We start from the raw sequence: 57,481 nt of genomic DNA on the forward strand, positions 1-57,481 counted from the left end.
CTGGACCAAGCCAGACCAGAACTTCATCGGGCGCAACTTGCAGACTATCGGCGGCAGCCTCCAGCACGCCGGCTGCCAATCCGCGCCACCCGGCATGAGCCGCGGCCACGCGAGTACCGGCCCGATCACAGAAAAGAGCAGGCAGGCAATCGGCGGTCATGATGGTGCAGGCAATGCCCGGCTTGTCGGTCCAACTGGCATCAGCCTCGACCACTTGGCTAGGGTCAGCCTCAGCCACCACCACACCATGCACTTGCTTGAGCCAGGCAGCCTGAATCTTCAGCTCCGAGGTCAGACGCAGGCGATTGGCAGCGATAGCCTGCGGATCGTCACCCACATGGTCACCCAGATTGAAACTGTCGAACGGCGCCAGACTGACGCCGCCGCTACGGGTTGTGACGCAGGACTTGATTCCCGCAGGCGCGGGCCAGTCAGGAATCAGCCAGTCACTCACCCGATGAACGCCTCGCGATCCTGCTTGAGCAGCGACAGCAACCAGACAAAATCGTCAGGCAGCGGCGATTCCCAGCTCATGCGCTTACCGGTGGTCGGATGATCCAGCTCCAGGAAACGCGCATGCAACGCCTGACGCGGGAAGGTTTTCAACGAATCAACCATGGTCGCACTGGCAGCAGGCGGAATACGGAAACGACCACCGTAAGCCTGATCACCCACCAACGGATAGTTGATGTGCGCCATATGCACACGAATCTGGTGGGTACGGCCGGTTTCCAGCTTGACCCGCACATGGGTGTGGGAACGGAAACGCTCAAGCACACGGTAGTGACTCACCGCCTGCTTGCCGCCTTCCATCACCGCCATGCGCTGGCGTTGCTGACCATGACGGCCAATCGGCGCGTCGATCTTGCCACCGGCAGTAACGACACCGATCACGATGCATTCATAAATGCGGCTCACGGTACGGCTTTGCAGTTGGGTAACGAGCTGGGTCTGCGCCTGAATCGTCTTGGCGACCACCATCAGACCGGTGGTGTCCTTGTCGAGACGGTGCACGATACCGGCGCGCGGCACATTGATAATGTCCGGCACATGGTGCAGCAGGGCATTGAGCAGCGTGCCATCGGCGTGACCGGCAGCGGGGTGCACCACCAGACCGGCAGGCTTGTTAATGACCAGGATCTGATCGTCTTCATAGACGATATCGAGTTCGATGTCCTGAGCGAGCCATTCTCCCTGGGCCTCCTGCTCTGCAATCAATTGCAGGACAGCACCACCGTGTACGATGTCACGGGGGCGCAAAACGCCTCCGTCAACCGTCAGACGGCCGTCCTTGATCCAGGCAGAAAGGCGCGAGCGAGAGTGCTCAGCGAATAATTGTGCGGCGACTTGATCGAGGCGTTGACCGCCCAAATCGGACGGCACCTCTGCGCGAAGTTCTATATTTTCGGACATGGCCAGACTAGGTGGCGGCTAGCCTTTGGTTTCGGCAGCGCGCTTGTGGTTAAATACGGCGTCTTTTGCCCCGGGGGTTCCGCGGGGTGCTCATCATAACAGGACGGTCACGCCCAAGACAGCGACCGTTATAGGGACGCAAGCCGCCATGCAAGTGAAACACCTGCTGCTGATAGCCATCCTCGCACTCACCGCTGCCTGCTCGTCGAAGGAAGTGATTGACGAAAACCTGAGCGAAGTCGAGCTGTACCAGCAGGCGCAGGCCGACCTGGGTAACAACAGCTATTCGACAGCTACTGAAAAGCTCAAGGCGCTGGAGTCGCGTTATCCATTCGGTCGCTATGCTGATCAGGCACAGCTCGAACTGATTTATGCGAACTACAAGAACGGTGAGCCGGAAGCTGCGAAGTCTGCTGCCGAACGCTTTATCCGTCTGCACCCGCAGCACCCGAACGTTGACTACGCCTACTACATGAAGGGCCTGACCTCGTTCGACCAGGACGTTGGCCTGCTGGCGCGCTTCCTGCCGCTGGACCAGACCAAACGTGACCCGGGTGCCGCTCGTGACTCGTTCAACGAGTTCGCGCAACTGACCAGCCGCTACCCGAACAGCCGCTATTCGCCGGATGCCAAGCAGCGCATGATTTATCTGCGCAACCTGCTGGCTTCTTACGAAATTCACGTTGCCGACTACTACCTGACTCGTCAGGCCTATGTCGCTGCCGCCAACCGCGGGCGTTACGTGATCGAAAACTTCCAGGAAACCCCATCCGTGGGTGACGGCCTGGCCGTGATGGTCGAGTCCTATCAGCGTCTGCATCTGGACGATCTGGCGGCGACCAGCCTGGAAGTGCTCAAGGCCAACTACCCGAACCATCCACAACTGGTTGACGGTCAGTTCGTACCGCGCGAAGCCGAAGCGGACAACCGCTCATGGCTGTCCAAGGCAACCTTGGGCCTGATCGAAAGCAATCCGCCGCTGCCGCCGGGTGAAACCCGCGCCAACCAGGACGTGATCAAGCAGTACGAAGACGCCAAGCAAGCCATCCCGCGTGAGCTGCTTCCGGAAAATCAGGAAGAGCTCGACGAGCAGGAACGCGAAGCGAAAGGCGAAAAAGACCGCTCGTGGTTCAGCTACATGACGTTTGGTGTGTTCGACTGATACCAGCGTGTACAAAAAAGAGGCCTGCGGGCCTCTTTTTTTGTGCCTCGGATTACCCCGCTTCTGCAGGCGGTAAAACATACCTGCAGAAGCGCGAGAGCACCGCGAGGCCGCGATAGCGTACTGCCTGACTCACCAATACCGCGCAACAACCACAGTTCAGGACGTGGGACCGGCTTTAGCCGGGAAGGCGGTCTTTCTGACGGTCAGTTTTTCTTGGCTCTACCGACCTCTTCCCGGCTAAAGCCGGTCCCACGTCGAAGGGAGAGCACCGTTACATCCGCTTCATCCCCTGCGCCAGGAACATAGCCATCCCGTCTAAAGCCCGTCCTACAGGCTGAACCTATTCCAATAGCCTCTGCTTCGCTACACTGCGAAATCTCCAATCACTAAGCTGGAAATCATGATTCGCTTAATTATGTGGGTCGCGCTGATCGCGGCGGTTGTGTGGTTCGTCAAGCGTCTGCTCAACCCGCCGACCCCACGTCGCAAAGCTCCGCCTCCCGAAGGCGTGGCAGCACCCATGGTCCGCTGCGCTCAATGCGGTGTGCATTTGCCTCAGGACCGTGCCCTCAATCAGGGGCAGCAATGGTATTGCAGCGAGGCACATCGTCTGGAAGGCCCGGCGACTCGTGATCGCTGAGTTGCGCCCTCTGATGCAGGAGTGAGCGTCTTAGCGAGGCGTTGTGCCTGACACGCCGCCTCGCGACCAAGCTCACTCCTACAGCAGCCCCGCAACCCTACCGCTCGGCGCATAGGGTGCCGGATCAACCACCGGCTCGCGCCCAATCAGCAGGTCTGCCAGCAACTGGCAAGACGCGGGCGCCAAAACCAGGCCGTTACGGTAATGGCCACAGTTGAGCCATAGGCCTTCAAAGCCCTGCACTGGACCAATATAGGGAATGCCTTCAGGCGAGCCCGGACGCAGGCCAGCCCAGTGCCCCACCACTTGAGCATCAGCCAACGCGGGAAGCAGCTCCACCGCAGAAGCCTTGAGGCTTTCCAGCGCCACATCGGTTGGGGTCTTGTCGAAGCCCTCGTGCTCCAGGGTACTGCCCACCAGGATATGCCCGTCACGCCTAGGGATCGCATATCGCCCCTTGGCCAGCACCATACTCGGTAGAAAATCCGCAGCGCACTTGTACAGAATCATCTGGCCTTTGACCGGCTCAACCGGCAGTTCAAGGCCAAGAGTCTTGAGCAACTCTCCGCTCCAGGCACCTGCAGTGAGAACCACCTGATCGCCCAAAACATCTCCGGACGACGTGCTCACGCCCACCACCCGCTCACCGTTACGGACAAATCCCGTCACGGCACAGTGCTCGTGAAGGGTGACGTTGGGTAACGCCAATAGCGCCGCTTTCAGGGATTTGACCAGCCTGGGATTGCGCACGTTGGCGACGTTGGCCATGTAGATGGCACGCTCATAACCCTCGCCCAACACGGGCACAGCGTCGTGAACCGCCGAGATATCCACAGCCCTGAGCGGTCGCACCTCTCGGGCAGCCCATTCCAGCGCCTGTTGCTCGTCATCCAGATCCAGCCAATACAAACCGGTGGTGTGCACTTCGGGATCGATCCCGGTCTGTGCAAACAGGCACTCGGCCAGCTGCGGATAGAAATCCTGCGACCAGTGCGCCAGCGCCGTCACTGCGGTGCTGTAGCGCCAGGGATAGAGCGGGGAAACAATGCCGCCGCCCGCCCATGACGCTTCTTGCCCTACTCCGGCACGGTCCAGAAGGATGACCTGATCAACTTCGGATGCGAGGTTGAACGCGGTCAACAAACCGATCACACCACCGCCAACAATCACAACCTGCTTGGACATCTTTTACTCGTTAGAAGATTAGGGGTCAGCGGCCCCAGCAGTCTTTGCGAGTGACACCGCTGGCGGCGCCTTCGTTATCGAATTTACCGGTATTGGTAATGGTAAACACACCACACTTATCATTAGCCATCATATCTTTGCCTGTAGCTGACAGCTTGAAATCGCTCACATTCAGCGTTTTATCGATGTTGTAGTAACTGTTGCCCGCGGAGACGGTAGCTCCAACATAAGTGGCTGATGGGGTGGCTCGTGAGTAATACCGCTCCAGCGCCTGGACCTGCTCAGTCAACAGGCTGGCAATTTCCGACCTGTGAGTTCGCTTCACATATTCCGTATAACTGGGATAAGCGATGGCCGCCAGAATACCCACAATTGCCACGACAATCATGAGTTCGATCAAGGTAAAGCCTGTTGATCTGCTTCGCATACACCGTATTCCTTACTGTATTTGCCGCCACATGATGCGTTGGTTCACAGAGCCGCCTTTCTCTTGCAAATTGATACCTTGGTTACTACTCGAGTCAACCAGATACTTGGTGTCATCTTTGCCAGTAGGACTCGACACAACTGCCACCAGATTCGGGATGCCCGTACCGTTACGGATACCGCTAACACGAATATCATTCGCATCAATATTTCCATCACCATTAGTATCAAGAACCTGATAATTGAGCATGCCGCCCTTGGCAGCATCCAGCTCAAACAAACGCCCAGTGCCGGTACTTTCACACGGGTCACTGGAGTTCACCGCTGCCGTAGTGAAGATGATCCGCCCACGGCTGGTTTGTGCGGAGTAAATGATCCGCTCCCCGATGTAAGGCTCCGTTGTGGACAAGGTCATGTACCAGCCTTTTTTGAGTGTCCAGTCCACATCGTTGTTGGACGTGGTGTAGTAGGTCGCACCATTTCCTGTGATGGTGCCAGTAATCGTTTGCGGCTGCAGATTACCCTGCACGTATCCACCGGTAGCGCCATCGGCGTCCCAGACAGCGTAAAAAGCTTGCTGGCTATTAGTCGTTTTGTCAGAGGTTTCACTGAACTTGCCAGTACCGAAATAAACCATTTTGCCGTTGGTAGGATGATCCAACAGCAGTGGCTGCACGATGATGGGTTGCGGCGTGCTGTCAGGTGCGATGGCAGTGAACAGTGGCTTATTATTGAACGCCACGCCCCAACCGTTAGCAGATGTGCTGCTCATGTCGAATTTCCACAGGCGTCCTTTTAAATCCCCGGCGTAAGCCGCCTGTACAACATTTTGCGCATTGACGCGAAGCTTGACCGAGGACAGACCGTTATCTGCCAATTTGGCCGACGCTGGTATAGGGATTTCTCTGATCAGGGCTCCGGTATTGGCGTTGAGGACGAACAACGAAGCGTCCCCGGTAAAGCTGCCATATCCATTGCCTAACACCACAATGCTTGTGCCATCGGCCATACGCGCTACGTCAGGCTTGGAATAGGCATAGCCGAGATTGTTGAAAGGGTTCGCTGGTGAGGATGTGTCGGGTGCCCTCACCTCCCAGAGTGCCTGGATTGAGTTATCACTGCCTTCAAACAGTTTGATCGCGAAAAACGCCTTGCCGCCCGCGCCAGTTCCACCAAACGCTACGGTACGCCACGAGGTTCCTGCCTGCGTGTCAAAGACTGAAATCTGACCGTCTACAGTGAACTTGTGGGAGCCAGAGCCGTACGTTGCAGAGGCGATTGTCGCTAGCGAAGCCAATGAGGTAGAAGGCATATACGCATAACGACGCACGCCGGTGTCAGGGTTGATGACGTTGAAGAACCCGTCGTTTGCATTGACCAGCAGATTGTAATTCATATTTGACGCTTTGGTTGTCAGGTACGCCGAGTAGCTCGTATTACCCGCCAAATCTGCTGATGTTTTGTCGGTCGGCAATGCGGTGGTCAAAGGCGAATTAATGACGTCGCCGAGTAAAATCGTCCGGGCCCTTAATCTTGCATTGGCGGTACCTTTGCTCCAGTTCACCAGTTGCGCGCCAGTGACCCCGGTAGGCAAGGTGGTGTCGAATGCCGTTTTTTGCGCACCGGTCAGATTGTTGTAGTCGAGGGCAATTCTGCTTCCTGACACCGTGTTCCAGGATTCAAAAAACGGGCCGGGAGATGAGCTGGTAATGAGGCTATCCGTGCTCCACACCGTAGTGCTCAAGGCACCCGTTGTCGCGTTAAGGTTGAACGCTTTAATCGTGCCGTGCCAATCTTTGGGGTCGTACAGCGTCTGATAAAAGCGCGTACCGTTGCTCAGCGTAGACGAGTTGGTCGCACCGCCGCCGCCTGATCCAGCCTTGGCATAGATGTCGCTCAAAGCCAGATTCAATGCAGCAGTCAAACCCGCACTGTCACCCGTCTGGAAATACTTGCCGCGACCATGACTGTCATCGGCGGCATCAATCAGCATCTGATCCGATGACGTTGTAAAGCCGATGGTGTAGGTACTCAAGTTCTGTTTGTTAAAGCCAGTGTTGTCCCAACTTTTCCCTGCCAAATCGGACCCATCTGCTGCTTTACGCATATCAATGTCGTAAGCAAACCTCGCGAGATCGTCGAGATATAACGTATCCCCTTCCGCATCCCCCCCAGTACCAGGACTGGTTACTGGTCTCAGGCCGTCGTTGGCGACCAAATCCCAATTGGGCAAAGATCGGGAGCTATCGGCAACGTCATCCGGATCATTCGCAGGAAATGTACGGTCATACGTGGGCAAACCATCGGTAATAACCACTCCGTAATTCTTCTGGCACCGGTACTGAACAGGGCTGGTGTAGGTCGTCTGTGCGCTGGGGTAATACGAAGTCATCCCGCGAAAATAGCGGGTTATCTCATAGTAGGTTTCAGCCAGTGGCGTATTGGCGGTCGGCGTCAGCGCTGCAATAGCATTCTTCAGATTAGTGATATTGGTATTGGCTTGCGCCTGACTAACACCATTCGGCTGATAAACTGTTGCTGTTACCGGTGAGAGGTCAGTGATCACCCTGGAAATGCGACCTCCAGGGCCGAGGTCGCCGCCCGTGATGGGCTCATTGAACTGCGCCAGTCCGATCCGCAACGATGTGTTATTGGTCACCAGATTGGTTGCGACGGTTTTGGCCACATTCATCCGGTAGTCGTTGGGGATGCTGCCGTTGGTGTAATCCTTGTAATACACAGTCACCAGACCAATAATGCCGAGGACCGATACCCTGGTAGGCTGCACGGAATCTATCAACCAGGACAAATAGTTGGCTGTGTAACGAGTGCGCCCGTTACCTGCTGGATCCGGCAAATCCAGACAATAGGTAGTGCCACTGCGGCGAATTGGCACTCCTCCTAGTATGCAATTCAGCGAAATCCCGAGGATGACGCCGCGACTGTTGATATCTCCCAGAGTTAACGTCTCATCTCCGGAAATGGTGGTCTCGAAGGGACATATAACGATAACCCCAAGGGCATCCACGCACTGAGTTGAAAAATAACTGACGTCCGTACGATTCACCCGGGGATCAAAGGCCGACGACCAGATAATGTTGTACATACTTCCTGAGTTATCAACCAACAGCATCACGTTCGGCGCCACTGCGGAAGAACTCAGCAGTGGAACCTGCGCGGGAGTGAACGCATAAGCGGGGGCGGTCAGATACAACGCTAGTAATGCACCGTAAACAGACTTCAGCAGACGGCTCGGCAACTTAGCAAATAGCATAAATGCTCTCCAATACCGTTCTAGATACGCCTTGAAGAACGCTCGCCGTCACGCGATAAAGTGTAACTGAGCGCCCAACTACACAATTTTGTGGCTGATTCATTGGCGAAAACGTGGTGCCAATGTTCTGGATAACATAGAAGCCACCCGCTTCCGCGACCCAAGGGACCCCAGCAGAGCTATTGCCCACTTGTGTGACAGTGGTTGAATCAGTTGGAGGTGCGCAAGTCGTGTCACTCGTGCAAGCCACCAAGCTAAACGTCGGGGTCAAAATGGCAGATTCGCCGACTCGAAGTATTGCTTCTGCGGTCTGAAAGGACTTATTACGCACCGAAACGCTGCCCGCCATTTTTTCCTGCAGGGTAGCGTTCTGCATCGACGATACGCCGATTAAAGTCAACAACAGCAAAAAGACCAGGCTGACAAGCAGCACCATACCTTTCTGCTGAGTGGGAAATCCTGCTGAGACAACCCGCGATTTTTTCTTCATGGCAACTCTCATCAGAACCGGTTACGCAAAGCGGCAACGACGTTGTAGGTTTGGTTGCGAACTTTGCCTGTAGGATCAGATAACGTCAGCGTCAAGCGCACGCTGCGAATATTGGATGCCAAGGCGGGTGTATTGATAACCCCGGTGTAGGACATCGGCGCTCCGGCTATACCAAAGTCGACGGTGAATCTACTTACATTGCTTAGCAGCGGTTGCGCTGAATCGCCACCATTGCCGACCTTCACTTTCAGGTCGCTTCCACTCAGGATGTAAGTGATTTTACGAATAGGGAATCTGATTTCTCCAACCCCAGCTGCCCGTTGGCCGCTATAGAGCCGGGCGAATGTTCTGCAATTCGAAATAATAGTCCAGGTCGGCGCGCCGCCCGATACGCCCACGTCCGCAGTGATCAGAGTTAACGTGTTGGTGGCGTTATCCCAAATAATTGGATTATCAAGGTCGGTCGGTTTTGCAATTGCTGGGGCGACGGCAGGCGTATCAAAACCCAGACAGCCATACATTCCGGTCATGCGGATTTCCTGCACTAACTTGCTGAGAGCAAAACGCGCATCTTCCTGCATGCGTGCCGCAGCGTCCTGTGACTGATACGTGCCCTTGGAGGCAATGAATATCTGAACGATCCCCATGCTCACGATCAGGCCCAAGACCATTGCAACCATGATCTCAATCAGACCAAAGCCTCGGACGCCCGTGTTCATGGCGCCACCGTATTGTTGAGACCAATTTGCGAACTCAACTCAAATTGTTGCGGATTGGTCGCACTTGGCGTTTTGCCCAGCGAGTTGTCACTTGCTGCTGCAGCACGGGTGTCATCCCATGTGATAGTGATCTTTACTAAGGGCTTGTTAATCTCAATCTTGCTATTAGCGCCTGCTGTTCCCGCGAAGTTAGTGATATTGGTACTAAAGTCGGCCAGATCCTGGGAGACCGCATTATTCATATTGCCCGCAGGTGCCGCTGCCAGTGAGGCCAAGGCATAGCTGGCCAGAACGTTAGAACCATTATTCACCGCATTACCGTCAACATTAGCCCGAATACGATCCATCATGTCGTAGGCAATGAAGCTGGCCTGGCTGGTCATCGCCGAGCTGTCGGTGTACCTCAGGGCGTTCAACTGAATGGCCGCCGCGCCCAAGAGACCGATGCCCAATATCAATACAGACACCAAGACCTCGATCAGCGTCATGCCGATCTGGCTGCCCTTTCTTCCCTTACCCATTACAATTTCCACTCGAAACAATTCGACCGTTCAAGCATACATACACAGTCTTGGTGATGGTCGTGCCTAGTGTGTAAGTCATTGCAACCGCCGTGGCCGGGGCCGAAAGGCCGCCGAGGTTATTGAACTCGATCAGGTTGACATTGGGGACCGCGAGCGCAGCGCCGCTGCTCATCGGCGCGGTGACCCGCAAAGCAGCGGCACTCGTTACATTGGATGACGGCACCACCTTGAGCGCGGTATTCCACCCAGCGCCGTCGACATCGGGTCGCACCTGAATGCTTACACCACGGTTTATCGCCTCAAGCCGGGCAAAGTTGAGCGCTCGCTGCAAATCACTGACTTCGGTATCAGCCTTTGAACTCTGTATCGAGCTATTGAAACTGGGAATGGCGATAACCGCGAGTATCCCGACCAACGACACAGTGATTAACAATTCGACGAGGGTGAACCCCTTGGATCGCTGGGTCATTGAGTGTCTCCTAGACGTTACGACTATAGGACAGCATCCCCGGCTGAAACTGTAAACAAGGATGTACGGTAGTTTGACAGGGACGAATGCCCGCATGGCATTCAAATGAGAATTTCCATGGAGGGAAACGTATGAAACAGGCAGGCTTCACGATCATTGAGCTGGCAGTGACGATGCTGGTCATCGGAATAGTTATCACCCTCACCGCTCCGGCTTTCAGTGAATTCCTGATGAGCCAGCGCCGCATTGATGCCGCGCAACAACTGGCCAGCGGGATACGCACAGCACGTACGGAAGCGATTTTACGAAGTCAGCTGGTGGTGATTCGAGCGATTGATGAGGATTGGAGCAAGGGTTGGCAGATCGTTGTGGACCCGAAAGGCAGTGAAGATGATCTGGTGCTGACGGAGCGCGCTCGAAGCGGGAAAGTGCCGATTTTTGGAAATATTCATTTCGTCAGGCAAATTCGATTTAACGCGCTGGGTGTTCCAGCAGGCAATGGCTTTGTTGCAGGAAGATTGTTCATCTGCGATGCGAAAGAAGCCGTAAGCCACCACGCGGTGGTGATGGCCAGAACCGGCAGGGTACAAATTGAGAGCGAAACGAAGCCAGAAGAGCTTTGTGGTTAAGTCATCTGAATCGGGAGGTTGCCGCTTCACGCTGGCCTTGCAGCCCCCTGCCCGCAACGCATTTTCTGTAGGAGCTCACGAGCACCGCGAGGCAGCGATGGCGGTCTGTCTGATACACCGCTATCGCGGCCTCGCGGTGCTCGTGCGCTCCTACAGGTCCGTCATTCGCCGCGTTACAACAACGACTTGACCCGCAACTCCTTGGGCATCGAGAAGGTCACGTTCTCTTCGCGGCCAGCCAGCTCGTCAGCGCCGGTCGCGCCCCAGGCGTGCAGTTGCTGGATCACGCCACGCACCAGCACTTCCGGCGCCGAGGCTCCTGCGGTAATGCCGATCCGCTGAACGCCATCGAACCAGCCGCGCTGCATGTCTTCGGCTCCGTCGATCAGGTAAGCCGGGGTTGCCATGCGCTCCGCCAGCTCGCGCAGACGATTGGAGTTGGAACTGTTCGGACTGCCGACCACCAGGACAACGTCACACTCATCAGCCAGTTGCTTGACCGCATCCTGACGGTTTTGCGTGGCGTAGCAGATGTCGTCTTTGCGCGGCCCACCAATCGCCGGGAAACGTGTGCGCAAGGCATCGATAACGCGGCTGGTATCGTCCATGGACAAGGTCGTCTGAGTTACGAACGCCAGGGATTCCGGATTGCGCACCTGCAATTTGGCGACGTCATTCTCATCCTCGACCAAGTAGATCGCGCCGCCATTACTGGCGTCGTACTGGCCCATGGTGCCTTCAACTTCAGGGTGACCATGATGGCCGATCAGGATGCATTCGCGGCCGTCACGGCTGTAACGCGCCACTTCGATGTGAACCTTGGTCACCAGAGGACAGGTCGCATCGAACACTTTCAGACCACGACCCGACGCTTCAGTACGCACGGCTTGTGAAACGCCATGGGCGCTGAAGATCACGATCACGTCGTCAGGGACTTGATCCAGCTCTTCGACGAAGATCGCGCCACGAGCGCGCAGGTCTTCGACAACGAATTTGTTATGAACTACTTCATGGCGCACATAGATCGGCGGGCCAAACACTTCCAGAGCGCGATTGACGATTTCGATCGCACGATCCACTCCAGCGCAGAAGCCGCGGGGGTTGGCGAGTTTGATTTGCATGGGGTGCCTCGTGTCTACGTGCGAAACAGCCCGGCCAAAGCCGGGCTCAGGTTCAAGCTTGATTAAAGCGCTTTGACCTCGAAGATTTCCACTTCGAAACTCAGAGTCTTGCCCGCCAGCGGGTGGTTGAAGTCGATGGTCACTTGCGCGTCATCGAATGCCTTAACCACGCCCGGCAGCTCAGTATTGGCCGCATCATTGAAGATCACCAGCAAACCTTCCGACAGCTCCATATCCTGGAACTGCGAACGCGGGATGATCTGGACGTTTTGCGGGTTCGGCTGACCAAAGGCATTTTCCGGCAGAACCTGCACGGTGCGCTTGTCTCCAGCCTTGAAGCCGAACAGCGCCGCTTCAAAACCAGGCAGCAGGTTGCCATCACCCACCTTGAACGTGGCCGGGGCCTTGTCAAAGGTGCTGTCGACTGTCTCGCCGTTCTCCAGGCGCAAAGCAAAATGCAGAGTGACTTCCGTGTTCTGACCGATGCGTTGCTCGGTCAATAACTGTTCAGTCATTAACGGTTTCTCCGGTTTTTTTGCTCTTGAACATGTCCAGCGCCAGCATGATCGCACCAACAGTGATTGCGCTGTCAGCGATATTGAATGCCGGGAAGCCGTGCTCTTTCCAATGAACAAAAATGAAATCGATGACGTGACCGATAGCGACACGATCGTACAAGTTGCCGAGCGCGCCGCCCAGTATCAATGCCAGGGCAATGGCCAGCCAGGTGTCATCCCGTCCCAGACGTTTGAGCCAGACCACCAGCACCACGCTGACCACGATAGCGATCAGCGCGAACAGCCAGCGCTGCCAGCCTGAGCTGTCGGCCAGAAAGCTGAAGGCCGCGCCGGTGTTGTAAGCAAGCATCCAGCTGAAGTAATCCGGGATGATCACGATTTGCTCGTACAGCTCCAGGCGATGCTCGAAGTAATACTTGGTGGCCTGATCCAGGACCAGAACCAACAGGCTCAACCAGAGCCAGGCCAAACGTCCATAACCTGTATTAGGCATAGTGACGAACCTCGCCTGCACCGCTGATATTGTCTACGCAACGGCCGCAGATTTCAGGATGCTCAGGGTTCACACCCACGTCAGCGCGGTGATGCCAGCAACGGGCGCACTTCGCATGACCGGACTTGACCACCTTGAGCTTCAGACCCGCCACTTCGGTCACAACTGCATCGGCTGGAGCATCGAGCAACGGCGCGACGCTGGCCGTGGAGGTGATCAGTACAAAGCGCAGCTCGTTGCTGAGTTTCGACAGGTCGGCGACCAGTGCGTCCTCAGCATACAGAGTGACTTCGGCCTGCAGGTTGCCGCCAATCGCCTTGGCCGCACGCAGGTTTTCCATCTCTTTGTTGACCGCGACCTTCACCGCCATGATCCGCTCCCAATAGGCGCGGTCCAGTTCGAAGTCAGCCGGCATTTCGCTCAGCCCCTGGTACCAGGTGTTAAGCATGACCGATTCGTTACGCTCGCCCGGCAGGAACTGCCACAGCTCGTCGGCCGTGAATGCCAGGATCGGCGCGATCCAGCGCACCAGCGCTTCGGAGATATGGAACAGCGCGGTCTGGCAGGACCGACGTGCAGTGCTGTCCGCGGCCGTGGTGTATTGACGGTCCTTGATGATGTCCAGATAGAACCCACCCAACTCCTGCACGCAGAAGTTGTGGATCTTGGAGTACACGTTCCAGAAACGGTATTCGCCGTAATGCTCTTCCAGCTCGCGCTGCAACAGCAAGGCACGGTCTACCGCCCAGCGATCCAGCGCCAGCATTTCTTCCGGCGGCAGGATATCGGTAGCCGGATTGAAACCGCTCAGGTTAGAGAGCAGGAAGCGGGCAGTGTTGCGGATACGACGGTAGGCATCAGCGCTGCGTTGCAGGATCTGATCGGAAACAGCCATTTCGCCAGAGTAGTCGGTCGCCGACACCCACAGACGCATGATGTCTGCGCCCAGCGAATCGTTGACCTTCTGCGGCGCCACGACGTTGTTCAGCGACTTTGACATCTTGCGACCGTTTTCGTCGACGACAAAACCATGGGTCAGCAATTCGCGGTACGGCGCGTGGTCGTCCAGCATGCAGCCGGTCAGCAACGACGAATGGAACCAGCCGCGGTGTTGATCCGAGCCTTCCAGATACAGGTCGGCACGCGGGCCAGTTTCATGCCCCATCGGGTGTGAACCGCGCAGTACGTGCCAATGCGTCGTCCCGGAGTCGAACCAGACGTCCAGCGTGTCGGAAATCTTGTCGTACTTCGACGCTTCGTCACCCAGCAGCTCGGCGGCGTCCAGTTTGAACCAGGCTTCAATGCCTTCTTTCTCGACGCGTTGGGCGACTTCTTCCATCAGCTCAACTGTGCGCGGGTGCAGATCACCGCTCTCCTTGTGCAGGAAGAACGGGATCGGCACACCCCAGTTACGCTGACGCGAGATGCACCAGTCAGGACGGTTGGCGATCATCGAGTGCAGGCGTGCCTGACCCCATGCCGGAACGAACTGAGTGTCTTCGATAGCCTTGACTGCGCGCTCACGCAGGGTGTCGCCGGATTCAGGCTGTTTGTCCATGCCCACGAACCACTGCGCAGTCGCGCGATAGATCAGCGGCGACTTGTGACGCCAGCAGTGCATGTAGCTGTGGGTGATGGTTTCGGTATCCATCAGGCTGCCGACTTCGGCCAGCTTGTCGATGATCGCCTGGTTCGCCTTGAAGATGAACTGGCCACCGAAGAACTCCAGCGAATCCACATAAACACCGTTGCTTTGCACGGGGCTGATGATGTCATCGTTGGTCAGGCCATAACTTTTGCTGATCACGAAGTCGTCGACGCCATAAGCAGGCGAGCAGTGAACGACGCCCGTGCCAGCGCCCAGCTCGACGTAGTCAGCCAGATAGACTGGCGACAGGCGGTCGTAGAACGGGTGGCGGAAATTGATCAGTTCCAGCGCAGCACCGGTCGCAGTGGCGATAACCGAGCCTTCCAGCTTGTAACGGGTGAGGCAGCTTTCAACCAGCTCAGCGGCCAGCACCAGCAGCCTGTCGCCAACATCAACCAGCGCGTATTCGAACTCGGGATGAACGTTCAGCGCCTGGTTGGCCGGGATGGTCCACGGGGTGGTGGTCCAGATCACGATGGCGGCAGGTTTGCTCAATGCATCCAGGCCGAACGCCTGAGCCAGCTTCGCGTCATCCGCGATCGGGAAAGCCACGTCGATGGTCGAGGACTTTTTGTCCTGATATTCGACTTCTGCTTCAGCCAGAGCCGAGCCACAGTCGAAACACCAGTTCACGGGCTTGAGGCCCTTGAACACGAAGCCACCTTTGACCATTTCCGCCAGCGCCCGGATTTCCCCGGCTTCGTTGGTGAAGTTCATGGTCAGGTAAGGATTGCTCCAGTCGCCCAGAACACCCAGGCGAATGAACTCGGATTTCTGCCCTTCAATCTGCTCGGAAGCGTAAGCGCGGCAAAGCTCGCGAGTCTTGTCCGCAGACAGGTTCTTGCCGTGGGTCACTTCAACCTTGTGCTCGATCGGCAGACCGTGGCAGTCCCAACCCGGAACATAAGGCGCGTCGAAACCCGAAAGCGTTTTCGAGCGCAGGATCATGTCCTTGAGAATCTTGTTAACGGCATGACCGATGTGAATATTGCCGTTGGCGTAAGGAGGACCGTCGTGCAGAACGAACTTCGGACGATCCTTGCCAATTTCGCGCAGCTTCTGGTACAGGCCAATGCTGTCCCAGCGCTGCAGAGTTTGCGGCTCGCGCTGGGGCAGGCCGGCCTTCATTGGGAAGGCGGTGTCCGGAAGGTTTAGCGTGGCTTTGTAGTCGGTCATTTCAGGCTCTTGATTAGCGGTTAGCCATGCCAATGGGCACGGGCGGCGGCGACGTCCGCATTGATTGCCGTCTTGAGCGCCTCCAGGGAGGCGAAACGCTGCTCATCACGCAGCTTATGGTGGAAAGCCACCGTCAAACGCCGGTCGTAAAGGTCACCGGCAAAATCCAGAAGATGTACTTCAAGGTGGGCACTGCCATCACCTGCCACGGTCGGACGCACGCCAATATTGGCGACGCCCGGCCAGGTCTTGCCATCAATGCTTGCACTGACCAGATAAACCCCGGTCAGCGGCACACGACGCCGTTTGAGCTGCACGTTGGCGGTGGGAGTGCCCAACTGCCGAGCCAGCTTCTGGCCGTGCAGGATACGTCCGGTAATCCGGAACGGTCGCCCGAGCATGCGCTCGGCCAGAGCGAAATCCGCCACGGCCAGGGCATTACGCACCTTGGTACTGCTGACGCGAACGCCATCGATTTCGACGGTCTGCGCCGCCTCAACCGTAAAACCACGGGCATCGCCCGCTTGTTGCAGGAAGTCGAAGTCGCCCATTCGGTCGCAACCGAAACGGAAATCATCGCCGACCTCAAGATGTTGTATGCCGAGCCCGTCGATCAATATCGTATCGACAAATTCTGCCGCGCTGAGCTTACTAAAGCGCTGATTGAACGCCAGACACAACACCCGATCAACGCCCTCGGCCTCCAGCAGCTCCAGCTTGTCACGCAAACGTGCGAGACGGGCCGGAGCGGTGGCCGGAGCAAAGAACTCACGCGGCTGCGGCTCGAAAATCACCACACAGCTGGGCACGCCCAACTCGACCGCACGTTCACGCAAGCGAGCCAGGATAGCCTGGTGGCCCCGGTGAACACCGTCAAAGTTGCCAATGGTGGCGACGCAGCCCCGATGCTGGGGGCGCAGATTATGGAGGCCTCGAACCAGCTGCATAACGCACTTCTTGCTCATAAAGTGGCCGATTATAACCACACACAGCCCCGGACGACAGGAACACGCCAAGGCAAAACAATAGTCATCGCTCCACGACGGGAAAAACCGACGACTACCCGTTACAACTATTGCTTAAAGCACTGCGCTACGGGCGAAATCCTTGAGGCGAAAACCCAACAGCAACAGGGTCGCGAAATAAGCCACAACCCCAGCCGCCACCAGCCCGCCAAGACGAATGAAGCGCTCAAGCATTTGCCCGTCGCTCCAGGCCGGCATCACATGCATCAGACCGAGCAGCACGCCAGCCATCACCCCAACCGCCAGACACAGCTTGAAGAGAAACTTTGTCCACCCCGGCTGCGGCTGAAACAGATCCTGCTTGCGCAACTGCCAGAACAACAGCAGCGCGTTGATGCAAGCGCCAACACTGATCGCCAGGGCCAGCCCGGCATGCTGCAGCGGTACGATAAAAACCAGGTTAAGCAGTTGGGTCACAATAAGGGTGAAAATCGCGATTTTCACCGGGGTGCGAATATTTTGTTGAGCGTAAAAGCCCGGCGCGAGCACTTTAATCACGATGATGCCCAGTAAACCCACCGAGTAAGCGATCAGCGCTCGCTGGGTCATGGCGGCATCAACAGCGTCGAATTTACCGTATTGAAACAGGGAAACGGTTAACGGTTCAGCCAGAATCCCCAGTGCAAGCGTGCATGGCAGCACCAGCACAAAACACAGACGCAGGCCCCAGTCGAGAATCCGCGAATATTCCTGACGGTCCTTGCTGGCATAGGTTTTCGACAGGATCGGCAGCAGAATCGTGCCCAGCGCCACACCCAGCACACCGGACGGTAACTCCATCAAACGGTCGGCGTAGTACATCCAGGACACTGAACCAGCCACAAGGAACGAGGCAAATATCGTATTGATAATCAGAGAAATCTGACTGACCGAGACGCCAAGGATGGCAGGCAGCATCTGCTTCATTACCCGCCACACGCCCGTGTCATGCAGATTCAGACGCGGCAGTACCAGCATGCCAATCTTTTTCAGATGCGGCAGTTGATAAAGCAACTGCAACAGGCCGCCGACCAGAACCGCCCAACCCAGCGCCATTACAGGCGGGTCAAAATAAGGCGTGAGGAACAGAGCGAAGAAAATCATGCTGACGTTCAGTAGCGTTGGCACAAACGCCGGGACCGAAAAGCGGTTCCAGGTATTGAGAATCGCACCTGCCAGCGACGACAGGGAAATCAGCAATATATAAGGAAAGGTCACGCGCAGCAGATCAGACGTCAGCGCGAATTTTTCCGGAGTATCGACAAAGCCCGGCGCAGTGGCCCAGATCACCCAAGGCGCAGCGATTACCCCGAGCAGAGTGACCAGCGCCAGAACCAGTGTCAGGAGCCCTGTGACGTAAGCAACAAAGGTGCGTGTCGCCTCCTCGCCTTGTTGGCTTTTATATTCTGCCAGGATAGGCACAAAGGCCTGAGAGAATGCGCCTTCAGCGAAAATCCGACGCAGAAGATTGGGCAATTTAAAGGCAATAAAGAACGCATCCGTCGCCATTCCCGCGCCAAATGTGCGCGCAATAATAGTGTCTCGAACAAAGCCCAACACCCGGGAAAGCATGGTGATAGAGCTGACGGCAGCCAACGATTTGAGTAGGTTCATTGAAGAATTTAGCGCCTTGGCTAAAGGACCAGGCGATAAACCTGTCCATTTATGCGATACTCCGCGCCGCAAAAGCACAGAGGCAAAGCCGGCGAGTTTACAGGTCGTGCACCGGAAATAAATATCCCGGTTGAACATCGCGACCACTCGGCGGAACCGATCACCACCCCTTGACAATCAATCCAGTCATCGGCATGATTCGCGGCCTATTTTGTAAGCTATTCCCTAAAAAGTCTTTCGAGGAGCTCGACGGTGGCCAACACACCTTCCGCCAAAAAACGTGCAAAACAGGCTGAGAAGCGTCGCAGCCACAACGCCAGCCTGCGTTCCATGGTTCGTACCTACATCAAGAATGTAGTTAAAGCCATCGACGCAAAAGACGCTGAAAAAGCACAAGCTGCTTATGTTCTGGCCGTGCCAGTTATCGACCGTATGGCCGATAAAGGCATCATCCACAAGAACAAAGCTGCTCGTCATAAAAGCCGCCTGAACGGTCACATCAAAGACCTGAGCGTTGCTGCTGCAGCCTAAGCGATAAGCTTAAGCCGTAAAAAAACCGACCCAAGGGTCGGTTTTTTGTTGCCTGCAATTTGATGAATTACAGTAACCCGGTAGGAGCGAACTTGTTCGCGAGGGCGGCGCATCAGGTATGACGCCTCGCGAACAAGTTCGCTCCTACCGGGAAATCTTACGGCGCGGGAGCAGGCGACCACGGCAGAATCGGAATCGCTGTCACCGCATTCTGCGGACTTCCTTCGATAATCCGGTCGCTATACACCAGGTAAACCAGCGCATTACGCTTTTTATCGAAGAAGCGCACAACCTGCATGGTTTTGAACACCAGCGAAGTACGCTCTTTGAACACTTCATCCCCATCCTTCAATTCACCTTTGAAATGAATGGGACCGACCTGACGGCAGGCGATGGACGCTTCGGCACGATCTTCAGCCAGACCAAGACCACCCTTCACACCCCCGGTCTTGGCGCGCGACAGATAGCAGGTCACGCCATCGACCTTGGGATCATCAAAAGCCTCAACCACAATGCGATCATTCGGGCCGACAAGCTTGAACACCGTCGACACCTGACCAATCTCTTCTGCAGAAGCCAGCATCGGCAGCACCAGCAAAGCCCCGAGCAATCCCTTCATTACGCGCATTACGTGCTCCTTATCTTGTAGATATCAGTCCAGCGCTACCCACCGTTGACATGCGATACCCGGTAGGAGCGAACTTGTTCGCGAGACGGCTTTCGCCACAACGCATACAACTGCTCGCGAACAAGTTCGCTCCTACCGGGATCCCGCTTCGCCAGAGCAACGATGGGATTCAAACCAGAATCAGATTATCCCGATGAACCAGCTCAGGCTCAGCCATGTAGCCAAGCACACGCACGATCGCATCCGAAGACCGACCAATAATTTTCTGCGCCTCAAGCGCACTGTAGTTACTCAGGCCACGAGCCACTTCCCGACCATCAGGCGCGACACACACCACCATCTCGCCTCGACGGAAGCTGCCCTGGACCAGTTTGACCCCAACAGGCAGCAGGCTTTTGTGATCCTTGCTCAGCGCAGCCACAGCGCCCTCATCCAGAACCAGCGTGCCGCGAGTCTGCAAGTGCCCAGCCAGCCACTGCTTGCGAGCCGCGAGCATTTCACGCTCGGGAGACAACAGCGTACCCAGACGCTCGCCCGCTTTAAGACGCGCCAGTACGCGCTCGATGCGCCCACCGACAATCACCGTGTGAGCCCCCGAACGGGCTGCCAGCCGCGCAGCACGCAACTTGGTCTGCATACCGCCACGACCCAGCGCACCACCCGTGCCGCCCGCAACAGCATCCAGCGCAGGATCGTCAGCACGCGCTTCGTAGATCAATTGAGCTTCAGGATTGTTGCGCGGATCGGCATCGAACATACCGTCGCGATCCGTAAGGATCACCAGCAAGTCAGCCTCGACCAGATTGGCCACCAACGCCGCCAGGGTATCGTTATCACCAAAACGGATCTCGTCGGTCACAACGGTGTCGTTTTCATTGATAACCGGCACAACACCCAGATCAACCAGGGTACGCAGCGTACTGCGAGCATTCAGGTAGCGCTTGCGATCGGACAGGTCGTCATGGGTGAGCAGAATCTGCGCCGTGTGGCGGCCATGCTCGGCAAAGCTGGATTCCCACGCCTGAACCAGGCCCATCTGACCAATTGCAGCGGCAGCTTGCAGCTCATGCATGGCACTGGGTCGCGAAGTCCAGCCCAGACGGCTCATACCAGCAGCCACAGCCCCGGAGGAAACCAGAACCAATTCAACGCCCGCCTCATGCAGCGCCACCATCTGCTCGACCCAAACACCCATCGCCGCACGATCCAGCCCCTTGCCATCCGCAGTCAGCAAGGCACTGCCAATCTTTACGACCCAGCGTTGGGCACCTGTCACTTTGCTGCGCATCATCTTCCAACCTTAGCCAGAGAATTTTGGTAGATACAAATTCAAGATATCAGATACAAAAACGCCGCTTATCTCTAAGCGGCGTCTAGTTTACTGCAGAGGATCAGTCACGGACGTAAATGATTTCCGGACCGTCTTCATCATCCTCATCTTCTTCGTCCCAATCATCTTCACCGATGTCATGCACGCTCTTAACGCCGCTACGACGCAGTGCACGCTTGTCATCCAGCGCCTGCAACTGGGCACGCGCCTCATCTTCGATACGCTGATCCAGCTCAGCCAGCTCTTCAGCATAGCCAGGCTCTTCAGCAATGCGCTGAGCGCGCTCTTCGAGATAACGCATGATGTCGCGACTAAGCTGCTCGGTACCTTCTTTGGCAATGGCCGAGATCACATAGACAGGACCCGTCCACTCCAGACGATCAACGATCTCCTTGACGCGAGCCTCATGCTCCTCCTCAAGAATCTGGTCGCACTTGTTCAGCACCAACCAACGATCACGCTCAGCCAGGGACGGACTGAATTTGACCAGCTCGTTAACGATAACTTCCGCGGCATCCGGAGCGCTGCTCTCGTCCAGCGGAGCCATATCAACGAGGTGCAACAACAAGCGAGTACGCGCCAGGTGCTTGAGGAAGCGAATCCCGAGGCCAGCACCACCGGAAGCACCCTCGATCAGACCTGGAATATCCGCAACCACGAAGCTCTTCCAGCGGTCGACACTGACCACACCTAGGTTTGGCACCAGAGTAGTGAACGGATAGTCAGCCACTTTCGGCTTGGCCGCAGAAACAGAGCGAATGAAGGTACTTTTACCAGCGTTTGGCAACCCCAACAGGCCAACGTCAGCCAGCACTTTCAACTCGAGCTTGAGGTCACGCTGGTCGCCTGGCTTGCCCGGCGTAGTCTGACGTGGCGCACGATTGGTACTGGACTTGAACCGGGTATTACCCAGACCGTGCCAACCACCCATTGCCACCAACAAGCGCTGGCCAGCCTTGGTCAGGTCGCCGATGACTTCCTGGGTACTGGCGTCGATGACCGTGGTGCCCACCGGTACACGCAACACCAACTCCTCACCTTTCTTGCCGGTGCAGTCAGCGCTGCCGCCGTTGGAACCGCGCTCAGCATCAAAGTGACGGGTGTAACGGTAGTCAACCAGGGTGTTCAGGTTTTCGTCGGCGACCATGAAGATCGAGCCGCCATCGCCACCATCACCACCGTTAGGACCACCGTTTTCGATGAATTTCTCGCGACGGAAGCTCATGCAACCGTTACCACCGTCACCGGCTTTTACTCGAATCGATACTTCATCTACAAATTTCATAACGCACGCCTCCCGCCACAGGGACGAGCAGAACAACATAAATACATAAGACTCTTGCAAAAATGAGCGTTGCGATACCGATCAAAAACCAGTGACCTCACAGGTCAACATCACAACAGCCCGCACAAACAGTTTTGCAAGAGACTCACCAAAGCCTTTTAAAGCCTACAGCCAACAACCTTCAAAAACGAAAAAGCCCCGTCGCGAGACAGGGCTTTTCCAGCTGCTGCATGATTACGCTGCGGAGACTTCAGTCTTCGGAACGATGCTCACGTAGCGACGACCGAAGGCGCCTTTAACCTGGAACTTGATCACGCCTTCCACTTTCGCGAACAGGGTGTGATCTTTACCCATGCCAACGCCGTAACCAGCGTGGAATTGGGTGCCGCGCTGACGCACGATGATGTTGCCCGGGATGATCGCCTGGCCGCCATACATCTTCACGCCAAGGCGTTTGGCTTCTGAGTCGCGACCGTTACGGGTACTACCACCAGCTTTTTTGTGTGCCATGAGTCAATTCTCCAAATGAGGGATTAGGCTGAAATTAAGCCTGAATACCGGTGATTTTGATCTCGGTGTACCACTGGCGGTGGCCCATACGCTTCATGTGGTGCTTACGACGACGGAACTTGATGATACGGATCTTGTCGTGACGACCTTGCGAGATCACTTCAGCTACAACGGTAGCGCCGGCAACAACAGGTGCACCGATGTTAACGTCGTCGCCGTTGGCAACCAACAGAACGCGATCGAAAGTAACGGATTCGCCAGTAGCGATTTCCAGCTTTTCGATCTTCAGGTATTCACCTGGGGCAACTTTGTACTGCTTGCCACCGGTAACGATTACTGCATAAGACATGGTATTTCTCCGAAAATCCTGCTCACCCAGCTCTTTATAAGTAGAGTATCGGCTGGCATGGCTGCCTGGGGCTGGAAAGGCCCGTCGGCAATTGCGTAAGGCAGGTGCTGCCCAGGAAAGTTAGGGTGCGCGATTGTACGCAAGGCATCAAACGGTTGCAAGGGGCGGGATGTCATACCTTGACACGCTCTGACCCGCAACCTAGCATGCGGCGCAACCCTTCTGGAGCACCCCTCGCTGATGCAACCTCAAGCCTTCTACCGCGCTGTGGCGGACGATTTTAGTGCCGTCGACGTCATTATCAAGAAGCAGCTGACGTCGCGGGTACCGTTGGTCTCGAAAATCGGCGACTACATCACCTCGGCCGGGGGCAAACGCCTGCGTCCGCTGCTGGTTCTTCTGTGTGGCAAAGCACTTGGCCGCGAGGGCGATGACGTCCGTCTGCTGGCTGCCACCATCGAATTCCTGCACACCGCGACATTGCTCCACGACGACGTGGTCGATATGTCAGGCATGCGCCGCGGCCGCTCTACTGCCAACGCGCTGTGGGGAAATGCGCCAAGCGTGCTGGTCGGTGACTTCCTTTATTCGCGCTCTTTCGAAATGATGGTTGAGCTGGGCTCGATGCCTGTCATGAAGATCCTTTCGAAAGCGACCCGGGTCATTGCCGAAGGCGAAGTACTGCAGCTGTCCAAAGTGCGCGACGCGAGCACCACCGAAGAAATCTACATGGAAGTGATTCGCGGCAAGACAGCCATGCTGTTCGAGGCCTCGACTCATAGCGCCGCAGCCCTGTGCAACGCCACAGAAGAGCAGAGCGAAGCACTGCGCACCTTCGGCGACCACCTGGGCGTGGCTTTCCAGTTGGTAGACGACCTGCTCGACTACCGCGGCGACGCTGAGACCCTGGGCAAGAACGTCGGTGACGATCTGGCCGAAGGCAAGCCGACCCTGCCGTTGATCTACACCATGCGTGAAGGCACGGCCGAACAGGCTGCCCTGGTGCGTCAGGCGATTCAGAAAGGTGGCCTGGAAGATCTGGAAAGCATCCGCAGCGCTGTCGAGAGCGCTGGTGCGCTGGACTACACCGCAAAACGGGCCCGCGATTACGTCGCCCGCGCCATCAAATGCCTGGATGCCCTGCCGCCAAGCGAATACCGCGACGCGCTGGTTGAACTGAGCGAGTTCGCAGTAGCGCGTACGCACTGATCGCCATGCGCTGTTAAAAAAGCCCGTCCTTGTGACGGGCTTTTTGTTGGTGATGCGATTTTGCTGAGGGTCAGAAATCCTTTGGGAACCGCTGATGACGTGGGACCGGCTTTAGCCGGGAAAGCTGACTGTAAGACTAGATAAATGCAGCGACTGTACCTGCCTCTTCCCGTCTGAAGCCGGTCCCACGTCGTCAGCAGCCGAGCGCGAAAATAGAGCCCCGGCCACCTGACCCAAATCAACCACTCAGCACTAAAATGCGAATTATTCTCAATAGAGACTTGCTATTCCGCCAATAAGAATTATTCTCATTGAAACCTTTCAAGGAGAAGCAAGATGACGTATTTGATTGATGCATGGCTGGACCGCCCTCACCCTTACCTGCGGATTCTGCATCGCGAGACCGGTGAAGTGTGTGCCGTGCTGGAGGAGGAAGCGCTGGATGAGCTGCGCGATCAGGGGGATCTGGACGTTAACGAGCTGAGTTCAAGCGAGCCGATCGTGCTGAAAGAGCTGGTGCGTAATCTGTTTCTGTTCTGCTATGCCCGAGCGTTGCGCCCGATTGCGGAATTGCGCTGACATGAGACCAGCCGCTGAAACAGGAGCAGAGCGAGCCTGCGAGACTCGCCCTGCCCTTTACTGATCAGACATGAAGTCGATCAGAGAACGTCGAGCAGCTCGACGTCGAATACCAGTACGCTGTGGGGCGGAATGCTGCCAACGCCCTGAGCGCCGTAAGCCAGCTCGCTCGGTACGTGCAGACGCCATTTGCTACCAGCGTTCATCAGTTGCAGCGCTTCAGTCCAGCCAGCGATAACGCCACCGACCGGGAATTCAGCTGGCTCGCCACGCTCGTAAGAGCTGTCGAATACGGTGCCGTCGGTCAGCATGCCGTGGTAGTGAGTGCGAACCTGATCTTCACGGGTTGGCTTGGCGCCAGTACCGGTGGTCAGCACTTCAAATTGCAGGCCGGATGGCAGCGTAGTGACGCCTTCACGCTTGCCGTTTTCAGCCAGGTAAGCCAAACCAGCGCCTGCGGCCTGCTCAGCCTTGGCAGCCGCTTCAGCCTGCATGATTTCGCGGATCACTTTGAAGCTGGCAGACATTTCGTCTTCGCCCACACGGCTTGGCTTGCCACCGAACGCATCGGTCAGGCCAGCCAGGATCGCGTCCAGGTTCACGCCAGGCGGTGGGTTGTCGCGCAGCTGGGTGCCCAACTGACGGCCGATGCCGTAGCTGACGCGGGTTTCGTCGGTGGACAGGTTGACTTCGGACATATCACTGCTCCGCTAAAGGAACGCCTGAACACGGCGCTCCGTATCAAAAGGGCGAGCAGCCTAGCACAGATGGGTAAAGCGACCCTATTGCCCAACTCTGCCGCAGGTGAATTGAGCGAGCACCGGACGGTAGGAGCTAACTTGTTAGCGAGGCGGCGTAGCCGAAATTTCTCGCCAACAAGTTGGCTCCTACCGGAAGCTACGGCTCAACCTTTACCATTTCGAATGAAAACTGATCGGCACTCGCAGCGCTTCGCGCTTATCCACCGGCATGCCGCACATTTCGTCATGGACCACCGCGTGTACCAGATGAAACGGCACAGGGTTGAAGTCCTTGAGAAACTCGCGTGCATGCTCCACCGAGCGTAACCGGACCGTCTCGCCTCGCTCGCCCCTGAGAAGCTGTATGTCGCCCTGGATGCGCGCCTCAAGCAGATAAATCCCGCCTTCGATGGAGATCAGGTTCAATTCGTCGATACTGCCGGCATTGAGATGTACTGCCAATTCATCTTCAGTCACTTTGAATTCCTCTCTCAAGAACACGATCGCTGACCAAGGTAACGGATTTCAGTGGCCTGAAACGACGCCGCCCGTCCATTTTTCAATGGGCGGGCGACGTTGTGAAGCATGGGGAGCCACGAGGATCAGTGCTTGGTGACCTTGTCCAGGTAACCCATGGCAAATGCCGATACCACGAAGGTCATGTGGATGATCACGTACCACATCAGGTATTGCGGCTCGATGTTCTTGGCGTCCATGAACACCCGCAACAAGTGAATCGACGAAATCGCAACAATGGAAGCCGCAACTTTCATCTTCAGCGATGAAGAGTCCATGGTGCCCAGCCAGTTGAGTTTCTCTTTGCCTTCATCGATATCCAGTTGCGACACGAAGTTTTCGTAACCGGAGATCATCACCATTACCAGCAGGCCACCCACCAGCGCCATGTCGATAAGAGACAACAAGACCAGGATCAGGTCAGCCTCGGCCAACGCAAACACGTTAGGCAGGACGTGAAAGATCTCCTGGAAGAACTTCAGTACCAGTGCCAGCAAACCCAGGGACAGACCGAAATACAGAGGGGCCAGCAGCCAGCGCGAGGCATACATGGCATTTTCGACAAAACGTTCCATTTGAACTCACAGATGCGTGGAGATGGCGGCGAGTATACCAGCCACCCGGCAATTCGCAGAATGTGACCGAAAGCCACGCATGACGGGTTGCAAGAGAGGATCCGACGTTACCACTGCAGCCCTCCATATCGATCATATGGATCACAAGGCAACGTCGTAGAGCGGTTTGAAACAGGCTAGAAAGGAGAGGAACGCTGGGCCTTGGACACATCGCCGTTGATGCGGCGCAATTCGCTCTGCAGATGCAGACTCCAGATAGGCATATCATCAACCGCTTCGTAACCGCTGGAAGTCAGACTCTCTGCGATAGCCAGCATCACTGACTCGGCAGCCGGAGCACCAGGAAAAGGCCCTTGGGTCTTGATTGCAGACGGTTGTTCCCCAGTCATTCCAGCAGCGAATAGCAACGTCCACATGCCATTGTCACCAGAAAGGGGGCGTATCACACATTCGATCCGGGTCATCAGACCCATGCATTGGCGGGTAAGGCAGAGGCTACGCGACATGGCGAGCTCCTCGTTGGCTACGGTGTTCGCCGCACTGAAACAGCTGTGAGGCGCGTCAGTCCTTTTGACAACCGTGGTACGGAAACAGAATAGAGGAAAAGCTGAATTGGGAAAGTTTAGGGGATGAACGGCGTGCGCCGAATCCCACAACCACTCCCGTAGGAGCTCACCGAGGTTACGAGGCCAGCGATGGCGGCGTGTCAGAAAAAACGCCATCGCTGCCTCGCGTTGCTCGTGAGCTACAGGTCAGGGTTTTACTTAAGCCTTGAGTTCCGGCGCCAGCTGCGCAGGCTCCTTCTCCAGTTCTTCCCTGAGATCATCATCACTGAGCATCTCGGCGATATCGCGCAGTCGCTCAACCACCCGGGCGTTGATGCTGCCTTCCGGGAACTCGCCATTCTCGTCCGGCTCACCGGCAGGCTCGCCCACCAGCAAACTCAAGGCTTCATCTGCCTGACGCACCGCATAAACGTGGAATTGCCCGGCGCGAACCGCTTGCAGTACACGCTCATCAAGCATCAGTGTCGCAACGTTGGCTTGCGGGATGATTGCGCCCTGCTCGCCTGTCAGACCGCGCGCCTCACAGAGCCGGAAGAAACCTTCGATTTTCTCGTTGACCCCGCCCACCGCCTGCACTTCACCGAACTGGTTGATCGAGCCGGTGATCGCGAAGCACTGCTTGAGCGGCGTTTTCGACAAGGCCGAAATCAGCGTGCACGCCTCGCCCAGGGAAGCACTGTCCCCATCCACGTACCCGTAAGACTGCTCCAGCGCGATACTCGCGGAAATCGCCAGCGGGAATTCCTGTGCGTATCGGCTGCCCAGATAACCGGTGAGAATCATCACACCCTTGGAGTGAATCGGCTGGCCGAGGTTAACCTCACGCTCGATATCGACAATACCGCTGCCGCCCGGATAGACCGTGGCGGAAATACGCGCGGGTACGCCGAAGGCCGAGTCGCCCACTTCCAGTACCGTCAGGCCGTTGCACTTGCCGACAGCCGCGCCGTCAGTGTCGATGAGAATGATGCCAGCCATCATGTCATCGAGAATCCGCGCAGACACACGACCGGTGCGCGTGGCCTTGGCCTTGAGCGCACGTTCGATATGACCCGCGTCGGTCTGCTCGTCACTCGCCAGTTGGCGAATGAAATCCGCCTCGCTGACCAACTGAAACAAGTCACCGATTCGCGCCGAGAGACGCCCCTGATGCTCGGCCAGGCGAGCGCTGTAGGTCGCCAGACGTGCAACCGCGTCCGCCGTCAGCGGTGCCATGCCCTCTTCCGAAGTCCGGGTTTTCAGCAATTGGGCGAACTGCTCCAGGGTTTCGTCGTACATCGGGATGTCTTCGTCGAAATCCACCAGCACCCGGAACATCTCCTGGAAGTCAGGATCCAGGTCTTGCAGGGTGTAATACAGCGACCGCGCACCGATGATGATCACTTTGACCTGCAACGGGATCACTTGCGGCGTCAGGCTGACCGTGGCCAGACGCCCCATTTCACCCAGCGGCGACTCCATTTTCAGCTTGCGCGATTGCAGGGCACGCTTGAGGGCGTCCCAGACAAAAGGCTCGCTGAGCATTTTTTCCGCTTCGAGAATCAGGAAGCCGCCGTTGGCGCGATGCAATGCCCCTGGCCGCAACTGGCGGTAAGTGGTGTAAAGCGCGCCCTGATCCGTGCTGTATTCGATACGGCCAAACAGGTTGTCGTAAGTCGGATGCGGCTCGAACACCACCGGTGCACCACCACTGGCCGAGTGACCTACAACCAGACTCGGGCTGTATTGCTCTTCCAGCAGCTTGCGCGCCTGAGCATCGGTCTTGCTGTCGTCGACCAGTTGTTCGACCACGGTTTTCAACAGGTAAACCTGCATCGCCTGCAAATACGCGCAGACCGCCGCGTTCTCGGCGTACTGCTCGGACAGCGGAGCCAGCAGTGGCTGAAGCGCCAGGGTGATAGTTTCTTCGTTCAACTGGCGCAGTTGATTGCTCGACTCGCGCTTCCACTGCGGCAGGCTGGCAAGTTCTTCGTTCAGGCGCTCTTCAAGGGCCGAGATGTCTTCATGGAAGCGCTCGCGATCAGTTTCCGGGAGTTGCGAAAACTCGGCTTCATCCAGCGCCTTGCCGTCCAGCATCGGGGTAAAGGCGATGTTGGTGCTGTCACGGTACAGGGCGATGTCTTTTTCCAGCGCCAGACGCTCGATGACGTCCAGTGCCTTGTCGTACCGCTGATTGAAAGCGCGGTCGATGGAGCTTTTCTTCTGCTGGTACGACGGATGCTCGAAAACGGCCGGGAAGGTCGACAGCAAGTTATCAATCAGCCCACCAATATCAGTGATGAACTGATGCGCGCTGCCCGGTGGCAACTCCAGCGCACGGGGCTCGCGGGGTTCGTCGAAGTGGTTGACGTAAACCCAGTCGCTCGGGGTTTGCAGGCGCTTGCCTTCAGCCTTTAGGTAACGCTTCACGAACGAAAAACGCCCGGTGCCGGGCTCACCCATGACAAACACGTTGTAACCGGGGCGCGGCATGGCCACACCGAATTGCAAAGCTTCTACTGCTCGTTCCTGGCCGAGCACACCGCGAAAGGGCTCCAGATCATTGGTCGTCGAAAAGCTGAACTGTTCAGCGGAAAAAGGACGTGTCAGCGCTTCGGGCGCAAGACGCAGGCTGGCAGCAACAGTATCGGGCATCGGGCATCCTTACATCAGGCGGGGCAGATGGCGGCATTCTGGCGCTCGCTGGACTCGACTTGCAAGACAGTAAAGAACTCAAGTCGTCACAAGCCTCGCGGTACGCTGGCCAGAGCGTTAGATCAATGAGGTTTTTTTGATGAACATTTTGTAATAAAAGGCGGAACCCTTGGATAACGCCTAAGCTCAAACCTTGGCGCACCAGACATTTAACACTGGCCGCCTTGGCGCGACTGAAGCCATGAACCCTGACCCTTGGTTGAATATAAAGAGAATAAAGCTATGAAACGGATTCTTCTTGGTAGTCTCTTCGCAGCTGTTTCCATCAACGCTATGGCCCAGGCTCCTGGTGGCCCGGATTGCGGCTGGGGCAACATGTTGTTTGAAGGTCAACGCGGTACTCCCGCTCATTTCCTCGCATCAACCACTAACGGTACTTCGGGCAACGCCACGTTCGGCATGACCTCGGGCACCAACGGCTGCTCCACCAACAGCGCACTGACCTACGGCGGTAAATCCTGGATTGCCATGAACGGCATGATGGACGAGCTCTCCAAGGACATGGCGATGGGTCAAGGCGAAGCACTGACCACTTACGCGGTAGTGCTGGGCGTAGCACCGGAAGATCGTGCGCATTTCGCCGCCGTCACCCACGAGCACTTCAACCAGATTTTCAGCAAGGCAGACGCCACCGCTGAAGACGTTCACACCAACACCCTCGACGTACTGAAAAACGATCCAACCCTGGCCAAGTACGCTACCCAGGCATAAGCTCGTTGCGCCCGCCCTCCCACCCGGAGGGCGGGCTTTTTGTTGCGTTCACGCGCTAGACTGCTGACTTCCCGATCCCCTGACGATCTCTTGAATAGTTGCTTTCCATGCTCAAACGCCTTGTGTATCTGGCGCTCTGCGTCTGCACCCCGCTGTCCGCCGCGCAACACGCGAGCGATGAACGTTTGCAGCAACTGGCCAATGAGCCATTCTGGATTTCATTAGGGCATTACGAGACCGCCAAGCTGGGTGGCTGGCGCAGCTATGTTGACGACCCGAAATTCTTTCTCTCGGCCAACGGTGAACACGACCCGAAGGCGGAGCTGAGCGCCACCGTTGATGCCCTCTATGCCCCGGCAAGCGCGGGCGAGAAACACGCCCAGTGTGTTTATCCGGCACGGACACGCTGGCTGAAGGACCAATTGCAGCTCAAAGACCTGCCAGCCGTAGAGTGCAAAGAGTTCACTCAGTGGTTCAAGGACGTTGCACCCGACAGTGCCGTGATGATCTTCCCCGCCGCTTACCTGAACAGCCCTTCGTCCATGTTCGGCCACACGTTGCTGCGCATCGATCAGGCTGATGTAAAAACCAACAACACCGCCCTGCTCAGCTATGCGATCAACTTCGGTGCCTACATCGAAGGCATGGACAACAGCATTCTGTATGCATGGAAAGGGCTGGCGGGCGGTTATCCCGGCCTGTTCGCGCTGGTGCCTTACCAGGAAAAACTGTCGGAATATCGCAGCCTGGAAAATCGCGATCTGTGGGAATACCACCTCAACCTGACCCCGGAAGAAACCGGGCGCATGGTTGAACACGTCTGGGAGTTGAAGCAGATCCGCTTCGGCTACTTCTTCTTCGACGAAAACTGCTCTTATCGTCTGCTGGAACTGCTGCAGGTTGCCCGCCCCGGCTTGAAGCTGACCGAGCAATTCCCGTTGACCGCTATCCCGACCGATACCGTCAAGGCCGTCAAAGCCGCTGGCCTTGTCGACAAGATCGACTACCGCCCTTCCCGCGAGCGCGAACTGCTGGAGCGTGCAAAGCCGCTGAACAGTACCGAGCAGCAATGGGTACTGGACGTCAGTGCCGATCAGAAGCAACTGCAAAATCCTGAATACCTTGCTCAACCTAAAGAACGCCGTGCGTTGATTCAGGATGCCGCGTATCGCCTGGAGCGCTACCGCGCCAATGGTCAGGAGCGTGATGCCGGACGCGCTCAGCGCAGTTTCGAGCTGCTGCGGGCGATCAATCAGAACCCGCCGCCTGCACTGGACATCCAACGGCCCGGTTTACCCGAAGACGGTCATGAATCCCGGACATGGCAGGCTGGCGTCGGTACCCGTGATGACAAGGCCTTCGCCGAGTACGGGCTGCGCATGGCGTATCACGACCTTAATGACAATGCCTATGGCTTCCCGCTGGGGGCGCAGATCGAGATTCTGCAGCTCAAGCTGCGCCAGTACGAAGGCAACCACTGGCAGTTACAGCAGCTGGATCTGGCGACGATTCGTTCGCTGACGCCACGCAATGCGCTGCTGCAACCCTGGTCGTGGCAAGTGACCGGAGGTCTGGAGCGCGTGCTCGGTAAGCACGGCGATGAAACACTGGTTTCCCATGTGAACGGCGGCGCAGGCGGCACCTGGCAGTTGGGCGAGGACGTGTTGGGTTTTGCGCTGGGCACGGTTCGTGTCGAGCACAATAATGACTTTGCGGAGTTCATCTCCCCCGCTGCAGGTTTCAATACCGGTGTGCTGTGGCGTAACCCGTTGGGCAATCTGAGCCTCGAAACCAAAGGCGACTATTTCACCAACGGCGAGGTTCGCCGCAGCATCAGCCTCAACCAGCAATGGGAGCTGTCACGCAACCTCGGCCTGCGCCTGAGCGCCCAGCGAGAGTTCAGCCAAATGAGCTCACCGCAGAACGAAGTGATGCTTGAGGTGAAGTGGTATCACTATTGATTGATAGGCGGTGCGAGTACCTGTAGGGGCTGCCGAAGGCTGCGAAAGCATTCATCCTGACACGCATCGCAGCCTTCGGCAGCTCCTACAGGGAATAACATCTGCGTAATAATCAACGAAACTTATCCCCCGCGCCCATGGCCCAACCTTCATTAGAGGAGAAAAGTCATGAGCCGCGCCTTCGTCAATGAAGACAATGCCGCTGCGGATGCCGACCAGCCGGTCGAGCGCCTGATCAGCGAGCAACCCAATTACGTTACCGCCAGTGGTCTGGAGCATTTGCAGCGCCGCGTCGCCGAACTTCAGGCCCATCACAGTGAGATCGCTGCGCTGGATCAGGACAACGACAAACAGCACCTGGCAGATCTTGAGCGTGACCTGCGTTACTTCAATCAGCGCCTGCAAAGTGCGCAGGTGGTGACTCCTGCTATTTCTACCGAGAAGGTTCAAATCGGCAGCTGGGTGACCTATGCCGATGAAGACAACACTGAACATCGCGTCCAACTGGTCGGCGAGGATCAGGCTGATGCCGCCGCAGGTTTGATTAACTGGGCCTCGCCGCTGGGCCGTGCCTTGATGGGCGCGCAGCTGGGCGACGAAGTGCTGTGGAAGCGCCCGGCCGGGGATCAGGATATCGAGATTATTCTGATTGAACCGGATGTTTAGGTACGCCCACCGGTAGGAGCGAACTTGTTCGCGAGGCGATGCGCCTGACACACCCGGTCGTCTGTCTCGCGAACAAGTTCGCTCCTACCGGCGGCCGCAAAAAAAACGGAGCCCGAAGGCTCCGTTTTTTGTACCGCCTGAATAAATCAGGCCAGTTTCTTGTGGCGTACGCGGTGCGGCTGGGCTGCTGCTTCGCCCAGACGCTTTTTGCGGTCGGCTTCGTACTCGGTGTAGTTGCCTTCGAAGAACACGGCCTGCGAATCATCTTCGTAAGCGAGGATGTGGGTCGCAACCCGGTCCAGGAACCACCGATCGTGAGAGATCACAATGGCGGCGCCAGGGAAGTCCAGCAGCGCTTCTTCCAGCGAACGCAGGGTTTCCACGTCGAGGTCGTTGGACGGTTCGTCGAGGAGCAAGACGTTGCCGCCTTCCTTCAAGGTCAGCGCCAGGTGCAAGCGACCACGCTCACCGCCGGACAGGTCCTTGACGAACTTCTGCTGATCGCCACCCTTGAAGTTGAAACGGCCAACGTAAGTGCGTGACGGGATTTCGTAGTTGCCGATGCGGATCTGGTCGGAACCGTCGGAAATCTGCTGGAACACAGTCTTGCTGCCATCCAGGTCGTCACGGCTCTGATCAACGCAAGCCAGTTGCACGGTTTCACCGATCTCGATGGTGCCCGAGTCCGGCGTTTCCTTGCCCATCAACATGCGGAACAGGGTCGACTTACCGGCACCGTTACCACCGATCACACCCACGATCGCGCCCTTGGGCATGGCGAACGACAGGTTGTCGATCAACACACGATCGCCGTAACCCTTGCTGACGTTCTTGAATTCGATGACCTTGTCGCCCAGGCGTGGACCGGCCGGGATGTAGATCTCGTTGGTTTCGCTGCGCTTCTGGAATTCCTGCGATTGCATTTCTTCAAAGCGTTGCAGACGAGCCTTGGATTTGGACTGGCGCGCCTTGGCACCTTTACGAACCCATTCCAGTTCTTCTTTCATGGCCTTTTCATGGGCCGACTGCTGCTTGGATTCCTGGGCCAGACGATCGGATTTGGCTTCCAGCCAGCCCGAATAGTTGCCCTCGTAAGGAATGCCTGCGCCGCGGTCGAGTTCCAGAATCCAACCAGCGACGTTATCCAGGAAGTAACGGTCGTGCGTGATCGCAACCACGGTACCCGGGAAATCGTGCAGGAAATGTTCAAGCCAGGCGACAGAATCGGCGTCCAGGTGGTTAGTCGGTTCGTCGAGCAGCAGCATGTCCGGAGCGGACAGCAGCAGACGGCACAGGGCAACACGACGTTTCTCGCCACCGGATAGCACTTCAACTTTCGCATCCCATGCTGGCAAACGCAGCGCATCGGCGGCGACTTCCAGCTGGCGATCCAGGTTGTGGCCATCGGAGGCTTGCAGGATGGCTTCCAGCTTGGCCTGCTCGGCAGCCAGCTTGTCGAAGTCCGCATCCGGGTCTGCATATTCTGCATAGACTTCATCAAGGCGCGCCTGAGCGTTCTTGATCACACTGACCGCTTCCTCGACCACTTCACGCACGGTCTTGGTCGGGTCCAGCTGCGGCTCTTGCGGCAGATAGCCGATGTTCAGTTCAGGCATCGGACGCGCTTCACCGTCGAACTCGGTATCAACACCCGCCATGATTTTCAGAAGTGTGGACTTACCCGAACCGTTCAGACCGAGGACGCCGATCTTGGCGCCCGGGAAGAACGACAGGGAGATATTTTTGAGAATTTCCCGCTTCGGCGGCACAACTTTGCTCAGCCGATGCATGGTGAATACGTATTGGGCCATGGGATGAAAACCTGGTTTTATGACTGTTGAATAGAGACGCGAGCTTGGCGCTACGACGCAAAAAAGCGTTTTATTTGTCGACGGCACTTGCCGTTGGACGGTTCCACGCCTTGAATTATCTACATCGCAGGATGAGAGCGCCGTGGAACCAGATCAAAGTTTGCAAGCAGTGGAGTCACTCATGCAGGAATCGGCAGAGGCTGCGCGTTGGGCAAAGCTACCCGAATGCGGGCTTGAGGGCAAACCATCTGAGCCAGCGGGGCTGGCACTTAGCCACAACTCAAGGCATGCTAGCCGCCCTTTGGGCGTAGGCATATAGTGCGCCCCGCATTGGCGGCAGCGCAGCCCGGTGCAATCGTTTTCAAACAGCCTGTTCCAGTCCAGTAGTCAGGATCAATGTTGCCAACATCAACTCACCCGTCTCAATCGAGCACAACCAGGAGCACAACAGCGGTGCCTTTGCGCGGGTCATTGAAAGGCATGCTGGCAGCGCTGGTGTTGATGATGCTTGCGCTGATTTTTTGGCAGTTGATTGATCAGTACCAACAGAACCAGGATCGCCAGCGCCAGCGCAGTCTCGACTACAGCGCGCAGTTGGCGGACCGCCTGAGCCTGAACATGGAGCTGAGCGCTCAAGTGGCGCTCAATTTGCTGAGTCTCAGCAGCCAGCAGGCGCCTCAGGGCCCGGAGCAGGAAATACAGCTGCTGAACAATTTGCGTCATTCGCTGCCCTCGCTGCGCAGCATCGCGTGGCTGGACGCAAGCGGCAAGGTAACCACTGACAGCCTGGACGCTTCCACCGACACCTTGTTTATCAAGCAGATGGTCCAACAAGCCATGGGCCGGCCTTTTTACTACGACAACAGTGAAGATGGCTCGCAGATCTATCTGCTGATCCGTTATCCCGGTGAAACCAACCAGGGCTATTGGGCGTTGCGTTTGAGCCCGGACGTTCTCAAACCTCTTACACGTCAGACACGCCAGGGTTTCCAGCCACTCTGGCGGCTGGAGAACCGCTCCACTGATCGCCTGCTATTCCGTGACAAAACCATCGAGAATGAACCGGTGGTGAGCAGCATTGGCGAAATCGAGAGCGTGCTGCTTCAGCCTCTGACCAACAGTAACTGGCAATTACGCGGCCAGTTCGACGTCAGCAAGGCGCGGGAGCAGTTGCTCGGGCCATTGATCGGCAAATGTGTGATTGGCCTGCTCTGTTCGATCCTGCCGTTATTCGCGCTGTTCAGCCTGCGCCGACGCCAGCGTCAGCTGCACGAAAGCAGACGCCGCTATCAGGATATTTTCGAAGGCGCTGGCGTCGCCATCTGCGTGCTGGATATGTCGGCCCTGCCAGGCTATCTCGAGACGCTGCAGATCGATAACAGTCAGCAACTGAACGAGCTGCTCAAGGCCCAGCCTGGGCAACTCAACGCGCTGTTGCGCAAACTGCGCATTACCGAAGTCAATCAGGTCGCCTTGAGCCTGCTCAACGTCCAATCCAGCGAAAAGGCGTGGCAGCACGTCATAGAAGGCGGCCAGCGCGGTCAGCACGGTATTGGCGAGCAATTGATCCACGCGGTACTGGCCCGAAAAAACCAGCTGGAAATCGAGATCCGCCTGACTCGGGACCGCGGCGAAGATCAACACCTGTGGCTGGTGGTACGTCTGCCTGAAGACCGTGAAGACTTTAACGCCGTCATCCTGAGCATCGGCGACATCACCAGCCGCAAGCGGGTCGAGCTGTCGCAGCAGGAACGCGAAGGGTTCTGGTCGAATGTGGTGCGCACTGTCCCGGACCATCTGTATGTGCAGGATGTCCTCAGCCAACGAATGATCTACAGCAACCACAACCTCGGTCAGACACTCGGATACAGCAAGACTGAACTGCTGCGCATGGGCGAGTTTTTCTGGGAAATGCTGCTGCACCCCGACGACGCCGAGTGTTATCAGGACATGCGCCTGCGCCAGCGTCACCGTGGACACAGCGAACTTCTGCAATGCCAATTACGCTTCCGTGCCCGTGACAGTAAATGGCGGCGTTACGATATCCGTGAACAGGCCCTGTCCCGGGATAGTGATGATCAGGTCACGCACATTATCGGCGTTGCCAAAGACATCACCGAACAGCTGGAAGCCAGTGAATCCCTGCGTGACAGCGAACAGCGCTACCGCATGCTGGCCGAAAGCATCAGCGACGTAATTTTCTCCACCAACAGCAAACTGACGCCCAATTACGTCAGCCCTTCAGTCCAAGGCGTGCTCGGTTACAGCGCTGAATGGATTCTCAAGCACGGCTGGAAATCCACCGTCGCCAATCCGCAGCAACTGGCAGGCGTGTACGCGTTGATGGATCGCATCCGCAAAGTACTGAAAAAGCCGGAAGCACTGGCCGCCCTGCGCCACGAAATACCGACTCAACTGTTCCTGTTCGACTGCCTGCGCGCCGACGGGCGAAAAATCCCTATTGAACTGCGTCTGGTACTGGTCTGGGACGATCAGGGTGCGTTCGAAGGCATCCTTGGCGTGGGACGTGATATCAGCCAGCAGCGCCGGGCCGAAAAAGACCTGCGTATGGCCGCCACCGTATTCGAGCACTCGACTTCAGCCATCCTGATTACCGATCCGGCGGGCTACATCGTACAAACCAACGAGGCATTCAGCCGGGTCAGCGGCTACACAGCCGCACAAGTGCTCGACCAGTTACCAACCCTGCTGACCGTCGATAACCAGCAGGAAGCGCACTTGCGCTACATCGTCAAACAACTGAATCAGCACAGCAGCTGGGAAGGCGAAGTCTGGCTCAAACGTCGTAATGAAGAACATTACCCGGCATGGGTCGGCATCACGGCGGTACTGGATGATGAAGGCGATCTGGCCAGTTACGTCTGTTTCTTCACCGATATCAGCGAGCGCAAGGCCAGCGAGCAACGCATCCATCGCCTGGCCTACTACGACGCCCTGACCCACTTGCCAAACCGCTCGCTGTTTCAGGATCGCCTGCACTCAGCGTTGCAACATGCCGAGCGGCAAAACGCCTGGGTCGTGTTGATGTTCCTCGATCTTGACCGCTTCAAGCCGATCAACGACTCCCTGGGACACGCGGCCGGTGACCGCATGCTCAAGGAAATGGCCACGCGCCTGCTGGCGTGCGTCGCCGATGACGACACGGTTGCCCGCATGGGCGGAGACGAATTCACCTTGCTGCTGCAACCGAGCCCGACCCGGGAGCTCGCCCTGAACCGCGCCATTCACGTTGCCGAGCAGATCCTGACCAGCCTCGTCACGCCGTTCGTCCTTGAGGGGCGGGAGTTCTTCGTGACCGCCAGTATCGGCATCGCGTTGAGCCCTCAGGACGGTAACGAACTGAGTCAGTTGATGAAGAACGCCGACACCGCGATGTATCACGCCAAGGAGAACGGCAAAAACAATTTTCAGTTCTATCAGGCCGACATGAACGCCTCAGCGCTGGAACGTCTGGAGCTGGAAAGCGATTTGCGTCATGCACTGGAGCAGCAGGAATTTACCCTGTTCTACCAGCCCCAGTTCAGCGGCGACGGCAAACGCCTCACTGGGGCCGAGGCTTTGCTGCGCTGGCACCATCCACGTCGCGGGATGGTCTCGCCAAACGAGTTCATCCCCGTACTTGAAGAGCTCGGTCTGGTGGTGGAAGTGGGCGACTGGGTGCTCACCGAGGCCTGCAAACAGCTCAAAGCCTGGCACAGGGCCAAGGTGCGCGTGCCCAAAGTTTCGGTCAACATTTCTGCCCGTCAATTTGCTGATGGCCATTTGGGTAACCGGATTGCCAATATTCTTCAGGAAACAGGCCTGCCCCCTGCCTGCCTCGAACTGGAGCTGACCGAAAGTATCCTGATGCGCGAAGTAGGCGTTGCGATGCAGATTCTCGACGGCCTCAAGCGCCTGGGCCTGAGCATTGCGGTAGACGACTTCGGCACCGGCTATTCATCGCTGAATTACCTCAAACAGTTCCCCATCGACATCCTCAAGATCGACCGGACCTTCGTTGACGGTCTGCCTTCGGGCGAGCAGGACGCACAGATCGCCCGCGCGATCATCGCCATGGCCCACAGCCTCAACCTGGCGGTCATTGCCGAAGGCGTCGAAACCCACGAACAGCTTGAATTCCTGCGCGAGCACGGCTGTGATGAAGTACAAGGCTACCTCTTCGGCCGACCGATGCCACCCAGCCGGTTCGAAGCGCAGTACAGCAATGACACGCTGTTCATGTTTGATTGAGAGGGACAGCTACAAGCTACAAGCTACAAGCTACAAGCTACAAGCAAGGGCAAAAGCAGAACGGCTTTTGCTTGAAGCTTGCAACTTGTAACTTGAAGCTGCTTCTAGACAACATGACTGCGTTTCATATCACTCCAGAAAGCGCTTGGGGTAGAATGCCCCCCTTTTCTGCCCCCGATCCCTGAGGACCGCCATGTTCAGCCGTGATTTGACTCTCGCCAAGTACGACTCCGATCTCTTCGCCGCGATGGAGCAAGAAGCCCAGCGCCAGGAAGAGCACATCGAGCTGATCGCTTCGGAAAACTACACCAGCCCAGCGGTGATGGAAGCTCAGGGTTCGGTCCTGACCAACAAATACGCTGAAGGCTACCCAGGCAAGCGTTACTACGGCGGCTGCGAATACGTTGACGTGGTTGAGCAACTGGCCATCGACCGTGCCAAAGAGCTGTTCGGCGCAGATTACGCCAACGTTCAGCCGCACGCCGGTTCGCAAGCCAACAGCGCGGTTTATCTGGCACTGCTGCAAGGCGGCGACACCATCCTGGGCATGAGCCTGGCCCACGGCGGTCACCTGACCCACGGCGCCAGCGTCAGCTCGTCGGGCAAACTGTACAACGCCGTTCAATACGGCATCGACGCCAACGGCATGATCGACTACGACGAAGTCGAGCGCCTGGCCGTTGAGCACAAGCCAAAAATGATCGTGGCGGGCTTCTCTGCCTACTCGCAGATCCTCGACTTCCCGCGCTTCCGCGCTATCGCTGACAAGGTTGGCGCTTACCTGTTCGTCGACATGGCCCACGTAGCCGGTCTGGTTGCTGCTGGCGTTTACCCGAACCCGGTACCGTTCGCTGACGTCGTGACCACCACCACGCACAAGACCCTGCGCGGTCCACGTGGCGGCCTGATCCTGGCTCGCGCCAACGCCGACATCGAGAAGAAGCTCAATTCCGCTGTTTTCCCGGGCGCACAAGGTGGTCCACTGGAGCACGTGATTGCCGCCAAGGCCGTCTGCTTCAAGGAAGCGCTGCAGCCTGAGTTCAAGGCATATCAGCAACAAGTCGTGAAAAACGCCAAGGCCATGGCCGGTGTGTTCATCGAGCGCGGTTTCGACGTCGTTTCCGGCGGTACTGAAAACCACCTGTTCCTGCTCTCGCTGATCAAGCAGGACATCTCCGGTAAAGACGCAGACGCTGCCCTGGGCCGCGCCTTCATCACCGTCAACAAAAACTCCGTACCTAACGATCCACGCTCCCCGTTCGTGACTTCCGGCCTGCGTTTCGGCACTCCAGCCGTCACCACTCGCGGCTTCAAAGAAGCAGAGTGCAAGGAACTGGCTACCTGGATCTGCGACATCCTGGCTGACTTGAACAACGAAGCCGTGATCGACGCAGTACGTGAAAAAGTAAAAGCCATCTGCGCCAGACTGCCGGTATACGGCGCTTAATCAGCCCCGTTGCAGCAGTAACAAAAAGCCCCGGTTCGCAAGAGCCGGGGCTTTTTTGTGGGTGAAAATAGCTCGATATCGGAAGGCAAACATCGGACCTGTAGGAGCTGCCGAAGGCTGCGATAGTGGCGTGCCAGGATTATTGCTTTCGCAGCCTTCGGCAGCTCCTACAGAAAGTGCATTTCAATTCCATAAATCTTATTTTGTTTGATGGAAGGCCGTTCAGCCTGCGACTTTGGCAAACCCAGCCCGGATCTTCTCTTCCGGCAGTTCATCAGCGATAAAAACAATCACGCTTTCGCGCTTTTCGCCTTCAGCCCACTCCGTATCCCAGTCAAAGCCATACAGCTTCAGTACGCCCTGAAACACCATACGCCTGGGCTCGCCCGCGATGTTCAGCACGCCTTTGTAGCGCAACAACTGTGGGCCATGCTCTTCGAGCAGCTCGTTCATGAACTCGCTGAGCTTGTCGATATCCAGAGGCTCGTCGGTGCGCAGGACGAGGCTCGAAATGCGATCAATGGAGCTGCCCGCCGGAGCCAGCGGACGCAAGGTCATGCCGCCGCCCAGATCAGCATTCAGGTTGAAACCCCGCACGTCCAGCAGCTCGGCCAGATCGATCTTTCCGTGCTCCACCACACGGATCGGCGCGCGGCGGTTGATGCGGGTCAAGCGTGCGCTGAGTGCGTCGAAGGTGGCGTCGTCCACCAGATCACGCTTGCTCACCAACAGGCGATCAGCAAAGCCGATCTGCGCCTGAGCGATGGTCTGCGCCAGATGCGTCTCGGCGTTGGCCGCGTCCACCAGCGTGATAATGCCATCGAGGATGTAGCGCTCGCGCAGCTCTTCGTCAATGAAGAAAGTCTGTGCGACAGGCGCAGGATCAGCCAGGCCGGTGCACTCGATTACCAGACGGTCAAACGCAATCTCGCCGCTGTCCAGACGTTCCAGCAGCAGGAACAAGGCCTTGGTCAGGTCGGTGTGGATGGTGCAGCAGACGCAGCCATTGGACAGGGTCATGACTTGCACCGGCTCAGCGCCCAGTAACTGGGTATCGATACCGGCATCACTGAATTCGTTTTCGATCACGGCGATTTTCAGGCCGTGCTCAGTCTTGAGCAGATGACGCAGCAACGTCGTCTTGCCCGCGCCGAGGAAGCCGCTGAGGACAGTGACGGGAATGGGTTGCGGGGTGGTCATGGATGCTCCTGTCATTTCAAACAACACAAAAAACTGTGGGAGCGGTGCTTGCCCGCGATAAGGCTGGATGCGATTCACTTTAGATCGCGTCCAGCCTTATCGCGGGCAAGCACCGCTCCCACAGGTTAACTGATGCAGTGGATCAAAAATTCAATTCATCAACAGCATTTAGGCCCACCCTTGCCGCCGTAACGGGCTTCCTGGCGTTCCCGGAAGAACGTTTCGTAATCCATCATCGGTTTGTCAGGGTGTTTGACCTGCATATGCGCGACATAATTGTCATAGTCAGGCATGCCCACCATCAGGCGCGCTGCCTGACCGAGGTATTTCCCGAGGCGACTCAGGTCGTTGAACATAGGCAGATCCTCTCGTCTTTCAAACGTTGGTCGGAGTCGTCAACGCCTGGAAAGGCGCTTCCTTGTCCGTACGCTCTTTGTTGCCCCATGCCGCGACGCCGACTTTCAGCGCGTAGAACAGGATGCTGAACACCACGAACAGGAACAGAATCGTCAGCGTCGCGTTGGTGTAGGCATTGAAGATCACATGCTGCATCTGATCCATGGTCTTGGCTGGAGCCAGAATCTGACCCGCATCAGCTGCCGTGCTGTATTTCTTGGCCAGGGCCAGGAAACCCACGGCAGGGTTGCTATCGAACAGCTTAATGAAGCCAGCCGTCACGGTGCAGATCAGCAGCCAGGTCGCTGGCAGCATGGTCACCCAGATATAACGTTGACGTTTCATTTTGATCAGCACAACCGTCGCCAGCATCAGCGCGATACCTGCCAGCATCTGGTTAGAGATACCGAACAGCGGCCACAAGGTGTTGATGCCGCCCAGTGGATCGATCACGCCTTGATACAGCAAGTACCCCCACAACGCCACGCAACCGCCGGTGCCGATGGCATTGGCCGTCCAGGACTCGGTGCGTTTCAGGGCTGGAACAAAGCTGCCCAACAGGTCTTGCAGCATGAAGCGACCAGCACGCGTACCGGCATCAACCGCCGTCAGAATGAACAGCGCCTCAAACAGGATCGCGAAGTGGTACCAGAACGCCATGGTGCTGGCACCCGGCAAGGCCTGATGGAGGATTTGTGCGATACCCACCGCCAGAGTCGGCGCACCGCCAGCACGGGCCAGAACGGTGTTCTCACCAATATCCTTGGCAACTGCGGTCAGTTGTTCAGGTGTGATCGCAAAGCCCCAACTGCTGACAGTCTGGGCCACAGTCACCACATCACCGCCCACGATTGCCGCCGGGCTGTTCATGGCGAAGTAGATGCCAGGCTCGATCACCGAAGCCGCAACCATGGCCATGATCGCCACGAAGGACTCCATGAGCATGCCGCCGTAACCGATGTAACGGGCGTTGGTTTCGTTATCCAGCAGCTTCGGCGTAGTACCGGAAGAAATCAGCGCATGGAAACCGGACACCGCACCACACGCGATGGTGATGAACAGAAACGGAAACAGTGTGCCTTTCCAGACTGGGCCGGTACCGTCGGTGAACTGGGTCAGCGCAGGCATTTTCAGCTCAGGCGCAAGAATCAGGATGCCGATCGCCAACGCCACGATGGTGCCGATTTTCAGGAAAGTTGACAGGTAGTCGCGCGGAGCCAGCAGCAGCCAGACCGGCAACATGGCTGCAACGAAACCGTACCCAACCAGCATCCAGGTGATCTGCACGCCGGTGAAGGTGAACATCGGCGCCCACTCAGGACTGGCGGCAACCATGCCACCTACCCAGATCGACAGCAGCAACAGCACCACGCCGATGACCGAGATTTCCCCGATGCGGCCCGGCCGGATGTAGCGCATATAAATGCCCATGAACATCGCAGTCGGAATCGTCGCCAGTACCGTGAACATACCCCAAGGGCTTTCAGCCAACGCTTTGACCACGATCAGCGCCAGCACCGCGAGGATGATGATCATGATCAGGAAGCAGCCGAACAGCGCGATAGTGCCGGGGATACGGCCCATTTCTTCACGCACCATGTCGCCCAGCGAGCGACCATTACGGCGTGTGGACAGGAACAGGATCATGAAGTCCTGCACCGCACCGGCCAGTACCACACCGGCAATCAGCCAGAGCGTGCCAGGCAGGTAGCCCATTTGCGCAGCCAATACCGGCCCGACCAGAGGTCCGGCGCCAGCGATAGCAGCAAAGTGGTGACCGAAAAGAATGTGTTTGTTGGTCGGCACGTAGTCCAGACCATCGTTGTTGACCACGGCTGGAGTGGCCCGCAGCGGGTCGAGCTGCATGACATGCCGGGCAATAAACAGACTGTAATAGCGATAGGCAACGAGGTAGATGGCGACCGCAGCGACCACGATCCACAAGGCGTTGATTGCTTCTCCGCGGCGCAAGGCCACGACCCCCAGGGCACATGCCCCGATAATTGCAACGATTAGCCAAGGCACATGGCGCAGGAGGCTATTATTATTTTTCATTTTTTATATTCCAGCAGATGACTGAAAGGCCAGCTACGCGAGTTTAGCTGCGCCGCAGCGAAAGGCCACCCCAACCAAGGTCTAGAGCGTAAAAGAAACGTTTCACTTAAAAACGCCCATTGAACCAGTTCACAAGACGCGGCTCGAAAGGCGGACGAAGTGTAAATCAGGGCCTGAAAGCTATCCGGAAAGCAGGATCAGGACTATCGTCGTTACAGGCGACGCCTCGACAGGCGTTTAAACGCTGACAGCACGTCACACGATTCCAAGAGAAGTGATTCGATGACCGACTCCAACGATGACCGCCGACGCTTCAAACGCATCGCCTTCGATGCGAAAACCACACTCAGCCAGGGCGACCGCAACTGGCAGGTCCAACTGGTGGACCTCTCCCTCAAAGGCATGCTCATCGAGCGCCCCGAACCCTGGGACGCCGATACCGAACAGGCATTCAACGCCGATATCAAGCTGAGCAACGAAGTGCATGTGCAAATGGACGTGAGGCTGGCTCACGATGATAACGGGCAGTTAGGGTTTGTCTGTGAGCAGATAACCCTGGATTCCATCAGCCATTTGCGAAGGCTGGTTGAACTGAACCTGGCTGATCACGATGAGCTGGAGCGTGAGTTGGCGGCGCTGATTGAGGTGTAAGGATCTGCATGGTTTTTAGCTGTATGAGATCGCCCGCTGTCCCTGACACCGCGCTGTCTCGCGGCAAACATAGGACCTGTAGGAGCTGCCGAAGCTGCGATAGCGGTGTATCAGGAGAAATGCTTCGCAGCCTTCGGCAGCTCCTACAGAAAATGCATTTCAATCCAGTAGATTGAATGTTGTTTGATGAGCGCGCTTGCCCGCGATTACGGTATTTCAGGCGCAGCTGTTTATCGGATGTACGGGCCTCATCGCGGGCAAGCGCGCTCCTACAGAGCCTCTCGAACGTTATTCAAACAACGCATCCAGCGCCTGTTCCAAGCGGGTGACTGCAATGACCTGCAACCCCGGCGGCGCCTCTTTCGGGGCGTTGCCCTTAGGGACGATCGCCCGTTTGAAGCCGTGTTTGGCGGCTTCCTTGAGACGTTCCTGACCGCTCGGCACCGGGCGAACTTCGCCGGACAGCCCTACTTCACCAAACACCAGCAAATCATGAGGCAATGGACGGTTACGCAGACTGGACATCACCGCTGCCATCAGCGCCAGATCCGACGCGGTCTCCAGGACTTTGACACCGCCCACCACGTTGAGGAAAACATCCTGATCGTGAGTCGGAATGCCGCCATGTCGGTGCAGCACAGCCAGTAGCATCGCCAGACGGTTCTGATCCAGTCCCAGCGTCACGCGACGTGGATTGGACATATGGCTGTCATCCACCAGCGCCTGAACCTCCACCAGCATCGGGCGCGTACCTTCCCAGGTCGCCATCACCACACTGCCCGGCACTTCTTCCTGAGCTCGGGTCAGAAAGATCGCCGACGGATTCGAGACCTCTTTGAGCCCCTTGTCCGTCATGCCGAAAACGCCCAGCTCGTTGACCGCGCCGAAACGGTTTTTCACTGCGCGAAGCAAACGCAGACGGCCATCGGATTCGCCTTCGAAATACAGAACCGTGTCCACCATGTGCTCAAGCACGCGTGGCCCCGCCAATGCGCCCTCTTTGGTGACGTGGCCTACCAGAAAAATCGCGGTGCCACTCTGTTTGGCATAACGCACCAGCAAGGCCGCACTTTCCCGGACTTGTGAAACGCCGCCCGGAGCGGATTGCAGCTGTTCGGTAAAAATCGTCTGGATCGAATCGATCACCATGACCTTGGGCTTTTCGACCTTGGCGGTGGCGATGATATTTTCGATGCAGGTTTCGGTCATGACCTGCAGCTTGTCCTGTGGCAACCCCAGACGACGGGCGCGCATCGCGACTTGCTGTTGGGATTCCTCGCCTGTCACATACAGAGCGGGCATGCGCTCGGCAATGTTGCACAGGGTTTGCAGCAGAATCGTGGACTTGCCGATCCCCGGATCACCGCCGATCAGCACCACCGAGCCATCGACCAGACCACCGCCCAATACCCGGTCCAGCTCGGCCGAGTTGGTGGAGAACCTCGGGATTTCCTCGACACTGACCTCGGCCAGCGTACGGATCTGGGTCTGCTGCCCGGTCCAGCCTGAGCGGCCGCTGGGTGGCGCAGCGCTGCCGCTTTCCAACACGGTTTCCACCAGTGTGTTCCAGGCGCCGCATTCGCTGCACTGCCCGGCCCACTTGGGAAAAGTCGCACCGCACTCAGTGCAGCCATACAAGCGTTTGGCCTTGGCCATGACAACCCCATCGGTAAAAGTTGGCAATCATAACGCAGCTGCTGCCAGCGCGTCGGTAAGCATGCGGCGCTGCCTTTTTGAGGAAATTCATAAAACTTCGTCAGAAAAGCCCGGTCGATTGCAGGGTGCCCAGCGCAACGCGTGCAGCTGACTTACACTGCATTGGACAAATCTCATCAGTTACAAGGAAAGACCCATGAGCGTACTAAGCGAGTTCAAAGCCTTTGCCGTCAAAGGTAACGTGGTCGATATGGCCGTCGGTATCATCATTGGTGCGGCATTCGGCAAGATCGTTTCGTCGTTCGTCGGCGATGTCATCATGCCGCCTCTCGGGCTGCTGATCGGCGGTGTGGACTTCAGTGACCTCGCCGTTATCCTCAGACCTGCAGAAGGTACGGCCCCTGCGGTAGTGCTGGCTTACGGCAAGTTCATCCAGACAGTTATCGACTTCATCATTGTCGCCTTCGCCATTTTCATGGGCGTAAAAGCGATCAATCGCCTCAAACGCGAAGAAGCCAAGGCCCCAACCCTGCCACCCACGCCAACCAAGCAGGAACTGCTGCTCGGTGAGATTCGTGACCTGTTGAAGGAACAGCATCAGCCGTCGGCACCGATTACCGTGGATCCGAAGCATCCGGTCTGACAGGAATAGCTGGCTCGCTTTTGTGGGTGCGGTGCTTGCTCGCGATAAAGTCACGGTGATTTAACTGTAAAATCGCGGCGTTCTTATCGCGGACAAGCACCGCTCCCACAGGGAACAGCGCCCAGCCCTCACCCTGTTACCAGTAATTCTCCACCACAACCTGCCCTGGCCGCCGTGTCAGGTTCAGGTTCATGTCGCGCGCTTTAAGCAACGCCCGGGTGTCTTCGATCATTTGCGGGTTGCCGCAGATCATCACTCGCGAGTGTTCGGGGTTTAACGGCAAACCTGCTGCGGCCTCCAGCTCACCACTTTCAATCAGCTGAGTAATCCGGCCATTCAACGCGCCAGGGACTTGCTCGCGAGTGACTACCGGCACATAGACAAGCTTGTCGGCGTACTCAGCCAGGTAATCACGCTCGGTGAGTCCGGCAATCAGCGGTTGATACGCCAATTCCTTCGCCTCGCGGGCGCTGTACACCAGAACGATACGATCAAATTTTTCCCACACCTCGAAGTCCTGAAGAATCGACAGGAACGGCGCGACGCCGGTGCCTGTGGATAACAACCAGAGGTCACGGCCGTCGGTAAATCTGTCCACCGTCAGATAACCCGTGGCGAGCTTTTCGACGAACAGAGTGTCACCTTCACGCAAGCGGCTCAGCTCGCTGGTGAACTCGCCTCCCGGCACAACAATGGAGAAAAACTCCAGAAACTCGTCGTGGGGTGAGGACGCCATTGAATACGCACGCCACACGATGCTGCCGTCGGCCTTGCCGACACCCAAACGCGCAAACTGCCCGGCCGTAAAGCGAAAGCCCGGGTCGCGAGTGGTGCGCAGTGTGAACAGGCTTGGGGTCAATGGCGTCACGCTGAGCAGCGTCTGGCGGGTGTATTTTTCTTCACTGGCGGTCATGGTCGATCCTGACTCCTGCACATAAACGGAGGTGCCCAGTGTCCCGCAAAGTGCAGTGGATAAACACCGCTGGTTTGTAGTGGCATACTTATCATCGATAACCGGACTCATGGCATAACACGACCATTCGACCTTACGCCGGCCCCACTGGCCATCCATTTGCCGAACTGCACCGCGGTGTCCCGCCACGCGGTTATCCAAACCGCGTTTCAACTCAGACAGGCGCGGTTAGATCATTTGTCTCTTGAGCGTATAGCCATACCTGCAGCTGGAGTTCAAAGACCTCTCTGGACCCGGCTGTGTAGCGAGTCGCGAATTCTTTTTCCACTCATGAGACAAAACGCCAGCATTCCATCTGTCTGCAGTGCCGCTGCGCCGGATTTTCGCATCTGGATTTTTTCTACACTTAGAAACGTAACCCACGGACAAAAGCTGGACCGACAGGAAGGCAAAAAAAATGGGGACCCAATCCTTAGAGGCGCTGCACAGTTACGGCATGAAGAAACTGACTGCCAGGGAAATAGAGATACTGAAATGGACGGCTGAAGGAAAAACTGCGGCGGACATCGCCATTATTCTGTGCATGAAAGAACGTACAGTGCATTTTCACGTGGCCAACGCGGTGCAAAAAATGGGCGCATGCAACAAAACCTCAGCGGTGGTCCAGGCGGCACTGAGCGGAATGTTCTGACTAACGACGCAAGGACAGGTACCCCGCGGCAAAAAGCACGTAAAATCACCCGCCTTAGCCAGCCCATCGCTTCACGGGCCTCGGTGACCAATCGTCGATTGTCCAGAGTTTTCCCGCCCATGCCGTTGCTTGATACCCCGCTCGCCCAACTTGACCTCATCCGCCAACCGGAACAGCAAGACGAACCGCTGCAGGCGTTCGACGCTGCCGATGAATACCTGCTCAACTATGTGGCGGAGCATGGCCTGACGCTGCAAAGCAAAGTGCTGGTACTCAATGACAGCTTCGGCGCGCTGGCGGCCAGCCTTGCTCAGCATGCGGCCGTCACCAGCAGCACCGACTCCTGGCTCGCGGCGCATGGTTTACAGAAAAACCTCGTACGCAACGGCATGGCCTATGATGCGGTCACTTTAGTCCCCGCCAGTGAAGCAGTAGTCGGCCCGTTCGACTGGGTGTTGATTCGCGTGCCGAAAACCCTCGCGCTGCTTGAGGAACAATTGATTCGCCTGCAAGGCCAACTGGCTCCCGGCGCTCGTGTCGTCGCTGCTGCAATGATCAAGCACTTGCCGCGCTCAGCGGGCGAGTTGCTGGAGGAGTACATCGGCCCGGTCAGCGCTTCTCTTGGGGTGAAAAAAGCCAGGCTGCTGTTCGCAACGCCTGAGCTCAAAAAGAACGCTCCGTCGCCCTACCCGACACGCTACAAACTGGACGAACCGGCTATCGAACTGGTGAATCACGCCAACGTGTTCTGCCGTGAGGGTCTGGATATCGGCACTCGCGCGTTCCTGCCCCATCTGCCAAAAAACCTGGGCAGCGCACGAGTTGCCGACCTCGGCTGTGGCAACGGTGTATTGGCGATTGCCAGTGCCCTGGCAAATCCTCAGGCGCATTACACGCTGGTTGATGAGTCGTACATGGCGGTCCAGTCAGCGGAGCAGAACTGGCGTACGGCATTGGGCGAACGAGAAGTGATCTTGCGTGCCGACGACGGTCTGGCGGGGCAGGAACCTGACTCCCTCGACGTGGTGTTGTGCAACCCGCCGTTTCATCAACAACAAGTCGTCGGTGACTTTCTGGCCTGGCGCATGTTCCAGCAAGCACGCGCTGCGCTGGTGCCGGGTGGCGCGCTGTACGTGGTGGGCAACCGTCACCTGGGTTATCACACCAAACTGGCGCGCCTGTTTCGCGGTGTAGAGCAAGTGGCGGCCACGCCGAAGTTTGTGATCCTCAAGGCGCGCAAGTAAACAGTGATCCTGTAGGAGCTCACGAGCACCGCGAGGCAGCGATGGCGGTGTGTCAGACAGATCGCTATCGCGGCCTCGCGGTGCTCGTGCGCTCCTACAGATTCGATATCCAAATGGCAAAAAAAACCCTCCAGTGGAGGGTTATAAAACCGCGTCGATGGGACGCAGGATGGGATTTTTAATCAGTGGGTCGTCAGACCCGCAGCGTTCATGAACAGTCGCAATATGCTTGCGACGATGAACAGTGCAAATACGCTCGCAGCCCAGATACCGGCCAGCCACGCCAGACGTTGCCACAGTGGCTTCTTCAACGCCGGGTCTTGCTCTTCATGAAAAGATTCTTTGCCAGACATCGCCAGTCTCTCCTCTATCGATAGCCCCAGCGCCGAGCGCTGGGGCGGTCATCTGCTAGTGGTAACCGTCTTCGTGGGTCACCTTGCCGCGGAACACGTAGTAGCTCCAGAAGGTGTAAACCAGAATCAACGGGATGATGAACAGCGTACCCACCAGCATGAAGCCCTGGCTTTGCGGTGGCGATGATGCATCCCAGATCGAAACCGACGGCGGGATGATGTTCGGCCACAGGCTGATACCAAGACCGCTATAACCAAGGAAAATCAGCAGCAGCGTCAGCAGGAATGGCGTGTAGTTAGCGTTGCGCGCCACGGCCTTGAACAGACCATACATGGTGATCAGCACCAGAACCGGGACTGGCAGAAACCAGAACAGATTCGGCAGCGTGAACCAGCGGGTGGCAATGTCAGGGTGCGCCAGCGGCGTCCAAATGCTTACAACACCAATCACTACCAGCAAGGCGGTGGCCAACGGACGCGCCAGGTTATGCATGGCTTTCTGCAAGGCACCTTCGGTCTTCATGATCAGCCAGGTGCAACCCAGCAGCGCATAAGCGACGATCAGCGCCAGACCGCAAAACACGGTGAACGGCGAGAACCAATCCAGATCACCGCCCGCGAACTGGCGATTGACCACCGGAATACCGTCAATGAACGCGCCCAGTGCCACGCCCTGAAAGAACGTCGCAGTCAGAGAGCCGCCAATGAAAGCCTTGTCCCACAGGTGACGTTTTTCATCGGTTGCCTTGAAACGAAATTCGAAAGCAACACCGCGGAAAATCAGACCGACAAGCATCAGCATCAGTGGCAGGTAGAGTGCCGACAACACCACCGAATAAGCCAGCGGGAATGCGCCGAACAAACCGGCGCCACCCAATACCAGCCAGGTTTCGTTGCCGTCCCAGACCGGCGCAACCGTGTTCATCATTACATCGCGGTCGGTCTTGTCCTTCATGAACGGGAAGAGAATCCCGATGCCGAGGTCGAAGCCGTCCATCACTACATACATCATCACGCCGAAGATGATGATGATTGCCCAGATGAGTGGAAGATCAATTCCCATGACTCAGTTCCCCTTGCCCAGACTGTCGAGATTGTCGCCATCTTCAGCGCCTTCAACAGCGGCGGAGAGTGGACGGGCGGGTGTACGGTTCTGACCTGGGCCACCTTCTGGAACATGCTCGACGTAGGCTTTCGGACCTTTGCGTACCAGACGCATCATGTAACCAAGACCGGCACCGAACAGCACGAAGTAGACCACCACGAACATCACCAGCGTGATGCTCATTTGCGTAACGCTGTGTCCGGATGAAGCATCGGAAGTCCGCATCAGGCCGTAGACGACCCAAGGCTGACGGCCGATTTCAGTGGTGAACCAGCCCGCCAGGATCGCGATCAAGCCGGACGGCCCCATCCACAACGCCAGATACAGAAACGCTCGGGATTTATAAAGCGTGCCGCGTTTGCGCAGCCAGAGGCTCCACAGACCGGTGAAGATCATCAGGAAGCCGAGACCCACCATGACCCGGAACGACCAGAACACGATGGTGGAATTCGGACGGTCTTCCGGTTTGAATTCCTTGAGGGCTGGTACTTGCTTGTCCAGGCTGTGAGTCAGGATCAGGCTGCCCAGGTACGGAATTTCAACCGCGTACTTGGTGCGCTCTTCCTTCATGTCCGGCAAGCCGAACAGGATCAACGGCGTGGGCTCGTCACCGACGTTTTCCCAGTGGCCTTCAATCGCTGCGATTTTCGCTGGCTGGTGTTCAAGAGTGTTCAAGCCATGGAAGTCACCAACCACCGCTTGTACGGGAGCGACGATCAGGGCCATCCACATTGCCATGGAAAGCATTTTGCGAATTTGCGGGGTGTCACGGCCACGCAACAGATGCCACGCAGCAGACGAGCCGACAAAGAATGCCGTTGCTACGAATGCCGCGATGGACATGTGCAGCAAGCGATACGGGAAGGACGGGTTGAACACCACGGCGAACCAGTCAGTCGGGATCACACGGCCGTCGATGATTTCGTAACCTTGTGGGGTCTGCATCCAGCTGTTGGAGGACAGAATCCAGAAGGTAGAGATCAGGGTGCCGATGGCGACCATGACCGTAGAGAAGAAGTGCAGGTTGCGCCCGACGCGGTTCCAGCCGAACAGCATCACACCCAGGAAACCGGCTTCGAGGAAGAAGGCTGTCAGCACTTCGTACGTCAGCAGCGGCCCGGTGACGGCTCCGGCAAAGTCGGAGAAGCGGCTCCAGTTGGTACCAAACTGATACGCCATGACCAAGCCGGATACCACGCCCATACCGAAGTTGACGGCAAAGATCTTCGACCAGAAATGGTAAAGGTCTCGGTAGACGTTGTTGTGGGTCTTGAGCCACAGGCCTTCCAGCACCGCCAGGTAACTTGCCAGACCGATGGTAATGGCAGGGAACAGGATGTGGAACGAGATGGTAAACGCGAACTGAATTCGGGCGAGCTCAATTGCATCCAAACCGAACATTGGGTTTTCCTCTATCAGGTGATACGGCTGGTGACTCGAGGTCAGCAGCCACTGCCCCCCACTGGTAAGGAGCGCGGCAGGTTGAAAACGTTCTGGGTGGTGGACGAAAAAAGGCTCAGCCCTTTCCATCGGCCCATTGCGCAACCTTGAAGTCCGTCAAGCCGCCTGCCGTTTCTTTTGCCTTGTGGGCATTGACGCAGATCAACCGACTGTCAAAGAGTAGTCCCATTTCAGCCTCTCGGACGTGTGGTCTTTTGCCGCGTGGCGAGTTGTCTCACCGCTCTGCAGCCCTGCTTTGCAGGCACATGAGAAGAATTTTCATTGCCACGGGCTATGACTGTGACGCAAAAAAACCTTCAGATCTGGATCCAATCTGACCGGCTTTTCATGCAACTAACTGTTACAAACTGATAATCTGGCCGCTCTCTCCTGCCTGGCTGTTGTGCTCATGCCGACTCAAGCCCCAGTGTTACTGCGCCACCATCGCCCGTTCGTCGCTTTCTGGTTTGCCCGTATATTTACCGCCAGCGGTTTCCAGATGCTGACGGTGGCCATAGGCTGGAATCTCTACCAGTTGACCGGCAACGTGCTGGACCTCGGGCTAGTGGGTCTGGTGGAGTTTGCGCCTCGTGTGCTGTTCATGCTGCACACTGGGCATGTGGCAGATCGGTACGATCGCCGTAAAGTGGCCGCGATTTGCCAGACCGCGCAGGCGTTTATTGCACTGGCGCTGTTCATCGGCAGCAGCACCGACAGCGTCACGCGGGAGATGATCTTTATTCTGGCCTTCGCGCTAGGCGCCTCTCGCTCTTTTGAAATGCCCACCACTCAGGCTTTGCTGCCGAGCATCGTGCCCCCTGCCCTGTTCCCTCGGGCAGTGGCAGCAGCACAATCGGCCCAACAATCGGCAACCATCGTCGCTCCGGCGCTGGGCGGTTTTCTGTATGCGTTCGGCAGCAGTTGGGTGTACGGGCCTACAGTGCTTCTTTACGTCATCGCCTGCTCGCTGATGCTCAGCCTTCCCGCCCGACAGACGCCGCTGAACAAGAACAAAGCCACGCTGGACTCGCTGCTGGCCGGGATTCGCTTCATCCGCAGCCGTCCGGACGTACTCGGCGCAATTTCGCTGGACCTGTTCGCGGTGCTGCTGGGTGGCGCCACCGCGTTGTTGCCGGTGTTTGCCAAGGACATTCTGCTGACTGGTCCGTGGGGGCTGGGCATGCTGCGCTCGGCTCCAGCGGTTGGCGCATTAGCGATGTCGCTATGGCTTGCGCACTTCAACGTCGAGCGGCACGTGGGCCGTGTGATGTTCACCGCCGTCGGCGTGTTCGGCGTGGCGACCATCGCGTTTGGTCTGTCGACATCGTTCTGGTTTTCCATGGCAGTGTTGGTGGTGCCCGGCGCAGCGGACATGATCAGCATGGTGATCCGCGCATCCTTCGTGCAACTTGAAACCCCTGATGAAATGCGCGGCCGGGTCAGCGCGGTCAACGGGCTGTTCATTGGCGCTTCGAATCAGTTGGGTGAGTTTGAATCCGGCCTGACCGCGCACTGGTTCGGCGTGGTTCCGGCGGTGGTGATGGGGGGCGTTGGCACTCTGGCGGTAACGGGTATCTGGATCAAACTGTTCCCGACCCTGGCCAACCGCGACCGCATGAGAGATGTCGTGGCGGAGGCGGAAGAGCAAAAGGTGTAGGGTCGCAGGGAACCTGTAGGAGATTCCTTGTTTGCACGCCGGCCGACGTGGAACCGGCTTTAGCCGGGAAAGCGATATTTCTGCTGATAAAGATTCAGCGTCTATACCTGCCTCTTCCCGGCTGAAGCCGGTCCCACGTCATCAGCGATTCCTGTGGGAGATTCCTTGTTTGCACGCCGGCCGACGTGGAACCGGCTTTAGCCGGGAAAGCGATATTCTGCTGATAAAGATTCAGCGTCTATACCTGCCTCTTCCCGGCTGAAGCCGGTCCCACGTCATCAGCGATTCCTGTGGGAGATTCCTTGTTTGCACGCCGGCCGACGTGGGACCGGCTTTAGCCGGGAAAGCGATATTTCTGCTGATAAAGATTCAGCGTCCGTACCTGCCTCTTCCCGGCTAACGCCAGTCCGCGGGATCACATCAAACCTGTGGGAGCTGAGCTTGCTCGCGATGAACGATGACGCGGTATGTCTTCTAGCTACTTCTCATGCATCGCGGGCAAGCCCAGCTCCCACAAAGTTGCGAGTTTACACAGGGATAATGCCGTCAGAGCACCTTATCCAGCGTTATCGGGAAGTCCCGAACCCGCTTGCCGGTTGCATGGTAAATCGCGTTGGCCACCGCCGCCGCGACGCCGACGATGCCAATCTCGCCGACCCCTTTCGAACCCAGCGCGTTAACGATTTCATCGTTTTCTTCGACAAAAATCACGTCAATGTCGTTGATATCGGCGTTAACCGGGATGTGGTACTCGGCGAGGCTGTGGTTCATGAACCGGCCAAGCTTATGATCGCTCTGGGTTTCTTCCTGCAAAGCCATGCCCAGCCCCCAGACCACGCCGCCCAGTATCTGGCTGCGAGCCATTTTCGGGTTGACCACTCGGCCTGCGGCCACTGCGCTGACCACCCGGCTGACACGAATCGTACCCAGGTCTTCATCGACCTGCACTTCAACGAATACCGCCGAGTGTGTAGCGGTCGAATAACCTTCGCGCTTTGCATCAGGCTCGGCATCGACCTGCACCTGCAAGCCTTCAGGCCAACTGCTCAGCACTTCGCTGAGTGCCAATCGATGATCGCCCAGCGACACGTATCCATCAGCCACGGTCATTTGCTCGACCTTCGCGGCAAAAAACTTCGCGTCAATCTGACCCGCTGCGGTGAACAGCTTCTCGCGCAATGCCTTGCTGGCCTGCTGCACGGCAGTGCCCACGGACGATACCGTGAAAGAACCACCCTGCAAGGGAGCTGTTGGCAACGACGAATCCCCCAGCACGAACGTGGTGTCTTCGACAGCAACGCCGGCCGCTTCGGCTGCAATCTGTGTCATGACTGTGTAAGTGCCGGTACCGATATCAGTTGTCGCACTGCTGACCGTCAATTTGCCCTGGGCGTCGATATGCGCCTTGGCACTGGCTTTCATCTGCATCGCTTCCCAGACGCCGCCCGCCATGCCCCAGCCGATCAACTGACGACCTTCGCGCATGCTGCGCGGCTCAGGGTTGCGATGGCTCCAGCCAAAGCGGTCTGCGCCCTGGGTATAACAAGCGCGCAATTGCTTGCTGGAATACGGCTTGTCTTCGTTGCCGTTGCGATCAGCGAAATTGACCTGACGCAGCTGCACCGGGTCCATCGCCAAGGCAACAGCCAGTTCATCCATGGCGCACTCCAGGCCGATCAGACCCAAGGCAGCGCCTGGCGCGCGCATGTCCAGCGGGGTGTAAACGTCCAGTGGAGCGAGCTTGTAGGTAAGCTCGACGTTGTCGCACTTGTAGAGCATGCCGCTCCATTCAACGACATGCTCGCTGAAATCCTCAAACCGGGACGTCTGACCAATTGCACCGTGCCCAACCGCCAGCAAACGACCATCGGCGGCCGCGCCCAGACGCAAGTGCTGCAACGTGCGCGGACGATAGCCGAAAGTGAACATCTGCTGTCGAGTCAGGGTAACGCGCACTGAACGCTTGAGTTCCAGCGCAGCCATCACCGCCAGAGGCAGCTGATACTGCGGACGCAGGCCAGAGCCGAACGCACCACCGACAAAGGCAGCCAGCACCTGAATCTTGTCTTTCGGGATACCGAATACGTTGTGCAGATAGTCCTGGCAGTTTTGCGGACCTTGGGTCTTGTCATGAACCTGCAGGCTGCCATCGTCCTTGTAAAACACCGTTGAAGCATGGGGCTCCATCGGGTTGTGATGCTCGACCGGCGTACTGTAATGGGCATCGACAGTCAGTGCGGAATTGGCAAAACCCGCCTGAAAGTCACCGCGCGGCGCGGGCAGTTCGGCCGGTGCCGCATAACTGTCACCCTGCACCGCCAGCAGATCGGTTTCGTGGGCTTCGACCAGATATTCGATACGCACCAGAGAACCGGCATAACGCGCCAGCTCAAGGGTCTCGGCAACCACTAGCGCCAGCGGCTGGCCGCTGTACAGAACGCGATCGTTATACAGCGGACGAAATGGCGATCCGTCTGCCGAGTCGGCGTCTTCATAGTTCTCGTCATAGCTGGCGAGCTTGGGACGGTTCTTGTGATCAAGCACCATCACCACACCCGGCACGCGCAGGGCTTCGGTGATGTCGATGTGCGTCACACGACCGCGAGCGAT

51 protein-coding genes (2 of these 51 running past the window's edge) are annotated in these 57,481 nt (G+C 57.2%); 16 read left to right on the top strand and 35 right to left on the bottom strand.

Annotated elements, in window-relative coordinates:
• Positions 1-454: the 5' portion of a peptidoglycan editing factor PgeF gene (gene pgeF / locus CKW31_RS15810; protein WP_095096731.1), read on the bottom strand. 278 nt of this gene lie to the left of the window's left edge; 454 of the gene's 732 nt are visible here — the first part of the coding sequence; its start codon is at positions 452-454; the stop codon falls past the left edge of the window.
• Positions 451-1,413 carry a 23S rRNA pseudouridine(1911/1915/1917) synthase RluD gene (gene rluD, locus CKW31_RS15815; RefSeq protein ID WP_095096734.1) on the bottom strand — a complete coding sequence of 321 codons (963 nt, stop codon included), beginning with the start codon at positions 1,411-1,413 and terminating at the stop codon, positions 451-453. The genes pgeF and rluD overlap by 4 nt, the downstream gene beginning before the upstream one ends.
• 148 nt (positions 1,414-1,561) lie before the next feature.
• On the opposite strand from rluD, the gene CKW31_RS15820 reads away from it, so the two are divergent.
• Together CKW31_RS15820 and CKW31_RS15825 are read left to right on the top strand one after the other, a co-directional pair.
• Positions 1,562-2,575: an outer membrane protein assembly factor BamD gene (locus CKW31_RS15820; RefSeq protein ID WP_095096736.1), complete on the top strand. Its 1,014-nt coding sequence runs from the start codon at positions 1,562-1,564 to the stop codon at positions 2,573-2,575.
• A 403-nt stretch (positions 2,576-2,978) separates the two neighbouring features.
• The gene (locus tag CKW31_RS15825; RefSeq protein WP_095096739.1) at positions 2,979-3,218 is read left to right on the top strand and encodes a PP0621 family protein; all 240 of its coding nucleotides are present in this window, start codon (positions 2,979-2,981) and stop codon (positions 3,216-3,218) included.
• Positions 3,219-3,296: 78 nt separating this feature from the next.
• Here the strand turns inward: CKW31_RS15825 and thiO are convergent, their stop codons facing one another.
• The 7 genes from thiO to CKW31_RS15860 are packed head-to-tail and all read right to left on the bottom strand — an operon-like array spanning position 3,297 to position 10,305.
• A complete protein-coding gene (gene thiO, locus CKW31_RS15830; protein ID WP_095096742.1) occupies positions 3,297-4,403 on the bottom strand; it encodes a glycine oxidase ThiO in 1,107 nt (368 codons plus the stop codon).
• 25 nt (positions 4,404-4,428) lie between these two features.
• Entirely contained in the window at positions 4,429-4,830 is a 402-nt protein-coding gene (locus CKW31_RS15835) for a type IV pilin protein (protein ID WP_027899724.1), read from the bottom strand.
• Positions 4,831-4,842: 12 nt separating this feature from the next.
• Positions 4,843-8,103, bottom strand: coding sequence for a pilus assembly protein (locus CKW31_RS15840; RefSeq protein ID WP_095096745.1), 3,261 nt, complete (start codon positions 8,101-8,103; stop codon positions 4,843-4,845).
• Positions 8,090-8,593, bottom strand: coding sequence for a PilX N-terminal domain-containing pilus assembly protein (locus CKW31_RS15845; protein WP_246475243.1), 504 nt, complete (start codon positions 8,591-8,593; stop codon positions 8,090-8,092). The genes CKW31_RS15840 and CKW31_RS15845 overlap by 14 nt, the downstream gene beginning before the upstream one ends.
• Before the next feature lie 11 nt (positions 8,594-8,604).
• Positions 8,605-9,312 (bottom strand): PilW family protein, encoded by a 708-nt coding sequence (locus CKW31_RS15850; protein WP_095096748.1) that lies wholly within the window; start codon positions 9,310-9,312, stop codon positions 8,605-8,607.
• On the bottom strand, positions 9,309-9,833 hold the full coding sequence (gene pilV, locus CKW31_RS15855; RefSeq protein ID WP_256582637.1) for a type IV pilus modification protein PilV: 525 nt from the start codon (positions 9,831-9,833) through the stop codon (positions 9,309-9,311). The genes CKW31_RS15850 and pilV overlap by 4 nt, the downstream gene beginning before the upstream one ends.
• On the bottom strand, positions 9,826-10,305 hold the full coding sequence (locus CKW31_RS15860; protein WP_095096751.1) for a GspH/FimT family pseudopilin: 480 nt from the start codon (positions 10,303-10,305) through the stop codon (positions 9,826-9,828). Before CKW31_RS15860 ends, pilV begins: the two co-directional genes overlap by 8 nt.
• A 131-nt stretch (positions 10,306-10,436) precedes the next feature.
• On the opposite strand from CKW31_RS15860, the gene CKW31_RS15865 reads away from it, so the two are divergent.
• On the top strand, positions 10,437-10,934 hold the full coding sequence (locus CKW31_RS15865; RefSeq protein ID WP_095096754.1) for a GspH/FimT family protein: 498 nt from the start codon (positions 10,437-10,439) through the stop codon (positions 10,932-10,934).
• Positions 10,935-11,107: 173 nt separating this feature from the next.
• On the opposite strand, the gene ispH is transcribed toward CKW31_RS15865, so the two are convergent.
• From ispH to murJ, 6 genes are all read right to left on the bottom strand, one after another.
• Entirely contained in the window at positions 11,108-12,055 is a 948-nt protein-coding gene (gene ispH, locus CKW31_RS15870) for a 4-hydroxy-3-methylbut-2-enyl diphosphate reductase (RefSeq protein WP_095096757.1), read from the bottom strand.
• A gap of 62 nt (positions 12,056-12,117) precedes the next feature.
• Positions 12,118-12,570 carry a peptidylprolyl isomerase gene (locus CKW31_RS15875; RefSeq protein WP_027899716.1) on the bottom strand — a complete coding sequence of 151 codons (453 nt, stop codon included), beginning with the start codon at positions 12,568-12,570 and terminating at the stop codon, positions 12,118-12,120.
• A complete protein-coding gene (gene lspA / locus CKW31_RS15880; RefSeq protein WP_095096760.1) occupies positions 12,563-13,066 on the bottom strand; it encodes a signal peptidase II in 504 nt (167 codons plus the stop codon). Before lspA ends, CKW31_RS15875 begins: the two co-directional genes overlap by 8 nt.
• On the bottom strand, positions 13,059-15,890 hold the full coding sequence (gene ileS / locus CKW31_RS15885; RefSeq protein ID WP_095096763.1) for an isoleucine--tRNA ligase: 2,832 nt from the start codon (positions 15,888-15,890) through the stop codon (positions 13,059-13,061). The genes lspA and ileS overlap by 8 nt, the downstream gene beginning before the upstream one ends.
• Before the next feature lie 20 nt (positions 15,891-15,910).
• Positions 15,911-16,837 carry a bifunctional riboflavin kinase/FAD synthetase gene (gene ribF, locus CKW31_RS15890; protein ID WP_027899713.1) on the bottom strand — a complete coding sequence of 309 codons (927 nt, stop codon included), beginning with the start codon at positions 16,835-16,837 and terminating at the stop codon, positions 15,911-15,913.
• A gap of 132 nt (positions 16,838-16,969) precedes the next feature.
• The gene (gene murJ, locus CKW31_RS15895) at positions 16,970-18,508 is read right to left on the bottom strand and encodes a murein biosynthesis integral membrane protein MurJ (RefSeq protein ID WP_095096766.1); all 1,539 of its coding nucleotides are present in this window, start codon (positions 18,506-18,508) and stop codon (positions 16,970-16,972) included.
• A 252-nt stretch (positions 18,509-18,760) separates the two neighbouring features.
• Here murJ and rpsT point away from each other — a divergent pair, with 252 nt between their 5' ends.
• Positions 18,761-19,039, top strand: a complete 279-nt coding sequence (rpsT, locus tag CKW31_RS15905; protein ID WP_027899711.1) for a 30S ribosomal protein S20 — start codon at positions 18,761-18,763, stop codon at positions 19,037-19,039.
• A 157-nt stretch (positions 19,040-19,196) separates the two neighbouring features.
• Here rpsT and CKW31_RS15910 read toward each other — a convergent pair whose 3' ends face one another.
• The 5 genes from CKW31_RS15910 to rplU form a co-directional block, all read right to left on the bottom strand.
• On the bottom strand, positions 19,197-19,667 hold the full coding sequence (locus CKW31_RS15910; protein ID WP_095096769.1) for a CreA family protein: 471 nt from the start codon (positions 19,665-19,667) through the stop codon (positions 19,197-19,199).
• Between the two features lie 169 nt (positions 19,668-19,836).
• A complete protein-coding gene (gene proB / locus CKW31_RS15915; protein WP_095096929.1) occupies positions 19,837-20,955 on the bottom strand; it encodes a glutamate 5-kinase in 1,119 nt (372 codons plus the stop codon).
• A gap of 103 nt (positions 20,956-21,058) precedes the next feature.
• Positions 21,059-22,282: an Obg family GTPase CgtA gene (gene cgtA, locus CKW31_RS15920; RefSeq protein ID WP_027899708.1), complete on the bottom strand. Its 1,224-nt coding sequence runs from the start codon at positions 22,280-22,282 to the stop codon at positions 21,059-21,061.
• Between the two features lie 234 nt (positions 22,283-22,516).
• Entirely contained in the window at positions 22,517-22,792 is a 276-nt protein-coding gene (gene rpmA / locus CKW31_RS15925) for a 50S ribosomal protein L27 (RefSeq protein WP_002551972.1), read from the bottom strand.
• 34 nt (positions 22,793-22,826) lie between these two features.
• Positions 22,827-23,141, bottom strand: a complete 315-nt coding sequence (gene rplU / locus CKW31_RS15930) for a 50S ribosomal protein L21 (RefSeq protein WP_003230856.1) — start codon at positions 23,139-23,141, stop codon at positions 22,827-22,829.
• A gap of 240 nt (positions 23,142-23,381) precedes the next feature.
• Here rplU and CKW31_RS15935 point away from each other — a divergent pair, with 240 nt between their 5' ends.
• Both CKW31_RS15935 and CKW31_RS15940 read left to right on the top strand, forming a co-directional pair.
• Complete coding sequence (locus tag CKW31_RS15935; protein WP_095096772.1) at positions 23,382-24,350, top strand: polyprenyl synthetase family protein; 969 nt, start codon at positions 23,382-23,384, stop codon at positions 24,348-24,350.
• A gap of 336 nt (positions 24,351-24,686) precedes the next feature.
• Positions 24,687-24,929 carry a hypothetical protein gene (locus CKW31_RS15940; RefSeq protein WP_095096774.1) on the top strand — a complete coding sequence of 81 codons (243 nt, stop codon included), beginning with the start codon at positions 24,687-24,689 and terminating at the stop codon, positions 24,927-24,929.
• A gap of 80 nt (positions 24,930-25,009) precedes the next feature.
• On the opposite strand, the gene CKW31_RS15945 is transcribed toward CKW31_RS15940, so the two are convergent.
• The 5 genes from CKW31_RS15945 to CKW31_RS15965 form a co-directional block, all read right to left on the bottom strand.
• On the bottom strand, positions 25,010-25,627 hold the full coding sequence (locus tag CKW31_RS15945; protein ID WP_095096777.1) for an FKBP-type peptidyl-prolyl cis-trans isomerase: 618 nt from the start codon (positions 25,625-25,627) through the stop codon (positions 25,010-25,012).
• A 213-nt stretch (positions 25,628-25,840) separates the two neighbouring features.
• Complete coding sequence (locus CKW31_RS15950) at positions 25,841-26,146, bottom strand: DUF6482 family protein (RefSeq protein WP_095096780.1); 306 nt, start codon at positions 26,144-26,146, stop codon at positions 25,841-25,843.
• Positions 26,147-26,271: 125 nt separating this feature from the next.
• Positions 26,272-26,760, bottom strand: a complete 489-nt coding sequence (locus CKW31_RS15955) for a TIGR00645 family protein (protein ID WP_027901846.1) — start codon at positions 26,758-26,760, stop codon at positions 26,272-26,274.
• Between the two features lie 176 nt (positions 26,761-26,936).
• On the bottom strand, positions 26,937-27,266 hold the full coding sequence (locus CKW31_RS15960) for a hypothetical protein (protein WP_095096783.1): 330 nt from the start codon (positions 27,264-27,266) through the stop codon (positions 26,937-26,939).
• 258 nt (positions 27,267-27,524) lie between these two features.
• The gene (locus CKW31_RS15965; protein ID WP_095096786.1) at positions 27,525-29,960 is read right to left on the bottom strand and encodes a Lon protease family protein; all 2,436 of its coding nucleotides are present in this window, start codon (positions 29,958-29,960) and stop codon (positions 27,525-27,527) included.
• A 282-nt stretch (positions 29,961-30,242) separates the two neighbouring features.
• Here CKW31_RS15965 and CKW31_RS15970 point away from each other — a divergent pair, with 282 nt between their 5' ends.
• The 3 genes from CKW31_RS15970 (at position 30,243) to CKW31_RS15980 (ending at position 33,358) form a co-directional block, all read left to right on the top strand.
• A complete protein-coding gene (locus tag CKW31_RS15970; RefSeq protein ID WP_027901843.1) occupies positions 30,243-30,731 on the top strand; it encodes a DUF3015 domain-containing protein in 489 nt (162 codons plus the stop codon).
• 107 nt (positions 30,732-30,838) lie between these two features.
• The gene (locus CKW31_RS15975; RefSeq protein WP_095096788.1) at positions 30,839-32,692 is read left to right on the top strand and encodes a DUF4105 domain-containing protein; all 1,854 of its coding nucleotides are present in this window, start codon (positions 30,839-30,841) and stop codon (positions 32,690-32,692) included.
• Between the two features lie 168 nt (positions 32,693-32,860).
• Positions 32,861-33,358 carry a GreA/GreB family elongation factor gene (locus tag CKW31_RS15980; protein ID WP_095096791.1) on the top strand — a complete coding sequence of 166 codons (498 nt, stop codon included), beginning with the start codon at positions 32,861-32,863 and terminating at the stop codon, positions 33,356-33,358.
• 146 nt (positions 33,359-33,504) lie between these two features.
• On the opposite strand, the gene ettA is transcribed toward CKW31_RS15980, so the two are convergent.
• The gene (gene ettA, locus CKW31_RS15985; RefSeq protein ID WP_095096794.1) at positions 33,505-35,169 is read right to left on the bottom strand and encodes an energy-dependent translational throttle protein EttA; all 1,665 of its coding nucleotides are present in this window, start codon (positions 35,167-35,169) and stop codon (positions 33,505-33,507) included.
• Between the two features lie 399 nt (positions 35,170-35,568).
• On the opposite strand from ettA, the gene CKW31_RS15990 reads away from it, so the two are divergent.
• Entirely contained in the window at positions 35,569-39,420 is a 3,852-nt protein-coding gene (locus CKW31_RS15990) for an EAL domain-containing protein (RefSeq protein ID WP_371856753.1), read from the top strand.
• A 193-nt stretch (positions 39,421-39,613) separates the two neighbouring features.
• Positions 39,614-40,867, top strand: a complete 1,254-nt coding sequence (gene glyA / locus CKW31_RS15995; protein ID WP_095096800.1) for a serine hydroxymethyltransferase — start codon at positions 39,614-39,616, stop codon at positions 40,865-40,867.
• Positions 40,868-41,089: 222 nt separating this feature from the next.
• Here glyA and yjiA read toward each other — a convergent pair whose 3' ends face one another.
• From yjiA to CKW31_RS16010, 3 genes are all read right to left on the bottom strand, one after another.
• A complete protein-coding gene (gene yjiA, locus CKW31_RS16000) occupies positions 41,090-42,067 on the bottom strand; it encodes a GTPase (protein WP_095096803.1) in 978 nt (325 codons plus the stop codon).
• A 158-nt stretch (positions 42,068-42,225) separates the two neighbouring features.
• On the bottom strand, positions 42,226-42,423 hold the full coding sequence (locus CKW31_RS16005; protein WP_027902281.1) for a YbdD/YjiX family protein: 198 nt from the start codon (positions 42,421-42,423) through the stop codon (positions 42,226-42,228).
• A gap of 19 nt (positions 42,424-42,442) precedes the next feature.
• The gene (locus CKW31_RS16010; protein ID WP_095096806.1) at positions 42,443-44,518 is read right to left on the bottom strand and encodes a carbon starvation CstA family protein; all 2,076 of its coding nucleotides are present in this window, start codon (positions 44,516-44,518) and stop codon (positions 42,443-42,445) included.
• 282 nt (positions 44,519-44,800) lie between these two features.
• Here CKW31_RS16010 and CKW31_RS16015 point away from each other — a divergent pair, with 282 nt between their 5' ends.
• Complete coding sequence (locus tag CKW31_RS16015; RefSeq protein WP_095096809.1) at positions 44,801-45,169, top strand: PilZ domain-containing protein; 369 nt, start codon at positions 44,801-44,803, stop codon at positions 45,167-45,169.
• A 288-nt stretch (positions 45,170-45,457) separates the two neighbouring features.
• Here the strand turns inward: CKW31_RS16015 and radA are convergent, their stop codons facing one another.
• Entirely contained in the window at positions 45,458-46,825 is a 1,368-nt protein-coding gene (radA, locus tag CKW31_RS16020) for a DNA repair protein RadA (protein ID WP_095096812.1), read from the bottom strand.
• 196 nt (positions 46,826-47,021) lie between these two features.
• Between radA and mscL the strand changes: the two genes are divergently transcribed.
• Positions 47,022-47,468 (top strand): large-conductance mechanosensitive channel protein MscL, encoded by a 447-nt coding sequence (gene mscL, locus CKW31_RS16025; RefSeq protein ID WP_095096815.1) that lies wholly within the window; start codon positions 47,022-47,024, stop codon positions 47,466-47,468.
• Positions 47,469-47,604: 136 nt separating this feature from the next.
• Here the strand turns inward: mscL and CKW31_RS16030 are convergent, their stop codons facing one another.
• Positions 47,605-48,381 carry a ferredoxin--NADP reductase gene (locus tag CKW31_RS16030; RefSeq protein ID WP_095096818.1) on the bottom strand — a complete coding sequence of 259 codons (777 nt, stop codon included), beginning with the start codon at positions 48,379-48,381 and terminating at the stop codon, positions 47,605-47,607.
• A 457-nt stretch (positions 48,382-48,838) separates the two neighbouring features.
• Between CKW31_RS16030 and CKW31_RS16035 the strand changes: the two genes are divergently transcribed.
• Both CKW31_RS16035 and CKW31_RS16040 read left to right on the top strand, forming a co-directional pair.
• Positions 48,839-49,072: a LuxR C-terminal-related transcriptional regulator gene (locus CKW31_RS16035; protein ID WP_095096821.1), complete on the top strand. Its 234-nt coding sequence runs from the start codon at positions 48,839-48,841 to the stop codon at positions 49,070-49,072.
• A gap of 119 nt (positions 49,073-49,191) precedes the next feature.
• Complete coding sequence (locus CKW31_RS16040; RefSeq protein ID WP_095096824.1) at positions 49,192-50,316, top strand: methyltransferase; 1,125 nt, start codon at positions 49,192-49,194, stop codon at positions 50,314-50,316.
• 182 nt (positions 50,317-50,498) lie between these two features.
• Here CKW31_RS16040 and CKW31_RS16045 read toward each other — a convergent pair whose 3' ends face one another.
• Genes CKW31_RS16045 through CKW31_RS16055 form a run of 3 tightly spaced genes read right to left on the bottom strand, consistent with a single transcriptional unit; the run spans position 50,499 to position 53,175 of the window.
• Positions 50,499-50,669, bottom strand: coding sequence for a DUF2474 domain-containing protein (locus CKW31_RS16045; RefSeq protein WP_049827148.1), 171 nt, complete (start codon positions 50,667-50,669; stop codon positions 50,499-50,501).
• Positions 50,670-50,724: 55 nt separating this feature from the next.
• Complete coding sequence (cydB, locus tag CKW31_RS16050; protein ID WP_095096827.1) at positions 50,725-51,732, bottom strand: cytochrome d ubiquinol oxidase subunit II; 1,008 nt, start codon at positions 51,730-51,732, stop codon at positions 50,725-50,727.
• Positions 51,733-51,735: 3 nt separating this feature from the next.
• Complete coding sequence (locus tag CKW31_RS16055) at positions 51,736-53,175, bottom strand: cytochrome ubiquinol oxidase subunit I (RefSeq protein ID WP_095096830.1); 1,440 nt, start codon at positions 53,173-53,175, stop codon at positions 51,736-51,738.
• Positions 53,176-53,623: 448 nt separating this feature from the next.
• On the opposite strand from CKW31_RS16055, the gene CKW31_RS16060 reads away from it, so the two are divergent.
• The gene (locus CKW31_RS16060; RefSeq protein WP_095096833.1) at positions 53,624-54,871 is read left to right on the top strand and encodes an MFS transporter; all 1,248 of its coding nucleotides are present in this window, start codon (positions 53,624-53,626) and stop codon (positions 54,869-54,871) included.
• A 546-nt stretch (positions 54,872-55,417) separates the two neighbouring features.
• Here CKW31_RS16060 and CKW31_RS16065 read toward each other — a convergent pair.
• Positions 55,418-57,481, bottom strand: partial view of a xanthine dehydrogenase family protein molybdopterin-binding subunit gene (locus CKW31_RS16065; RefSeq protein WP_095096836.1) — the 3' portion only. 135 nt of this gene lie beyond the right edge of the window; 2,064 of the gene's 2,199 nt are visible here — the last part of the coding sequence; its start codon lies beyond the right edge, outside the window — the gene reads right to left on this strand; the stop codon is at positions 55,418-55,420.

The organism is Pseudomonas sp. Irchel 3A5, from assembly GCF_900187575.1.
GTDB classification, from domain to species: Bacteria; Pseudomonadota; Gammaproteobacteria; order Pseudomonadales; family Pseudomonadaceae; genus Aquipseudomonas; species Aquipseudomonas folii.

What these genes read in the sequence shown, in the direction of transcription:
- CKW31_RS15945 (WP_095096777.1), bottom strand. Translation starts at nt 25,627, where the DNA reads ATGTCCGAAGTCAACCTGTCCACCGACGAAACCCGCGTCAGCTACGGC.
- CKW31_RS15965 (WP_095096786.1), bottom strand. Translation starts at nt 29,960, where the DNA reads ATGCCCGATACTGTTGCTGCCAGCCTGCGTCTTGCGCCCGAAGCGCTG.
- CKW31_RS15980 (WP_095096791.1), top strand. Translation starts at nt 32,861, where the DNA reads ATGAGCCGCGCCTTCGTCAATGAAGACAATGCCGCTGCGGATGCCGAC.
- proB (WP_095096929.1), bottom strand. Translation starts at nt 20,955, where the DNA reads ATGCGCAGCAAAGTGACAGGTGCCCAACGCTGGGTCGTAAAGATTGGC.
- CKW31_RS16045 (WP_049827148.1), bottom strand. Translation starts at nt 50,669, where the DNA reads ATGTCTGGCAAAGAATCTTTTCATGAAGAGCAAGACCCGGCGTTGAAG.
- CKW31_RS15865 (WP_095096754.1), top strand. Translation starts at nt 10,437, where the DNA reads ATGAAACAGGCAGGCTTCACGATCATTGAGCTGGCAGTGACGATGCTG.
- thiO (WP_095096742.1), bottom strand. Translation starts at nt 4,403, where the DNA reads ATGTCCAAGCAGGTTGTGATTGTTGGCGGTGGTGTGATCGGTTTGTTG.
- CKW31_RS16040 (WP_095096824.1), top strand. Translation starts at nt 49,192, where the DNA reads ATGCCGTTGCTTGATACCCCGCTCGCCCAACTTGACCTCATCCGCCAA.
- CKW31_RS16030 (WP_095096818.1), bottom strand. Translation starts at nt 48,381, where the DNA reads ATGACCGCCAGTGAAGAAAAATACACCCGCCAGACGCTGCTCAGCGTG.
- ispH (WP_095096757.1), bottom strand. Translation starts at nt 12,055, where the DNA reads ATGCAAATCAAACTCGCCAACCCCCGCGGCTTCTGCGCTGGAGTGGAT.
- rplU (WP_003230856.1), bottom strand. Translation starts at nt 23,141, where the DNA reads ATGTCTTATGCAGTAATCGTTACCGGTGGCAAGCAGTACAAAGTTGCC.
- CKW31_RS15910 (WP_095096769.1), bottom strand. Translation starts at nt 19,667, where the DNA reads ATGCGCGTAATGAAGGGATTGCTCGGGGCTTTGCTGGTGCTGCCGATG.
- CKW31_RS15840 (WP_095096745.1), bottom strand. Translation starts at nt 8,103, where the DNA reads ATGCTATTTGCTAAGTTGCCGAGCCGTCTGCTGAAGTCTGTTTACGGT.
- CKW31_RS15955 (WP_027901846.1), bottom strand. Translation starts at nt 26,760, where the DNA reads ATGGAACGTTTTGTCGAAAATGCCATGTATGCCTCGCGCTGGCTGCTG.
- CKW31_RS16035 (WP_095096821.1), top strand. Translation starts at nt 48,839, where the DNA reads ATGGGGACCCAATCCTTAGAGGCGCTGCACAGTTACGGCATGAAGAAA.
- CKW31_RS15845 (WP_246475243.1), bottom strand. Translation starts at nt 8,593, where the DNA reads ATGAAGAAAAAATCGCGGGTTGTCTCAGCAGGATTTCCCACTCAGCAG.
- rluD (WP_095096734.1), bottom strand. Translation starts at nt 1,413, where the DNA reads ATGTCCGAAAATATAGAACTTCGCGCAGAGGTGCCGTCCGATTTGGGC.
- rpmA (WP_002551972.1), bottom strand. Translation starts at nt 22,792, where the DNA reads ATGGCACACAAAAAAGCTGGTGGTAGTACCCGTAACGGTCGCGACTCA.
- cgtA (WP_027899708.1), bottom strand. Translation starts at nt 22,282, where the DNA reads ATGAAATTTGTAGATGAAGTATCGATTCGAGTAAAAGCCGGTGACGGT.
- ettA (WP_095096794.1), bottom strand. Translation starts at nt 35,169, where the DNA reads ATGGCCCAATACGTATTCACCATGCATCGGCTGAGCAAAGTTGTGCCG.
- ileS (WP_095096763.1), bottom strand. Translation starts at nt 15,890, where the DNA reads ATGACCGACTACAAAGCCACGCTAAACCTTCCGGACACCGCCTTCCCA.
- CKW31_RS16015 (WP_095096809.1), top strand. Translation starts at nt 44,801, where the DNA reads ATGACCGACTCCAACGATGACCGCCGACGCTTCAAACGCATCGCCTTC.
- yjiA (WP_095096803.1), bottom strand. Translation starts at nt 42,067, where the DNA reads ATGACCACCCCGCAACCCATTCCCGTCACTGTCCTCAGCGGCTTCCTC.
- CKW31_RS15875 (WP_027899716.1), bottom strand. Translation starts at nt 12,570, where the DNA reads ATGACTGAACAGTTATTGACCGAGCAACGCATCGGTCAGAACACGGAA.
- pilV (WP_256582637.1), bottom strand. Translation starts at nt 9,833, where the DNA reads ATGGGTAAGGGAAGAAAGGGCAGCCAGATCGGCATGACGCTGATCGAG.
- CKW31_RS16060 (WP_095096833.1), top strand. Translation starts at nt 53,624, where the DNA reads ATGCCGACTCAAGCCCCAGTGTTACTGCGCCACCATCGCCCGTTCGTC.
- CKW31_RS16055 (WP_095096830.1), bottom strand. Translation starts at nt 53,175, where the DNA reads ATGTTCGGTTTGGATGCAATTGAGCTCGCCCGAATTCAGTTCGCGTTT.
- murJ (WP_095096766.1), bottom strand. Translation starts at nt 18,508, where the DNA reads ATGAACCTACTCAAATCGTTGGCTGCCGTCAGCTCTATCACCATGCTT.
- CKW31_RS15860 (WP_095096751.1), bottom strand. Translation starts at nt 10,305, where the DNA reads ATGACCCAGCGATCCAAGGGGTTCACCCTCGTCGAATTGTTAATCACT.
- radA (WP_095096812.1), bottom strand. Translation starts at nt 46,825, where the DNA reads ATGGCCAAGGCCAAACGCTTGTATGGCTGCACTGAGTGCGGTGCGACT.
- CKW31_RS15970 (WP_027901843.1), top strand. Translation starts at nt 30,243, where the DNA reads ATGAAACGGATTCTTCTTGGTAGTCTCTTCGCAGCTGTTTCCATCAAC.
- CKW31_RS15835 (WP_027899724.1), bottom strand. Translation starts at nt 4,830, where the DNA reads ATGCGAAGCAGATCAACAGGCTTTACCTTGATCGAACTCATGATTGTC.
- cydB (WP_095096827.1), bottom strand. Translation starts at nt 51,732, where the DNA reads ATGGGAATTGATCTTCCACTCATCTGGGCAATCATCATCATCTTCGGC.
- CKW31_RS15825 (WP_095096739.1), top strand. Translation starts at nt 2,979, where the DNA reads ATGATTCGCTTAATTATGTGGGTCGCGCTGATCGCGGCGGTTGTGTGG.
- CKW31_RS15940 (WP_095096774.1), top strand. Translation starts at nt 24,687, where the DNA reads ATGACGTATTTGATTGATGCATGGCTGGACCGCCCTCACCCTTACCTG.
- CKW31_RS16010 (WP_095096806.1), bottom strand. Translation starts at nt 44,518, where the DNA reads ATGAAAAATAATAATAGCCTCCTGCGCCATGTGCCTTGGCTAATCGTT.
- CKW31_RS15820 (WP_095096736.1), top strand. Translation starts at nt 1,562, where the DNA reads ATGCAAGTGAAACACCTGCTGCTGATAGCCATCCTCGCACTCACCGCT.
- CKW31_RS15960 (WP_095096783.1), bottom strand. Translation starts at nt 27,266, where the DNA reads ATGTCGCGTAGCCTCTGCCTTACCCGCCAATGCATGGGTCTGATGACC.
- CKW31_RS15975 (WP_095096788.1), top strand. Translation starts at nt 30,839, where the DNA reads ATGCTCAAACGCCTTGTGTATCTGGCGCTCTGCGTCTGCACCCCGCTG.
- CKW31_RS15935 (WP_095096772.1), top strand. Translation starts at nt 23,382, where the DNA reads ATGCAACCTCAAGCCTTCTACCGCGCTGTGGCGGACGATTTTAGTGCC.
- glyA (WP_095096800.1), top strand. Translation starts at nt 39,614, where the DNA reads ATGTTCAGCCGTGATTTGACTCTCGCCAAGTACGACTCCGATCTCTTC.
- CKW31_RS15850 (WP_095096748.1), bottom strand. Translation starts at nt 9,312, where the DNA reads ATGAACACGGGCGTCCGAGGCTTTGGTCTGATTGAGATCATGGTTGCA.
- lspA (WP_095096760.1), bottom strand. Translation starts at nt 13,066, where the DNA reads ATGCCTAATACAGGTTATGGACGTTTGGCCTGGCTCTGGTTGAGCCTG.
- CKW31_RS16005 (WP_027902281.1), bottom strand. Translation starts at nt 42,423, where the DNA reads ATGTTCAACGACCTGAGTCGCCTCGGGAAATACCTCGGTCAGGCAGCG.
- ribF (WP_027899713.1), bottom strand. Translation starts at nt 16,837, where the DNA reads ATGCAGCTGGTTCGAGGCCTCCATAATCTGCGCCCCCAGCATCGGGGC.
- mscL (WP_095096815.1), top strand. Translation starts at nt 47,022, where the DNA reads ATGAGCGTACTAAGCGAGTTCAAAGCCTTTGCCGTCAAAGGTAACGTG.